This is a genomic window from Pseudarthrobacter sp. HLT1-3 (genome assembly GCF_059383535.1).
Map to the genome: position 1 here is coordinate 1 of NZ_JBWZCJ010000026.1, position 55,934 is coordinate 55,934.

General features: G+C 65.0%; 45 protein-coding genes and 2 pseudogenes. 26 read left to right on the plus strand and 21 right to left on the minus strand.

Going from position 1 to position 55,934, the window contains the following annotated elements; genetic code table 11:
• Positions 1–401: 401 nt before the first annotated feature.
• From AC50X9_RS18400 to AC50X9_RS18410, 3 genes are all read right to left on the minus strand, one after another.
• On the minus strand, positions 402–1,082 hold the full coding sequence (locus AC50X9_RS18400; RefSeq protein WP_494895930.1) for a haloacid dehalogenase type II: 681 nt from the start codon (positions 1,080–1,082) through the stop codon (positions 402–404).
• 238 nt (positions 1,083–1,320) lie between these two features.
• Positions 1,321–2,343, minus strand: coding sequence for a DUF808 domain-containing protein (locus AC50X9_RS18405; protein WP_494895932.1), 1,023 nt, complete (start codon positions 2,341–2,343; stop codon positions 1,321–1,323).
• Positions 2,344–3,410: 1,067 nt separating this feature from the next.
• The gene (locus tag AC50X9_RS18410; RefSeq protein ID WP_494895934.1) at positions 3,411–3,995 is read right to left on the minus strand and encodes an HhH-GPD-type base excision DNA repair protein; all 585 of its coding nucleotides are present in this window, start codon (positions 3,993–3,995) and stop codon (positions 3,411–3,413) included.
• A gap of 627 nt (positions 3,996–4,622) precedes the next feature.
• On the opposite strand from AC50X9_RS18410, the gene AC50X9_RS18415 reads away from it, so the two are divergent.
• The gene (locus tag AC50X9_RS18415; RefSeq protein ID WP_494895936.1) at positions 4,623–5,087 is read left to right on the plus strand and encodes a DUF8821 family protein; all 465 of its coding nucleotides are present in this window, start codon (positions 4,623–4,625) and stop codon (positions 5,085–5,087) included.
• A 1,092-nt stretch (positions 5,088–6,179) separates the two neighbouring features.
• On the opposite strand, the gene AC50X9_RS18420 is transcribed toward AC50X9_RS18415, so the two are convergent.
• Positions 6,180–8,471, minus strand: a complete 2,292-nt coding sequence (locus AC50X9_RS18420) for a phytase (protein WP_494895941.1) — start codon at positions 8,469–8,471, stop codon at positions 6,180–6,182.
• Between the two features lie 818 nt (positions 8,472–9,289).
• Here AC50X9_RS18420 and AC50X9_RS18425 point away from each other — a divergent pair.
• The gene (locus AC50X9_RS18425; RefSeq protein ID WP_494895944.1) at positions 9,290–9,829 is read left to right on the plus strand and encodes a hypothetical protein; all 540 of its coding nucleotides are present in this window, start codon (positions 9,290–9,292) and stop codon (positions 9,827–9,829) included.
• Positions 9,830–10,242: 413 nt separating this feature from the next.
• Here AC50X9_RS18425 and AC50X9_RS18430 read toward each other — a convergent pair whose 3' ends face one another.
• The gene (locus AC50X9_RS18430) at positions 10,243–11,610 is read right to left on the minus strand and encodes an IS256 family transposase (RefSeq protein WP_494895946.1); all 1,368 of its coding nucleotides are present in this window, start codon (positions 11,608–11,610) and stop codon (positions 10,243–10,245) included.
• 66 nt (positions 11,611–11,676) lie between these two features.
• On the opposite strand from AC50X9_RS18430, the gene AC50X9_RS18435 reads away from it, so the two are divergent.
• Together AC50X9_RS18435 and AC50X9_RS18440 are read left to right on the plus strand one after the other, a co-directional pair.
• Positions 11,677–12,921: an IS110 family RNA-guided transposase gene (locus AC50X9_RS18435; protein WP_494895948.1), complete on the plus strand. Its 1,245-nt coding sequence runs from the start codon at positions 11,677–11,679 to the stop codon at positions 12,919–12,921.
• 307 nt (positions 12,922–13,228) lie between these two features.
• A complete protein-coding gene (locus AC50X9_RS18440; protein WP_494895950.1) occupies positions 13,229–13,765 on the plus strand; it encodes an SRPBCC family protein in 537 nt (178 codons plus the stop codon).
• A gap of 169 nt (positions 13,766–13,934) precedes the next feature.
• Here the strand turns inward: AC50X9_RS18440 and AC50X9_RS18445 are convergent, their stop codons facing one another.
• Positions 13,935–14,762 carry an alpha/beta fold hydrolase gene (locus tag AC50X9_RS18445; RefSeq protein ID WP_494895952.1) on the minus strand — a complete coding sequence of 276 codons (828 nt, stop codon included), beginning with the start codon at positions 14,760–14,762 and terminating at the stop codon, positions 13,935–13,937.
• A 550-nt stretch (positions 14,763–15,312) separates the two neighbouring features.
• Here AC50X9_RS18445 and AC50X9_RS18450 point away from each other — a divergent pair.
• Positions 15,313–15,987 (plus strand): TetR/AcrR family transcriptional regulator, encoded by a 675-nt coding sequence (locus AC50X9_RS18450; RefSeq protein ID WP_494895953.1) that lies wholly within the window; start codon positions 15,313–15,315, stop codon positions 15,985–15,987.
• Positions 15,988–16,092: 105 nt separating this feature from the next.
• Here AC50X9_RS18450 and AC50X9_RS18455 read toward each other — a convergent pair whose 3' ends face one another.
• Entirely contained in the window at positions 16,093–17,580 is a 1,488-nt protein-coding gene (locus AC50X9_RS18455) for an MFS transporter (protein WP_494895955.1), read from the minus strand.
• Positions 17,581–17,878: 298 nt separating this feature from the next.
• Between AC50X9_RS18455 and AC50X9_RS18460 the strand changes: the two genes are divergently transcribed.
• The 4 genes from AC50X9_RS18460 to AC50X9_RS18475 all read left to right on the plus strand — a co-directional run bounded on the left by AC50X9_RS18460 (position 17,879) and on the right by AC50X9_RS18475 (position 22,753).
• Positions 17,879–18,688 (plus strand): SDR family NAD(P)-dependent oxidoreductase, encoded by an 810-nt coding sequence (locus tag AC50X9_RS18460; protein WP_494895957.1) that lies wholly within the window; start codon positions 17,879–17,881, stop codon positions 18,686–18,688.
• 108 nt (positions 18,689–18,796) lie between these two features.
• A complete protein-coding gene (locus tag AC50X9_RS18465) occupies positions 18,797–19,954 on the plus strand; it encodes a serine hydrolase domain-containing protein (RefSeq protein WP_494895959.1) in 1,158 nt (385 codons plus the stop codon).
• Between the two features lie 24 nt (positions 19,955–19,978).
• On the plus strand, positions 19,979–22,222 hold the full coding sequence (locus AC50X9_RS18470) for a cytochrome P450 (RefSeq protein ID WP_494895961.1): 2,244 nt from the start codon (positions 19,979–19,981) through the stop codon (positions 22,220–22,222).
• A 9-nt stretch (positions 22,223–22,231) separates the two neighbouring features.
• Positions 22,232–22,753 (plus strand): HtaA domain-containing protein, encoded by a 522-nt coding sequence (locus tag AC50X9_RS18475; protein ID WP_494896017.1) that lies wholly within the window; start codon positions 22,232–22,234, stop codon positions 22,751–22,753.
• Between the two features lie 2 nt (positions 22,754–22,755).
• On the opposite strand, the gene AC50X9_RS18480 is transcribed toward AC50X9_RS18475, so the two are convergent.
• The gene (locus AC50X9_RS18480; protein ID WP_494895963.1) at positions 22,756–23,697 is read right to left on the minus strand and encodes a LysR family transcriptional regulator; all 942 of its coding nucleotides are present in this window, start codon (positions 23,695–23,697) and stop codon (positions 22,756–22,758) included.
• A gap of 123 nt (positions 23,698–23,820) precedes the next feature.
• Between AC50X9_RS18480 and AC50X9_RS18485 the strand changes: the two genes are divergently transcribed.
• Genes AC50X9_RS18485 through AC50X9_RS18520 form a run of 8 tightly spaced genes read left to right on the plus strand, consistent with a single transcriptional unit; the run spans position 23,821 to position 31,662 of the window.
• On the plus strand, positions 23,821–25,002 hold the full coding sequence (locus AC50X9_RS18485) for a cytochrome P450 (protein WP_494895965.1): 1,182 nt from the start codon (positions 23,821–23,823) through the stop codon (positions 25,000–25,002).
• Between the two features lie 10 nt (positions 25,003–25,012).
• Positions 25,013–25,996, plus strand: a complete 984-nt coding sequence (locus AC50X9_RS18490; protein ID WP_494895967.1) for a PDR/VanB family oxidoreductase — start codon at positions 25,013–25,015, stop codon at positions 25,994–25,996.
• An 18-nt stretch (positions 25,997–26,014) separates the two neighbouring features.
• Positions 26,015–27,268, plus strand: coding sequence for an FAD-dependent oxidoreductase (locus AC50X9_RS18495; RefSeq protein WP_494895969.1), 1,254 nt, complete (start codon positions 26,015–26,017; stop codon positions 27,266–27,268).
• Positions 27,269–27,270: 2 nt separating this feature from the next.
• A complete protein-coding gene (locus tag AC50X9_RS18500; protein WP_494895971.1) occupies positions 27,271–28,122 on the plus strand; it encodes an SDR family NAD(P)-dependent oxidoreductase in 852 nt (283 codons plus the stop codon).
• 29 nt (positions 28,123–28,151) lie between these two features.
• The gene (locus tag AC50X9_RS18505; protein ID WP_494895973.1) at positions 28,152–29,369 is read left to right on the plus strand and encodes a cytochrome P450; all 1,218 of its coding nucleotides are present in this window, start codon (positions 28,152–28,154) and stop codon (positions 29,367–29,369) included.
• Between the two features lie 8 nt (positions 29,370–29,377).
• Positions 29,378–30,454 (plus strand): alpha/beta fold hydrolase, encoded by a 1,077-nt coding sequence (locus AC50X9_RS18510; protein WP_494895975.1) that lies wholly within the window; start codon positions 29,378–29,380, stop codon positions 30,452–30,454.
• Positions 30,455–30,463: 9 nt separating this feature from the next.
• Positions 30,464–31,288: an N-acyl homoserine lactonase family protein gene (locus AC50X9_RS18515; protein ID WP_494895977.1), complete on the plus strand. Its 825-nt coding sequence runs from the start codon at positions 30,464–30,466 to the stop codon at positions 31,286–31,288.
• Positions 31,288–31,662, plus strand: a complete 375-nt coding sequence (locus tag AC50X9_RS18520) for an FmdB family zinc ribbon protein (RefSeq protein WP_494895979.1) — start codon at positions 31,288–31,290, stop codon at positions 31,660–31,662. Before AC50X9_RS18515 ends, AC50X9_RS18520 begins: the two co-directional genes overlap by 1 nt.
• Positions 31,663–31,769: 107 nt before the next feature.
• Here AC50X9_RS18520 and AC50X9_RS18525 read toward each other — a convergent pair whose 3' ends face one another.
• The 6 genes from AC50X9_RS18525 to ligD all read right to left on the minus strand — a co-directional run bounded on the left by AC50X9_RS18525 (position 31,770) and on the right by ligD (position 37,900).
• Entirely contained in the window at positions 31,770–32,651 is an 882-nt protein-coding gene (locus AC50X9_RS18525) for an NAD(P)-dependent oxidoreductase (protein WP_494895981.1), read from the minus strand.
• A complete protein-coding gene (locus AC50X9_RS18530; protein ID WP_494895984.1) occupies positions 32,638–33,036 on the minus strand; it encodes a carboxymuconolactone decarboxylase family protein in 399 nt (132 codons plus the stop codon). Before AC50X9_RS18530 ends, AC50X9_RS18525 begins: the two co-directional genes overlap by 14 nt.
• On the minus strand, positions 33,014–33,973 hold the full coding sequence (locus tag AC50X9_RS18535; RefSeq protein WP_494895989.1) for a dioxygenase family protein: 960 nt from the start codon (positions 33,971–33,973) through the stop codon (positions 33,014–33,016). The genes AC50X9_RS18530 and AC50X9_RS18535 overlap by 23 nt, the downstream gene beginning before the upstream one ends.
• Complete coding sequence (locus AC50X9_RS18540) at positions 33,970–35,127, minus strand: maleylacetate reductase (RefSeq protein ID WP_494895991.1); 1,158 nt, start codon at positions 35,125–35,127, stop codon at positions 33,970–33,972. Before AC50X9_RS18540 ends, AC50X9_RS18535 begins: the two co-directional genes overlap by 4 nt.
• A gap of 39 nt (positions 35,128–35,166) precedes the next feature.
• Complete coding sequence (locus AC50X9_RS18545; RefSeq protein ID WP_494895993.1) at positions 35,167–36,513, minus strand: MFS transporter; 1,347 nt, start codon at positions 36,511–36,513, stop codon at positions 35,167–35,169.
• A gap of 145 nt (positions 36,514–36,658) precedes the next feature.
• Positions 36,659–37,900, minus strand: a complete 1,242-nt coding sequence (gene ligD, locus AC50X9_RS18550) for a non-homologous end-joining DNA ligase (protein ID WP_494895995.1) — start codon at positions 37,898–37,900, stop codon at positions 36,659–36,661.
• A gap of 615 nt (positions 37,901–38,515) precedes the next feature.
• Between ligD and AC50X9_RS18555 the strand changes: the two genes are divergently transcribed.
• Entirely contained in the window at positions 38,516–39,166 is a 651-nt protein-coding gene (locus AC50X9_RS18555) for an alpha/beta hydrolase (protein WP_494895997.1), read from the plus strand.
• Between the two features lie 91 nt (positions 39,167–39,257).
• Here AC50X9_RS18555 and AC50X9_RS18560 read toward each other — a convergent pair whose 3' ends face one another.
• From AC50X9_RS18560 to AC50X9_RS18585, 6 genes are all read right to left on the minus strand, one after another.
• Positions 39,258–40,184, minus strand: a complete 927-nt coding sequence (locus tag AC50X9_RS18560) for a dioxygenase family protein (protein WP_494895999.1) — start codon at positions 40,182–40,184, stop codon at positions 39,258–39,260.
• A gap of 38 nt (positions 40,185–40,222) precedes the next feature.
• On the minus strand, positions 40,223–41,299 hold the full coding sequence (locus AC50X9_RS18565; protein WP_494896001.1) for a maleylacetate reductase: 1,077 nt from the start codon (positions 41,297–41,299) through the stop codon (positions 40,223–40,225).
• Positions 41,296–43,098 carry an FAD-dependent oxidoreductase gene (locus AC50X9_RS18570; RefSeq protein WP_494896003.1) on the minus strand — a complete coding sequence of 601 codons (1,803 nt, stop codon included), beginning with the start codon at positions 43,096–43,098 and terminating at the stop codon, positions 41,296–41,298. The genes AC50X9_RS18565 and AC50X9_RS18570 overlap by 4 nt, the downstream gene beginning before the upstream one ends.
• A 256-nt stretch (positions 43,099–43,354) precedes the next feature.
• The gene (locus AC50X9_RS18575; RefSeq protein WP_494896005.1) at positions 43,355–44,314 is read right to left on the minus strand and encodes an alpha/beta hydrolase; all 960 of its coding nucleotides are present in this window, start codon (positions 44,312–44,314) and stop codon (positions 43,355–43,357) included.
• Between the two features lie 86 nt (positions 44,315–44,400).
• Positions 44,401–44,976, minus strand: a complete 576-nt coding sequence (locus tag AC50X9_RS18580) for a flavin reductase family protein (RefSeq protein ID WP_494896006.1) — start codon at positions 44,974–44,976, stop codon at positions 44,401–44,403.
• Positions 44,973–46,202, minus strand: a complete 1,230-nt coding sequence (locus AC50X9_RS18585) for an acyl-CoA dehydrogenase family protein (protein WP_494896007.1) — start codon at positions 46,200–46,202, stop codon at positions 44,973–44,975. Before AC50X9_RS18585 ends, AC50X9_RS18580 begins: the two co-directional genes overlap by 4 nt.
• A gap of 141 nt (positions 46,203–46,343) precedes the next feature.
• Between AC50X9_RS18585 and AC50X9_RS18590 the strand changes: the two genes are divergently transcribed.
• Complete coding sequence (locus AC50X9_RS18590; RefSeq protein WP_494896008.1) at positions 46,344–47,324, plus strand: AraC-like ligand-binding domain-containing protein; 981 nt, start codon at positions 46,344–46,346, stop codon at positions 47,322–47,324.
• Positions 47,325–47,361: 37 nt separating this feature from the next.
• Here AC50X9_RS18590 and AC50X9_RS18595 read toward each other — a convergent pair whose 3' ends face one another.
• Entirely contained in the window at positions 47,362–48,357 is a 996-nt protein-coding gene (locus AC50X9_RS18595) for a LacI family DNA-binding transcriptional regulator (RefSeq protein WP_494896019.1), read from the minus strand.
• 289 nt (positions 48,358–48,646) lie between these two features.
• Here AC50X9_RS18595 and AC50X9_RS18600 point away from each other — a divergent pair, with 289 nt between their 5' ends.
• The 7 genes and pseudogenes from AC50X9_RS18600 to AC50X9_RS18630 all read left to right on the plus strand — a co-directional run bounded on the left by AC50X9_RS18600 (position 48,647) and on the right by AC50X9_RS18630 (position 55,837).
• Positions 48,647–50,002, plus strand: a complete 1,356-nt coding sequence (locus AC50X9_RS18600; RefSeq protein ID WP_494896009.1) for an ABC transporter substrate-binding protein — start codon at positions 48,647–48,649, stop codon at positions 50,000–50,002.
• A 112-nt stretch (positions 50,003–50,114) separates the two neighbouring features.
• Positions 50,115–51,059: an ABC transporter permease gene (locus AC50X9_RS18605; RefSeq protein ID WP_494896010.1), complete on the plus strand. Its 945-nt coding sequence runs from the start codon at positions 50,115–50,117 to the stop codon at positions 51,057–51,059.
• Positions 51,056–52,860: pseudogene (locus AC50X9_RS18610) on the plus strand (dipeptide/oligopeptide/nickel ABC transporter permease/ATP-binding protein). Before AC50X9_RS18605 ends, AC50X9_RS18610 begins: the two are co-directional and overlap by 4 nt.
• The gene (locus AC50X9_RS18615; RefSeq protein WP_494896011.1) at positions 52,857–53,711 is read left to right on the plus strand and encodes an ATP-binding cassette domain-containing protein; all 855 of its coding nucleotides are present in this window, start codon (positions 52,857–52,859) and stop codon (positions 53,709–53,711) included. Before AC50X9_RS18610 ends, AC50X9_RS18615 begins: the two are co-directional and overlap by 4 nt.
• Before the next feature lie 82 nt (positions 53,712–53,793).
• Positions 53,794–54,654 (plus strand): sugar phosphate isomerase/epimerase family protein, encoded by an 861-nt coding sequence (locus AC50X9_RS18620; RefSeq protein ID WP_494896012.1) that lies wholly within the window; start codon positions 53,794–53,796, stop codon positions 54,652–54,654.
• Positions 54,655–54,671: 17 nt separating this feature from the next.
• Positions 54,672–54,848: pseudogene (locus AC50X9_RS18625) on the plus strand (Gfo/Idh/MocA family protein); the annotation flags it as partial.
• Positions 54,849–54,919: 71 nt separating this feature from the next.
• A complete protein-coding gene (locus tag AC50X9_RS18630) occupies positions 54,920–55,837 on the plus strand; it encodes a Gfo/Idh/MocA family protein (RefSeq protein ID WP_494896013.1) in 918 nt (305 codons plus the stop codon).
• Positions 55,838–55,934: the final 97 nt, after the last annotated feature.

Consider the following 55,934-nt stretch of genomic DNA (forward strand, 5'->3'; position numbering starts at 1 on the left):
ACCGCTGCTGACAGCCGGCCATCAAGATGACAACGCGCTACCAGTCAGCAAGCAGGGCTTCTCGTGGATCACGTAAAACCACTACCGCCCCACGCTCCTAGGGGAGTTCTTCCTCTGGCTCCGGAGGACTGAGTCTCTGAGCCAGTACTCACGGGGCCACGAACGTCAGGGAGCTCTGACAAAAACCGCGGCATCACTTTTGAGCGAGACGGCCCGGTCATGTCCGGTAGGCCGATGTCCGCCGGGGGAACAGCTCGGGTGCCGCCCGGATGGCCAAGACTGGGTTGGGGAAGGAAGGCCTGACCAGGCTGTGGGTCGACGGATCTGATCCGGGTGATTATGCATGTCCTGGGCGCAGCGATCATCCGTACCCGAACCGTCCGGTGGATCAACGGACCTCGTCAGTACGTTGCTGCCAGGGCCGCGGGAAGCTCGGTCAGCGCGGTGACTGTGAATTCAGGAGCCTGAAAGTAGCTGGGGTAGCTTTCCCCGGCCCTGTTCAGCCATGCCGTGCGCAGGCCCGCGCGGGCGGCGCCGTGGATGTCCCATGGATGGACGGCGACCAGCACCATGTCAGCGGGGTCGGCCTCGCAGGTGGCGGCGGCATATTCGTAGGATGCCCGTGCAGGCTTCCATGCGGCCGCGTCTTCGACCGAGAGTAGCGCCTGAAACTCGTCACGGATTCCGGCGTCGGTGAGCAGCTTCCCGGCGATCTGGGCAGAACCGTTGCTCAGTGTGATGAGCCGGAACCCGGCAGCGGTGAGTGCCCTAATTCCATTCGGGACGTCCTGATGTAAGCTCAGGCCCGTCATGCCGCCCATGACATGCTCGACCGCGGTCTCAAGTGGCTGGTTGAGTCCCACCCCAGTAAGAAGTCCCCGGAGTGCCTCGGCCCCGATGGCGGCGAAAAATCCCTTGTCGCCGCTGGCCGTGAGGGCGAAGCCGTCGCGCAGCAGGGTAGCGAACCAAAGTTTGGCCAGTTCAGCCGGCGCACCGATCTCGCTGAAGCGTTCGCCCATGGGGGACATGTCGGAGAGAGTTTCGTTGACATCGAAGACGATTACTGGCATGGCATCGGTCATGAATTCTCCTTGTGGTGTGCAGACTCTTCGTCCAAGTCTCCCCTAGAAACACCGGCAGGCCTCATAAGACCTTGCCCTCCCACAGTTCCCGGAAAGGAACCTCCATGAACACTCGCAACCGTTTTTCACCGGGAAAAGCCTTGCGGCCAGGCGTCGTGGCGCCTGCGCTCGTCGTGATCGCTATCGCTCTCGCTGGCTGCACCGGCAGCCCGGCCGGCGACGCTGCTACACGGCCGAGCTAAGAGGCGGGATCGACGCTGCGTTTCGTCGGCCGATAGCCGGCGAGTGCGGCGCGGACGTCGCCCTCTTCGTGCACGCTCTTCTCCCTGCCGAACGGCAACATTTTTAGTAGCGGGTGCAAGATCGTCATGACGATGAGGCCCCAAGCGAGTCCGAGGACGGCCGAGCACAGGGTGTTGACGAGCCAGGCCAGGAAGCCGCCCACCGCCGGGATCCCGGCGAAAGGGGCTTCGAGGACATGGACGAAGTCGTAGGGCACGTGCCAGCCGAGGTCGTATAGTCCCTGCAGCATGATGTGACCACCAACCCAAAGCATGGCGATGGTCCCGACGAGGGTTATTCCGGCCAGCACGGCGGGCATCCCCTTGACGAGCAGCTGGCCAAAGCGCTGGGAGCCCGCGGAGTCCTTCGAGGTCAGGTGCAGCCCGATGTCGTCCATCTTGACAATCAGTGCGACGGCACCGTAAACGAGCACCGTGATCAGGAGCGCTACGACGACCAGGATGAGCGCCCGGACCCACAAGGACTCATCTGCCACCTCGTTCATCGAGATGACCATGATCTCGCAGGACAGGATGAAGTCGGTGGTGATGGCGCCCTTGGTGACCTTAGCCTCCGCCTCCGGACCCCGTTCGACCGCCGGCACCTCTTCGTCCGCGTGGTCGCCGCGGAACTTGTGCCAGACCTTCTCGGCGCCCTCGTAGCAGAGGTAGGTGCCGCCCAGCATGAGGATGAACGGGATGGCTCCTGGTACGAAGGCACTGACGAGCAGCAGGGCCGGCAGGATAATCAGCAGCTTGTTCCGAAGCGAGCCCCAGAAGATCCGCTTGATCATCGGCAGTTCGCGGGACGGGTCCGCCCCCGAAACGTACTGCGGGGTAACGGCGGCGTCGTCGATCACCACGCCGGCGGCCTTGGCTCCCGCCTTCGCCGCCCCGGCAGCGACGTCGTCCACCGAGGCGGCCGCTATGCGGACCAAGGCTGCGACGTCATCCAGCAGGGCGACGAGACCGCCGCTCACAGACCGCTCCCGCACTGCTCGAGGGGGGACTGCAGGGCATGGAGGCCTCGGTTGAGGCGTGTGGTCGGCATGCTCAGATTATACGGTGGCGGGCACCCCGTTGACTGGGAGTGGCGTGCGTGCGCGGGGACGCACGCCAGCCGCGCTGGCTAGTTTGGGGCACCGTGACCGCGGAGTGGCGTCGAGCTGACCTATTCAAAGTGCAGTGTCCAATTTTCGCGGGCTGCCTCGGCCGACTCCGACCAGTTCTGGATCCATGGACTCGTTTTGGCCCCGCAACTGCATTTTCAGTGCCAGCCGGCGGCGACGCGGTCGCGTGGCGGGGAGCGATCAGGCCGGATTAGGCCAGGAACATCCAGGGCGGGATACACGTCAGGGTTGTACTACCTCTGAGGGGTTTCTTGCTTTAAAGTGTGTACCTGGTCGGGTCTCTGACGCTTGGTGCGGCCTGTAGCCTGGCTGCCGCGGTGGCCTGTGAAGTTTTGTAGGCGGCGGGGTCAGAGGCCATGGCTGTGAGCCCTCCGTCTGTTGGGATGTGGGGTCATTGGCCTCATTTGTGGCTTGTTCTGGTGCCCGTTGCGGGTCTAGTACCCATTCATGCCGCCGGGTTCTGTTGGCAATATGTCCTGCGGCGGTTCCATAAGATCCCTTCTCCGGATTCCCTATTCACTTAGAGCCTGGGGGAGAGGTGGGTGCCGCCTTGTCGGGCCCAGGGTGTGTGGAAATTGTCCACACCCGGGTGTGTGTCATGCCGTTGACTTGGTGGCTCCCGCCTTGCCTATTTCTGCTACGCGAGTTCATGCCGGGACGAGTTCTGCCGGACATGACGTTCCTGCCGGTTCATTCGCCTTTTCGTTGCGGGGCACTGTCGGGCACCTATCGGAATGCGCGCCCCGTACGCCCGCCATGGATTGTGTGGACCGTGTCAGAAGCGGCTGCTGCAGGGCGTCGTGCAGGACCGGAGCGTTCCACCGGGACCTGAACGTGTGGGCAATGTCTGATTCATTGCCGGGGCCGCCCAGCAGGACAACAAACGTATTGGAACCCCTTAATTCATTCCATCCTTTTCAGTGCTCGGATGCCTTCGCGGCTTTGATGGCGGCCTTGGCAGCCTGCTTGCTGGCGCGCACCCTTTTCAGTGACTCGGAGTCCACGATGTCGGCGACAGAAAGAAATGCGCTCTCCTGGCCATAGGGGTCAGCAGCCTCACGCCAGCCTTGTGCCTGGAGTCCGCACTGCTTGCCGAGTAGTGCGAGGAAGATCTTTGCCTTCTGCTCTCCGAAGCCGGGCAATCCCTTCAGCCTGCGCAGCACTTCCTGGCCGTCAGGGTCGTCCTGGTTCCAGATGGCCGTTGCGTCCCCATTCCAATCGCGCTGTACGGTTGCTGCGAGATTCTGGACGCGGCTGGCCATTGAGCCGGGGAAGCGGTGAACGGAGGGACGCTCCTTGAAGATCTCAACGAAGCCGGCCGGTTCATATTCGGCGATTGCGGCGGGGGACATGGACCCGAGCCGCGTCCGGATCTTTTCGGGTCCGGCGAACGCAGACTCCATGGTCACTTGCTGGTCAAGCAGCATGCCGATTAGAAGTGCAAACGCGTCATTGCTGAGCAGCCGGTCGGCGGCAGGGTCGCCAGTGATGTGCAGTTCCATGCGCCCATCCTCCCACCTGCTCCGAGCCGCGTCATGGCACCACCGACAGCCGGGCGTTGCTGTCCACGCTGCCACGCCCCACTGGCTCGGCCAGCGGGATGCTGAGTTCGGTCCCACCGAATGACTGGTGGATTCCGGTGTGGTCAGCGCAATAGCTGATGAAGGGGGATGTCGGACGGTGTGTATGGCCGGCCGCCTCTTGGAGTTTTCGGGCGGGATGCCCCCGGTACTGCCCGGCTGGGCCAGCACCGCCTCCGCAGGGGTGGAACCTGGGAGGGGTCAATGAGGGAGGCCATGCGGGAAATCGGCGTGTCGGAAAGGCCATGACGACTGTTGGAGCCTCAAAGACACAAGGAAAACCATTATGGACGTCAACAGGCCGCGCGTCGCGCTCGTCACCGGCGCAGGATGACGGCTCACCGGTCTCTGCGTGGGACGACTGCCGATCATTTTGCCAAGCCGTAGCCATGTCCAGCGGTTGGCGGTTGGCGGTGGAGGTTCGCGGCTGGTCACGTACGGCCGTGCTGGTCAGGTCGCTGGGGGCCGGGCAGCATGCAGGCGTTCGAACGTGGGCGGATGCATGTTGTCGCGATATCGTTGGTCCAACACGTCGAATCCGGAGGGCGCATGCCATACGTTGTTGACTTCACGAACGTTTCGACTGTCGGCTTGGAATCGTCTCCGGTCGCCGCGGCGCTTGCTGGCTTGCGCGCCAATGAGGGGCGCTACTACCGCAACAAGTACGACCACGTCTTCACCGTTAGCCCGGCAATCGAGGTTCCGGAGGTGGTCGACCGGGTCAGCCGGATCCTAAAGGACGAACGCGACATCGTCATCGACTCCCGCCCGCTCGAAGCAACTGCCTTCGAAGTCGACGGTTTGCGGATGGATTACGTGTTCTACGAGTCGGGGCTGTCGATCAACGTCATGTACAGCATTGAGGACGGCGGGAAACGAGCGGTCGGATTCAAACTGGCCGAAGGTATGGAGATTCCAGAGGAACTGGCATCACGTTTCAGATTCGCCCGCCAGAAATCAAAGCTGGCAGGCGTTATCCGCGGCTCCTACTTCGTGATCAAGGGCGAGTATTGATCAGCTGACGTTCCGCGGGCCGTGCCGCCCCCTGGTGTGGTTTTCACCGTCTTGCTGACGGAATAGAGAGTCCTCACACTTGCCCCGGCGACTGTGCGCCGGTGATCGATCCGGGCATAGCGCCGCTCCTGGGCCGACCATCGTGAGCCACAGGCCACAAAGGCCAGCCTGCCATTCACAGCAGGGGTCGCGGCCGGCCGCGGCAGCTTGCGCCTCAGAGGTGCGGCTGTCCATGACGTCACGCCTGGAAACCCGGCTGCCAGGCTCTGCAGGCTGGCCGCGACGCTTCCGGGCACTAACTGGGCATGCAGAGTGGCGCGGGTCGAACACCCGGATGGGTCAACCCAAGCATAGGCAACGGCGCAACGCAGAGCCTTGGGTGCCAAACTTCTGCAAGGCCGGCCAGTGAGTGTCAGTCATGCCGCTACGTACCCGTTTGCCTATGAGATGTTCGGAAAAGAGGAACGAACAGCTATGACCCATTTCGACTCCCAAACTGTGCAATGCCACCTCTGCGTGTGTCTGATAGAAGTTGTTACTTACGCTACGGAGAACATTAGGCCAGAGCGGAGGCACATCACGCACAGCGTGAAACTGTCGTGGCCCGCACTGCCACGGCAGAATTCTGGGCCGGCAACAAAATGGTAAAAATGGGGGTGTGCACAATATGCACACCTTGGGCTTCGGATCGGGTCGTTCTGGTGCCGGACTGGGCCGGATTGCGGAGGTTCTCGCGGGAGTGGCGGATTTTCAAGGGTTTGGTACCCGGTTCGAGTCCCACCTCGGGCACAGCATGGCCCTCGTCAGAGGGGTCTTTTGCATTTCATGTGTGCACATTGCCCCTCTGTAGGTCTCTCTGATGCTGGCCGCGGTCGGTGCTTGGTGCCGCGATCGCTTATGAACTCATGTGGGTGGCAGGTTCAGGGCCGTGGTTAACCTTCCGCCTGCTGGGATCTGGGGTGATTGAGGGACGCGCACGGCTTCACAGGCTTGAGAACGCTGCCAAGCCTGCCCTGCGAGCATGAGCCCCGCTCAATCATGCTCGCAGTGCCGCTCGTTCTTTCTTGGCCCTGAGAGCCGGTGCGAGGGGAGTTACGGCGTCTTTGGTCGAAGCGCAACCAGCCAACCGGCCCACTCGCGGGCGGCGCTGAACGTCCACGTCTTCGTCCCGCTTGGTCCCGCGATCGCCTGAATGCCGTCGGCAACCTCGAAGCGGCGTGCGCCGGTCTCGACTGCCTGGGCCATCCCGGTCGGCGTAGTGAGGGTGACCGAGCCGGAGTTGACGCTCATGCATCCGACGAGCATCGCGTTCGCGGTCGTGCTCGTCACTGCTGGGACGGTTCCCGAGGATGTTGCCGCGCCGGACGCGGTCGTGGCGGCGGTGTCAAGCCCTGAGGCGCCGGAATACCTCGCGATACCCCCTCCGCTTGTCGTCGAAGTTGTCGTCCAGGAATAGCTCGCCGACTCGGACGCAGTGGCCACCTTGTAGTAGCCGTAGACTTTCGGGTTTGCGATGGTGGTCACGGCGGCCAGCCGTGTCCACCCGGCCGGGACACCTGTCGCGGTGATGCTGCCGCCGTTCAGGGAGAGACAGCTGACCAGGAGATCCCCCTGGGCGACGTTGGCCGGCTTGGGGATCGAAAGCGTGGTGCTCGCTGCGGTGTTCGTGGCTTGGCTCACCGACTCGCGGACGATGCCGCTGCCGCCGCCCGGGTCGGTGGGGCTGACGCTCCAGGTCTGCGTCGCTGCTGTCGCATCGGTGTTGCCGGCTGCGTCGGTGGCCCAGACACCGAATGTGTGGGACCCGGTCGACAACCCGGTGTAGGTCTGGGGCGAGGTGCACGCGACGCGCGACACACCGTCCAGGCTGCACTGGAACGTCGAATTGGCTTCACTTGAGGTGAATGCGAAGGAGGCACCGGTCGACGTCGAAGTCGCAGGTGGTCCCGACGTGATCGTCGTCTCCGGGGGCGTAGTGTCCCCTGTCGGAGGCGTCGTGTCCACGGTCCACGTATAGCTGGCGGGAGTCGGGTCGGCGCCGTTCTGGTCAGAGGCACGAACCTGGAAGGTATGCGCGCCGTCGGACAGTCCTGTGTACGACACCGGACTGATGCAGTTGGCGAATGCCGCCGAGTCGAGCGAGCAGGCGAAGGTCGCGCTGGTCGATGTCGAGGTGACGCTGAACTGAGCCGATGTGGAGCTCGTCGGGTTGGCTGGCTTGCTTGTGATCGTCGTGTCCGGCGGTTGGGGGGTGGGGGTCCCAGCTCCGATTTTGCGCGGGTCATAGGCAGCATCGACGAGTAGAGCCGGCGTGTAGGCGGCAGCGATGGACTGCCATGGCACCGCCTTGAAGTTCTGGCGCTGCCCGTTGTCGTTGCCGGTGTCCTGTGTGACGAAGAAGCCCTGGGGGAAGGGCCCGCCGACCCCGAAGTTGGTGACGTCTATCCCGTCCATGCCGGTCACGGCGTCTATCCCGTTCCCGGCAGGGATGGCGAAGGCTCCCAGCGGCCGGTTGTCGTCGCGGGCGTAGGCGTGGAATCGGTTGGAGCCCTGGCTCGCGGCCAGCAGGTAACCGGCGCCACCGCTACCGTAGTAGATGCTGATGCCCTTGATGTCCTGGACGATGTCGCCGCCATTCTCGGTGGTGCTGACAACTTTCGTCCCGGCGGTCGAGTCCCCGGGCTCGGCGCCGTAGCGCCAGATCCCGCCGATGTCCTCCTGCGCGATGTAGAGCCGCTTCATCTCATCATCGGCGACCAGGCCCTCGGTGTGGGCGGGACCGCTCACCTTCCAGCTGCGCACGAGCCGTCCCGTAACTGATCCGGTGGAGCCATCAAGTTCCCACTGCTCGACCTTGCCGATATCGGTGACATAAGCGAAATACTTACCGGTGTCCGGGGAGTGGTAGAAGGAGAACCCGCGGGGCGTGCCGATGTTGGCGGTGGGAGCGAAGCTGCCGACCTTCGTCAGCGAGCGGTCCGACTCGTTGACCTTGTAGAAGTCAAGGCTCCTTACTCGGTTCGAGACACCAACCAAGCCGACGCGGCTGCTGCCGAGGGGAAAGTTGTAGCGGACATCAACATTGTTCATCCGTCCGTCGGGGTAGTAGAACAACTCCCGTCCAGACAGGTCGTAGACGACAAGACCGCGCCCATCCGTGCTCTTGTCCGTGCCGATGATGGTGCTCTTCGACGGGTCGGTGGGGTGGATCCAGATGGCCGGGTCGTCCGCGGCATCCCCTGATCCGTGTATCGGGGCCGTTTCGACCGTTGCGCTCACCTGCGCCACGGCCGCACTCGCGACCGGAGCGGCGAGCCCCACATGTAGTCCAGCGAGTAGTCCAGCCACCGTCAGCATGGCAGCAAACTTCGATTTGAGTGTCACCCCTGGCCTCCCAAAGTTTGATGCCGACAGTTCCGGGCAACCGACGAGAAACGACGCGGATCAACAGGCTGCACATCGGCCGCCTTCGCCTTCAGTCCGGCTGAGGCATGTGCGGCAATCCGGGGTGCGACCCAGTGAGGCTGCCGGCCCATGCCCGGACGGATGATGGCCGGGTCCATTGAGGCCCGGCGCCTTCCGGAGTCCGTTCCCGGACCGCGCGGACTATGTCGATTCGGGAGACTGCGCACAGACATCGCTCCCTTCGTTCTGCCAGGCGCGGGCGTCCCAGCGCCGAACCGTGAGGTGTTTCGAAGATATTAGGGCCCAACGAGACCTGGCCAGTGTATGCCCGGGATAAGAGGCCGACCAGCGTGGCAAGGGCTTCCCGGTACTTGTATATTGGCTGGCACTACCCGTCTTTCAGCCCCGCACTAGTCGCTCTTGGTTGAGGGCCCAAGGCCGGTTTATCTTAAGTCCGGCGCCCGGCATCGCCCACCTCCACGGCGAGGGAGGCGAGGGTGGAGACCAGAAGCCGTCGCTCCACCACCTTGATGAGGGCAGACCCGTGTAACCCCGGCCAGCCTCAGGTAGCCAGCAAACTGGGCGGGGAGGACGAATAGAGCAATTGCGCCCAGCCCCGGCCTGATGTGTCCGGCCGAGCTGGCAATGCGGGCAACGGAGACAGCGACGGGCTGGAGCAGGGAATCAGAGATGGTCACCGTGCCAATCCCATCGACCGCGCAGGGCCAGACGTGTCGCACCCGGGGACGGGGGTGAACGCGATAACCTGCCAAGGGAGTCCAGGAAGGGGCGGTGCTGTGGACATTCTGAGCGGCGTAAGCGGCGAGTGGTTGCGGGCCCTGACCTGGCTCTCGGCCATTGCCACAGGGCTGTTGCTCTGTTTCTGGCGGCCTCGCCGCGTTCACTGGGCTGCGCTCGGCTCCGTACTGGTCTTTGCGGTGGCCAACATCGCAGCAGGCATCTACGTCCTGTCCCATCTCGGAGATTCACGCTGGGGCGGCGGCGGGCAAGAGCGGCTCGAAGCCCCCTCGCTGGCAGATACCCCTGTTGTTGGGCAGTTCCTGGGACCCCTGGACGCGGTCCTGAATGGTGTGGTGGACGGTGTCAATGAATTTACCGATTTCCGGGCCTCGCTTCCGGTCGCGGTGGAATTCCTGGCAGCATCCGGCTGGGCCCTGGCTGTTGCCGTGCCCCTGGGCGTGGCGGCGCTCATGGTGAGCTACCGGGACGCCCAGCGCCGTAAGGCCGTCTTTGCGAGATTCAGCCTGCAGGTCGACGAGCTCAGCGCGGAACTCGATGAAATCAAGCGCCACCTCGGTTACCCAAACCGGGGTTAGTTCCTGAGGGGCGCTGCGCTCCGCCGTGGGCATGGAAAATCTGTGCAAAGCCTGAAACCCGTGGCTCTCTGGTGCTTGTCCGGGGTGCGGGGACACACTTAAGGAGTGTGTTCCGGTCGACCCCGGTCGCTCTATGGTGCCGGTGAGCCTGTGGGTTAGTTTGGTGGTGGAGGGCACAGCTTTGTTGTCCGCGGGACCGTGGATTGTTGCCTTTGAGCACGAATGTCAGATTTGTCGTTTTATCCGTCCTCCCCGGAACACAGACACCTTGATTCCTGCTGGCATGACTGGGAAGGGTGATCCCTTCCTGCTGGCATGACTGGGAAGGGTGATCCGCCATGGAAGTGATCCACCCGCGGTGCGCGGGCATGGGAGCTTGTCAAGTTTTTTGTGTAAGTGGCGCCGGTAGTTTTCTAATTCAGGTGTGGTTCTATTCGGTCGGGATAGGTCAGGGCGAGGACGCCGAGCGCTTCGTTCCAGCCCTGAGTGAAGGCGCCTTCGACGAGGATGTTGTTCGACTTATGCCTGTTCTCGCGGGCCCTTCCGTGGAGTTTGACCCGTTCAAGGGCGCGTTTGTCTTCGATGTTGCAGATCGCCAGCCAGAGCAGCTTCACTGCGGCGATGTCGTTGGGGAAATGGCCGCGGTTCTTGATGATCTTGCGGAGCTGGTAGTTCAGCGACTCGATGGCGTTGGTGGTGTAGATGATTTTGCGCAGCGGCGGCGGGAACGCCAGGAAGGGAACGAATTTCTCCCAGCTGTTGCGCCAGGTGTTCACGGTGGCCGGGTATTTGCCGCCCAGCGGTGAGGCCGCGAAGTCCTCCAGCGCCGCTTCTGCCGCCTCGATGCTCGGGGCCGTATAGATAGGCTTCAGCGCCGCGGCTACCTTCTTCCGGTCCTGGTAACCGATGAAGCGCATCGAGGCCCGGATCAGGTGCACCACGCAGGTCTGCACGGTTGCCAGCGGCCAGGTGGCCGCAACGGCTTCGGGGAACCCTGTCAGCCCGTCGCAACAGACGATGAGCACGTCCTTCACGCCGCGGTTGGCCAGCTCTGCGCAGACCCCGGCCCAGAACTTCGCGCCTTCGGTGGCCTCGACCCAGATGCCCAAAACGTGCTTGATGCCGGCCATGTCCACGCCCACGGCGATGTGCGCGGCCTTGTTGCGCACTTGGGCGCCCTCGCGGATCTTCACCACGATCGCATCCAGATACAGGATCGGATAGAGCGGATCCAGCGGCCGGCGCTGCCAGACCAGCACTTCCTCCAGGACCTCGTCGGTGATCTTCGAGATCGTCTCGCGCGAGAGTTCGGTGCCGATCGTGGACTCCAGGTGATATTGGATGTCGCGGACCGTCATCCCGCCGGCGTAAAGGCTGATGATCATCTCATCCAGCCCGCCGGTACGGCGGGAGCCCTTGGGCACCAGTTGCGGCGTGAACGAACCGTTACGGTCCCGCGGCACGGCCAGCTCAACGTCGCCGACCTGGCTGGCCAGAGTCTTCGGGTAAGAGCCGTTGCGTGAGTTCGGCAGCAGCCGCGCCGCCCGATCTCCCTTCTCATAGCCCAGATGACCTGCCAGCTCGGCCTGCAGCCCGCGTTCCAGCACGGCCTTGATCATCTGGTTCAGGAACCCGTGTTTGCCGTCGATCTGCAGCTCGCCGGAGTCGATCTGTTCCATCAGCTCGTCGAAGGCGCCCGAGTCCTTCAGCTGCTCCATGCCTCCGGCGGCAGCGACCTTGGCGGCGAGCTCGGCACTGAGCTCTTCGTTGGAATCAATCATGGTCACAGTGTTCTCCAATCAATCGCTGGACCGAAACCCCCTACACAAACCATCTGACACTCCGCCATGGAAGTGATCCACCCGCGGTGCGCGGGCATTGATATCTCGAAGAAGGACGCGAAGGTCTGCGTCCGCGTGCAGGGCCGCGGGTCCAGGCCCACCACGTCGATGGTCACCACCTGGGGTGCGATGACCGAACAGATCCTGGATCTGAAAGAGCACCTCCTGAACGAACATGTGAGCCTGGTTGTCATGGAAGCGACCAGTGACTACTGGCGTCCCTTCTACTACCTGCTCGAAGACGACGGGCTTGACGTGGTCCTGGTCAACGCCCGTGACGCCAGGAACGTGCCGGGCCGCAAAACCGACGTCTCAGACGCCGCCTGGCTGGCCGACCTCGGCGCCCACGGGCTGGTGCGGGCCTCCTTCGTGCCCCCGCCCCCAATCCGGGAACTGCGGGACCTGACCCGGGCCAGGACCATCATCACCCGTGAACGGACCCGGGAAATCCAGCGGCTGGAGAAACTGCTTGAGGACGCCTGCATCAAACTTTCCTCGGTGGCCTCGGACATCACCGGCGTCTCCGGACGGCTCATGCTGCAGGCACTGATCAAAGGCCAAGACGATCCGGCGACCCTGGCAGACCTGGCCCACGGACGGATGCGTTCAAAGATCCCCGAGCTCACCAATGCGCTGACCGGCCGGTTCAGCAGCCACCACCGCTACATGGCGCAACTGTATCTGCACCGGATCGACGCCCACACCGCCGACATCGAGGCCCTGAGCGCCAGGATTGAGGAGGCGATCGCGCCCTTTCGCCTCGCCCAGGAACTCCTGATCAGCATCCCGGGATTCAGCACCACCATCGCCGAGGTCTTCATCGCCGAAACCGGCGCCGACATGACCGTGTTCCCCACCGCGGGGCACCTGGCATCCTGGGCCGGCGCGGCCCCGGGCTCCAACGAATCCGCCGGACGGGTCAAGTCCGCCAAAACACGCCCCGGCAACCGCTACCTCAAAGGAGCCCTCGGCATCGCTGCCCTCGCGGCAGCACGATCGAAGAACACCTACTTCTCCGCTAAATACCGGCGCACCACCTCCCGGCGGGGACCCTCCAAGGCACTCGTCGCGGTTGAACACTCCATGCTCACCGCGGCCTGGCACATGCTCACCACCGGCGAACTCTACAAGGACCCCGGAGCCGACTACTTCACCCGCCAGGCACCGGCCAAGGCCAAGGCCCGCGCGATTGGTCAGCTCGAATCCCTGGGCTACCAGGTCATCCTCGAACCCCTGCAACAAACCGGATAACGACCGGCTACGACGCCAACCCACCGGATCCTCCGGTCACCGGGACGGGGTCACCGCAATTTTCATGTCAGCGCGACCGGTCAGCTCCGTTTCAACCGGAAGTCCGGAACGTGTTGAGTGCCAGGCCGCGCAGTGGTACGGCGTGAAATGCCCACATCAAGAATGCGGGTCCGCGCATCAGGGGCAAGGATGAAAGTCCCGCGGTGGCCTCGGACGTGCATCCCGGAATGGGCCGGCCCCGGGGCTTATGGCCCGTGACAGCGGAATCGGCAGTCTGGAGAATTGCCCGATGGCGAAGCCACAAACCATGAAACAGCCTTCCACCCCCGCCGCAGTGGTCGCTGGGCTGGTGGCATCGGGTTTCCTGTTCCGGCGCTTTCAATTGCGCTGGGGTGCCACCGCCGCCGAAGCCGACGGCGGGCTTCCGGGCGACGACTTCCTGTCCATTGCCGATCTGCAGTCAACGCGGGCGATCACCATCAAGGCTCCGGCGAACGCAGTGTGGCCATGGTTGGCGCAGATGGGTCAGGGGCGCGGCGGACTCTACAGCTACGACTTCCTTGAAAACCTCGCCGGCCTGGACATCCGCAGTGCTGACCGTATCCACCCGGAGTGGCAGGACATCAAGGTAGACGATCGCTTTCACCTTGCCCCGGCTGCTACCGCAGACCTGGCATTTGTCCTGAAGCCACATTCCGACGGCAACACCCGGCTTCTGGTACGGGAGCGTTATGCCTACCGGCAGGGGTGGGCCCGGTGCCTGGTCGAGGCGGTGGAGATTGCCAGTTTCATCATGTCCCGGCGGATGCTCCACGGGATCAGGAGCCGCGCAGAGGGCAACTAGGGCGTGGTGAGACGTACTGTTCAGACACTCATGTTGGCCGCGGCGTCGTCACCCGGATAGCGACGGCGGGCCGGCAGAACCATCGGGCGCCGGTCAACCGGCAGAGGAAGCGAACCGAGTACCCTCCAAACCCTGTTCTGTGATCGGACCGGGCCTCGGGGGATGGTCGTCACTTGCCGCCTGGGCGAGCCCGGTCAAGCCAATCTCCGAGCAACGCGGCGAGGAGCTCCGGCCGCTCGTGCATGAGTGCATGGCCCGCGCCGTCGACTACTGCCAGGGTGGCGCGCGGATAGCGCTCCAGTAAGTCCATTGCGTCGGTGTACCCAACGATCGAATCAAGTCGTCCGGCCACGATCAGGGTCTGCGCCGGGAAGGTACTCGACCCGACGTCGACCGTCCATTCGGCGAAGATTCGGCCTAGCCCAGTCGCGTCAACGAGCGTCGTGCCCGGCACGACATGGCTGCGGTAGCGGCGGGCGGTGGCCGACGTGCGCACGACGAAGTATTCATCGAAACCGTGCCGTTGCTCAGGTTCGAGTTCGTCGTACGCGTTTGCGTCCTGACAAATCACCTGATGGTCGGGCACATTTTGTGAGTGCTCGGCGACGGGGCATAGCAGGGCCAGGGCGCCCACGATGTCGGGCCGCTGTGCAGCCACGCCGCGCGCAAGATATGCGCCGTAGGAATGCCCAAGCAACATCACCGGTCCGGCCTCTAGCCGATCAATGAACTCAGCGATTACCGCGACCACATCGTCGTTGCAACCCAGATCGCCGGTCGTGGAGCGGCCCATTCCTGGCAGATCCGGATAGATCCGCCGGTATCCCGGGCCGGGGACGACGGCCTCGATCGCCGCCTCGATCTCGCGGTGATCAACACCGGCGCCGTGAAGGGCAATAAGAGGCACGCCGCAACCGTGCTCAACGTAATGAATTAGGACGTCGTTGATCCGTCGCTCCATGTCCACATCGTAATGATCGATCCGTGGCTGCAACACCACCCGAAACTATGTGGCCTCCCGGGGGCCTGCCCGGCCCAGAATTTTCTCGGCGTCCCGTCGCTGGGCCTTCGGTGGACAGGCTTCCGTCGACTCGTATTGATAACTGGCGGGAGGTGGACGCCGTGAAAGTCCTTCAAGCCAGTAGCGTGATCCGGCCTGTGAGCCAGGCCTCCACACCCGGTTCAGTCGCGTACGGGATTCGACCGTGCTGCAGCGAGTGGATCGGCCAGGCTTTTCAAACGCTGAATCCGTTCGGGTGCGGCGCTCTGGAGCGGTAAATATGGGGTGAGCACACTGTTAACACCCAGGGGCTTGGGATCGGATCGTACCGGTTCCGGACTGGGTCGGATTAGGGATGCTTTCGGCGGAGTGGCGGGTTTTGCTTTACCGTGTCGACCTGATCGGCCCTCTGACGTTTGTCCGTGGCCAGGCCTGCGCCGCAGCAGCCAATTGAGCTATTCGAAATCAGCGGTTTCACGTTAGACAGGTAGTCAAGGCGCACACGGGCTTCCGAGTGCGATTCGTTCTCGGTGATAAATTGGGAAGCGTGACCACTGCGGAGAATGAAGAATGGGCTGAGCCTCGCCATCAAGTGCCTATCCCCCCGCGCACGCGAGCCCAAGGGCAGTCCCTGCGTGAGGTGCAAAAACAGGTGACCCGCGAGCGGCTGATCGAGTCGGCTGCTGAGGAATTCCGGAGCCGCGGCTTCAATGAGACGACTGCGGAGAACATCGCGAGTTCAGCTGGAGCCAGCCGCGCAACGTTCTATGTCTACTTCAGGACCAAGGCGGAAATCGTTGCCGAGCTGATGAGGCGCAGCCAGTCCGACGTGATGGCGGCCTACCGCCGGTTGGACGACATGGAAGATCCGGACCAGGCGAGCATCCTCGACTGGCTGGACGAAACCATCATGCTGTGGCGGGAGCGCTCCAGCGATTTCAACACCATGGAGCAGGCGCTGGCAAACGATGACCTGGTGACCGAGACATGGTTGAACATCCTCGGCGACACCTACAAAGTCATGCCGAAGACCTTTGCCCGGTACACGGATCCCGTGCAGCACGAACGCGCGCGGCTGCATTTGCTGACACTCCAGATGGCGTTGGACCGGACCATGTTCTTTACGATTCTTCGCGGCAGGCCGTTGGATATGGCGCTGCTTAAGGACGTGCTGGCCATGCAGTGGCTGGCTTTCGTCCGCGGTGACGCCGCTGCAGGCTAAGCAACGGAACACGTGCAGAGGCGCCGGACCATAGTGTCCGGCGCCTCTGCATTGGCTCAACTGCGGGGTTAGCGGCGATGACTCATGACAGTGAGAGCGGCTGCCTCAGTGGCTGGCCACCTCGGTCAAGTGGACACGCTTGGAGAGCGCGAACGCTGCAATGATCGCCACTACCGAGACAATTGCCGCGGTCAGGAAGCCGGTGGCGTAGTTTTCGGCCGGCGGCAGGGGGGCCGCGGGCGTCGTGTTCAGGCCGATGATGGCGGCGTAGACCGCTGTTCCGATCGCTGATGCGGACAGCGCGATCCCCACGTAAATGGAGGCAGTGCCGGCGCCCTTCCCGGCCGGCGCCTCGGCGGCGATGATCGAGACGGCAATGGTCAGCACCGTCGTGTACGCGACGCCGTAGAAGAGGATGCCGACCACGACAGCCCAGAGCTGGGTGTGCATGAAGTACAGCCAGACGAACGACAGCATTAGGAGGAATGCACCGGCAGCAAGGGGGCCGCGCGGCGGAATGCGGTGGAGCACGCGCGGGATCACCGTGGAGACAACGATGCCGGCCACCGTCATCGGAATGAAGAGAAATCCGGCCGTCAGGGGATTGAGTCCGAAGCCATAACCCGCCAACTCTGCAGGGGTCAGGGCCCAGCCCATCACGAAGTTGAACATCATGATTCCGGCGATGCCAAGCGTGACAAAAACGGCGTACGCGGGCATCAGACGCGTGCTGAGCAGCAGCGAGATATCAACCAGCGGCTGCTTGCTGCGGGACTCGGCGACCAGCGCCAGGCCAAGGCCGACGACGCCGCCGATCACCCAGGTCAGAGTGACAGGGGATGTGAAACCCCAGGCCGGGCTCTGGCTCAGGCCGATGCAGATCGCGGTCAGGGAGAGGCCGAGCAGAGTGACGCCGACGACGTCGATGCGCTTGCTCTTGCCCCGGTTCCGCAGGGTGGCGTCAGAGTCCGAGCCCCACAGCAGCATTCCGACCATACTCAGGACCGTCAGGGCGGCGCCGATCCAGAATGCATGACGCCACGTTGCGCCGATGACCACCATGAGGCCGCCCACGCCAAAGCCCAGCGTGACACCGACGGCCTGGCCGCCGGCGATGATGCCGATGGCCTTTTTGCGGTCGAAGTTGCTGAGCCGGTCGTTCATGATGCCGACGACTAGGGCCTGTCCGGCCATGATGCCGGTAAGTGCGCGGCCAATCACCAGAACGGTGAAATCGGTGGCGAGTGCTGACATTACGTAGCCCACGAAGATGCCCACAATGCAGATGATCATCACCTTGCGGTGGCCGAAAACGTCGCCGGCCTTCGACAGGAGAGCGATGGAGGCGGCCCCCATCAGGAGCGTGGCGAGGAGGGCCCAGGAGACCTGGGAGGGCGTGAGGCCGAGGTCCATACTCATGGACTGGTAGAGCGGGATAGCCATCATGGCGCCCACTTCGTTGAGCATTTGCAGGCCGGAGAACGTTACGGCCATCAGCATGCCGGCGCGCTTCCAGGGGAGCTTTCGCTGCGCATCCGGCAGCTCTGCCGGGGCCAGCTGGGCGGTTGGGGAGCCCGTCATTGGAACTGTCATGCTTCTCCTTTGAAGAGAGGCCCGGAGGCCTCGAAGTTCTGTCTCTGGTGGGATTCCCCGCAGCCGGCGGACTCCAGCGCTACGCGCCGGGAAGTGGATCGGATATGTGACCGTGCTCACGGGAATGAATGAAGCAGACCACATTCACTGGACGCTTGTCTACTCAATCAACGTACGTATATTTTTTAGGTATGCGCCCAGAAATTCGCTGGACATGTGTCCAGTGAACTGCCACACTGGTGTCCGACATCACAATTTATGGCCGCCTCGCTGGCGGACAGCAGAAAGGCACAACGTCGTGACCCTAGAAGGAAAAGTTGCATTCATCACCGGAGCCGCCTCCGGAATCGGGCTGTCCACCGCAAAGGCTTTTGCCGACGCAGGCGCCGCGGTGGTTGGTGCGGACGTGTCCGAGGCGGCCCTGGCCCGCGAGTTCTCTGCCATTCCCGGCTCGCTGTCGATTCCCCTGGACGTCACGAGCAGCGCGGCCGTCAACGATGCCTTTGGCAAACTCGACGCAGAATTCGGCCGCCTCGACGTGGTCATCAACGCGGCCGGCATTAATGCGCCGTCCAAGGCCGCGAACGACAAGCTCGTTGACACCAACGTCCGCGCCTTCCGGGCAGCACGGGCAGGCGAGGACTTCTTTCCCGACTTCCTCGGTGACATCACTGATGACGATTTCCGCCGGGTCCTGGAAGTCAACCTGTTCGGGCCGTTCTACGTCATGCGGGCAGCCGCCCCGCTGCTCAAGCGCACCGGCGGAGGCTCCATCGTCAACGTTTCCAGCTCGGCTGCCCTGCTCGGCGTGCCGATGCCGCTGTACTACCCCGCGTCCAAGGCCGGCGTCCTTGGCATGACCCGGGCAGCGGCCGCCGAACTGGCCCCCTTCAACATCCGGGTCAACGCGATCGCGCCCGGCGCGGTGGACACCCCGCTGTTCCGCCAGCAGCCCGAGGAAATCACCGGGATGCTGATCGGCATGCAGCCCATCAAACGCCCCGCCACTCCGGAAGAGATCGCCGCCACGATGCTGTTCCTAGCCGGCGAAGCAGGCGCCTACTACACCGGGCAGACCCTCTCGCCGTCCGGCGGCCTCCACATGTAGGGCCGCCACTCCCACGGCAGCAGCCTCCCGCCGTCGTCGGACGCACGACGACGGGCTGCCGCCACCCCCCTTTATCCCCCTTTACGCCAGGCACACAGGAGCAGGACCATGACCCACGGACTCAACGCCGAGACCATCGACCTTCTAGAGCAGACCATCCGGAACGACATCAGCGCCGGCGACTATGACGGCGCCCGCATCATTGTGGCGCGTCACGGCGAAGTCGCACTCGATGCCACGCTTGGCTGGGCGGACCGCGCTGCCGGCCGCGCCATGGAACCGGACAGCATTTTCCGTGTGTTGTCGCTGACCAAGGCCTTCACCAACGCCCTGGTGTACCAGGCCATCGGCGAAGGGCGGCTCGCCCTGAGCACCCGCGTGGTGGACATTATTCCCGAGTTCTATGGCAGTGACCGGTTCCGTGCCGGACGCAAGGACCGCGTCAACCTGGCACACCTGCTGACCCACCGTTCCGGGATGCCTGCCACCCCGGAACCGCTCCCGAACGCGCAGCTGGGCAACCTCGCCGCCGTCATCGCCGCCATCTGCGAACTCGACGTAGTCCACGAGCCCGGCACCAACCTCACGTACTCACCCGCCGTCAACCATGCCCTGATGGGCGAGATGCTCCGCAGGGTCTACGGCGCCGACTCCTTCCGGGACCTGGCCGAGAAGAACCTCTTTGGGCCGCTCGGCCTCAAGGACACACGGTTCGGCCCCCTGGCCGACTGGAAGGAACGGATGGTCCCGCTCAAGGCCTACATCCCCGACTCCGGCTGGCTCTCGGCCAAGGACATTGAGGTCCTCGACGAGGTCATCAACGAGGATGCGGAGATGCCGTGGGTGGGCTCCGCCAGCAGCGCTGCCGACGTGTTCACCTTCGCTGAAATGATCCGCCGCAACGGCGCCCATGAAGGCCGCCAGCTGGTCGCGCCCGCAGTGCTGGACGCGGCCACCACGCTGCAGACCGGGGACATGACCAATGACCTGTACGCCATGATTGCCCGGATGCGCGGCTGGGAAGAGCCCCCGGGAAACTTCGGCCTGGGCTTCTCGCTGAGCGGAACCGGCATGCACCCGTCCTTCTTCGGCCCCTTCACCAGCCCGCGGACCCACGGAAACTACGGTGCCGGATCCACGCTGTTCTGGATCGACCCGGAACGGGACATGACGTTTGTCTGCCTGACCGCCGGCGTCATGGACGAGGGCGACAACGTCCTGCGCTTCCAGAAGCTCTCCACCATCGCCGCCTCCGCGGTCCTCTGACACTTCTTCCTCCTGGAGCACACCATGTCCATCAACACCATCACTCCTGCCCACCGCGGCCCCCTTGCCCCCGGCTTCGACGCCATGGGCGACGACTACTACCGCGACCCCGCCCGGCATTTCGCCGACGTCCGCGAGGGCCGGCCAGCCTTCTTCTATCCCTACCTCAACGCCTGGATCATCACCCGGCGCGCCGATGCTGAAACCATCCTGCCCGACTGGCAGAAGTTCTCCAGTGCCAGCAACGGCGGACTGATCCCGGTACCCGAGGCTTACCAGGAGATCATGCCGGCCGAGCTGATCTCCCGGATCCTCGTAGGGTCTGATCCTGCCGGGCACACGATTGCCCGGCGCGTGGCGCAGAAAGCCTTCCTGCAGGACCGGATGGAAGCGCTGCGGCCGGAGATCGAAGACCGTGCGCACCGCATCATCGGCAGGTTCGAGGCGGATGGGCATGGCAATCTGATGGACGCCTACTGCCTGGAGCTCACTACGCAGACGCTCCTTGCGCTGATGGGGCTCGGTCCGGAATTCGATTCCATGATGCGCGGCCTCCGTGACGACTTCTTCCAGGTGCTCGCCAGCGCCCAGGAAAAGCTCGAAGAGCCGCGCCGGTCGGCAGTGTGGGGCAGCTACGTCTCGGCTCAGCTGACCCTGCGGCAAATCGTCCGCGAACGGCGTGACAGCCAGGCCGACGACCTCATCTCCGTGATGGCCCGGGACAAGGACCGGGACGGCAACTGGTCCCTTTCGGAGGAACAGATCGCCCTGCATCTGAGTGAATTTGCCGCTGCCGGCACCGACACCACCGCGCAGGCGATGGCCAACGCCGTGATCTTCCTCAACGAGACGCCCGCCGCTCTTTCCGATGCCCTGGACGAGCCTGCACTTTGGCAGCGGGTCTTTGACGAGACGGTCCGGCGCCGCCCGTCGTCGACCTTTGCTTCCCGGCGGGCCAACGTCGATGTCACCATCGGCGATGCCGAGATCAAGTCCGGGGACATGATCTGGATCGCTCTGGCCAGCGTGAACACGGACCCCGAATACTACGACCGGCCCTTTGAATTCGACATCCACCGCGAGGACTCCCGGGATCACCTGGCCTTCACCAAGGGACGGCACACGTGCCTGGGGCAGCCGCTCGCCCGTGTCCAGGGAGCCACTGGCCTGAAGGTGCTCTTCGAACGGCTCCCAAGCCTGCGTCCGGCCAATGATTGGGGCCTGGACTTCATCCGCATGGCTCTGCTGCCGGTCCGCCGGAGCCTGGACGTGCAGTGGGACGTGGCACCCAAGGCGGCGCACCACGCTATCGAGCTTCCCGAAGACCCCACCGCGACGCGTGAACTGCTGGTGCAGGAGCGGCGGGAGGAATCCGACGGCGTCGTATCCCTGACGCTCGTGGACCCGGCTGGGGATTCGCTCCCGGCCTGGCACCCGGGTGCCCACATCGATGTCCATGTCGGCGAATGGGTCCGGCAGTACTCACTTTGTTCTCCTGGCGGCAACCAGTCCACGTGGCGAATCGGCGTGCTCAAGGAAGCTGCCGGCCGCGGTGGATCGCTGGCCATCCACGACACGGTGGCGGAAGGGAGCTTGCTGAAAGTCAGCCAGCCCCGCAACAACTTTGTCCTCCAGCCCTCAGCCAACTACCTCTTCATCGCCGGCGGAATCGGCATCACCCCGATCCTGGCCATGGTGGAAAAGGCCGAACGCGAAGGCGCCAACTGGAGCCTCGCCTATGGTGGCCGCTCACTTGCAACCATGGCCTTCCGTGAGGAGCTGGAGGATTTCGGCGACCGTGTCCGGTTTGTCCCGGAAGATACCGACGGCCGGGTGGACTTCGCTGCCCACCTGAAGGACGTCAAGCCTGAAACACTGATCTACTGCTGCGGGCCCGAGCCCCTGCTGAACGCCGTCGAAGGCGCCTCGGCGCACTGGCCCGCCGGCAGCCTGCACGTGGAACGCTTCGTGCCAAAGCAGATCGACGCCAGAGGTGACGTCGCCTTCGACGTCGAGTTCGTGGACAGCGGCGTTACGCTGACCATCCCCGCGGACAAGTCCATCCTCGAAGTTGCCCAGGCGGCCGGGCTGCCCGCCTTGTCCTCCTGCAGCGAGGGGACCTGCGGCACCTGCGAAACGCCGGTCATCTCGGGCACCCCCGACCACCGTGACTCCATCCTGACGGACGACGAAAAGGCCAGCTGCGACAGCATGTTCATCTGCGTCTCCCGCTCCAAGGGTGGATGCGCGCTGAAGCTCGGGCTCTGAGCCGTGGGAATGGAGCAGATCCGGCACGATGCACCGGCACTTCGCTGGGGCATCAAACGGAGCTTCATCACGTATCTGTCCCGCCTGCCGGACGGCAGCGTGTCTGCCGAGGCGGGGGCGTCCATCGTCAGCGGGAGTTACTTCCAGTTTGAGCCCGACGGCGGCGGCCCGGCATCGGGTGCCGGGGCGCCGGCTGAGATCCGCAAGTTCCGTGGCCAGATCCGGCTCAGCGGCCATCACGGCATGATGAGCCTGTTTGTGGCGGACCCGTGGCTCGAATTCGGTGCCGCCGGCGCCGTGCTGAGTGTCGCTGACCCGCAGCAGGCGGCCAGCAGTGGCCGCCGGCTGGAACTCCTCCGGCTGGCCGAGCCGGTCTGGCCCGAAGCGGCCGGGCCCGACGCGGCCAGGGCGGACTGGACGGAGCTGCCGGCACGGCTGGCACCGGCCGCCGTCGAGCTCTTCAACGGCCAATACGAGGCCGGGGAGGCAATGGATCCCGTGTTCCTGGGCCCCGCGGTGCCGGGGGAGTGACGTCAGAGGGTGTCCGGGCCCGTCCTCATGCGTGCGCCCCTGGCGCGGGGACCCAGGAGCACGTCCGCGAAGGTCGCGGCAACCTCGGTTAGCTCGCGCTGCGCACTCCACACCGCAACGGCGTGCAGCGGCGGGAGTGGCGGGTCCAGCTCGCGGGTCACCACGGTGGTCTTGGCGATCTGCTGGATTTCCGGGGGCATGATGCTGATGCCCATGTCGGCCGCTATGAGGGGCAGCGTGGTCTGCAGGCTGGTGACGGTCTTCAGCCTCGGCATGGAGAGGCCGTTCGCCAGCCAGTAGTCCACCAGCAGTTCGGTGATGCCCGGGACGCGGATGTTCGGCGACGGTAAAAGCCACGTCTCATCCATCAGTTCAGCCAGCGGCACGGGCTTGGGCGCATCTTTGAAACGGGTGGGCAGCACCGAGGACAACGACATCTTCGAGATCGGTTCAATGACCACGTCGTCCTGGTACATGGTGCGCAGCCTGTCGGGCGCACCGGTCGCAACGATTGCCACATCCAGGGCGCCGGATCGGATGCCCTCAATTACCGTGCCGGGCTCGACGTCGGTCAGGGTGACGTCCGCGTGGGGCGAAAGCTCGCGGAAGCGCGCCAGGACGCGGGGCAAATACGCCCACGCGAAGGGCAGGATGACTGCAAGATGCAGGGTGCCGCTGAGTCCTTTTCCCTGCCGGCTGAGTTCTCGTGCGAGCTGATCGGTCTCGTCGACCAGCCTGGCACCCTTCTGCACCAGCAGTTCCCCGGCGTTGGTGGGCACAATGCCGCGGGCCGTGCGTTCGAGGAGCCTGACGCCGAGTTCTTCCTCAAGGTTCTTCAGTGCCGCGCTGAGCGGCGGCTGGGTCATCTGGAGGACCTTGGCTGCTTTGGAGATGGAGCCCTGCCGGGTGATCTCGCGAAAATATCGGATGTGCCTAATGTCCATATTCAAAGTGTATATCTCGGAGGCGTGAGTTCACTGAAACATATGGCTACGGTGCTTCGGTCGCCCTACGGTGGTGAACAAGCAGTGATACCAATCACACGACGAAAGCAAGGAGGCTGCATCGTGAGCGTTGATGCCGATACCCGGATCCCCAGCGATGACTGGAACCCCATTAAGGTGACCGACTACCCGGCCGAGTACGACAGGCTGCGCGCCGAACGGCCACTGGCCTTCACCAGCGACTACGAGGGATTCTACGGATTTATGCGTTATGCAGAGGTCCAAAAAGGGTCCCGGGACTGGCGCACGTACACCAGCGGCCAGCCGTTCCTTGAATTTCCCGAATTCATGCGGTCCATCCCCATCCAGGAGAACCCTCCCACCCACACGTACTTCCGGAAGTTCCTCTCGCAGTACTTCACCCCGGAACGCGTGGCCATGCTGGTCCCGGACATTGAAGATCTCGTGGCCAGGAACCTGGACCCGCTGATCGAAGCCGGCGAAGCGGACATGATCGAACAGTTTGGCATCATTGTTCCGCAGCAGGTCCTCGCCAGGTTCCTGCTGCTCCCGGACGATGCGTGGGAAACAATGGCCGACAGCCTCGCCAAGGCCGACGCTGTCCGCCATGACCTCGAAGCCATGCGGGAAGTCAACAAGAACCTCTGGAACCCCACGGTCGAGGCGCTCATCCAGGACCGGAGGGCCAACCCGCAGGATCCGGCCATCGACATCATGTCCGGAGTGCTGGAACTGACGCCTGAGGGCCGGCCGGTCACGCAGGAGGAAGCCGTTGCCATCGGTGTGCAGATCTTCTCCGCAGGTGCGGACACCACGACAGCGGCCATAGGTTCCATCCTCTCCTACCTCGGCAGCCACCCCGAGGACCAGGCCGAACTTCGCCGGAGGCCGGACCTGGTGGACACCGCGATCGAGGAAATCCTGCGCCTGGCGCCGCCCCTGCATCACACGGGGCGGAAAGCCACAAGGGAGGTTGAGGCCTTCGGCGCTGTCATTCCCCAGGGCGCCAAGGTTGGACTCAACGTGTTCTCCGCCAACCGGGACGAAGAAAAGTTCGTCCGCGGCAACGATTACATTGCAGACCGCTCACCCAACCCTCATCTGACGTTCGGGCATGGCCCGCACCAGTGCATGGGTTCACCGATTGCGCGCGCCGAACTCCAGGCGATGCTCCGGCAGATCCTGGCCAAGACCAGCAATTTTGAACTGTCCGGTCCGCCGGTGTCCAACGGCCGCCCGCTGCGCACCGGCTGGACCCACGTGCGTATCCGCTTCGAGAAGTAAGGAATCGACGATGACATCCGAAACCATGCTCAGGACGACTGCCACGTTCACCCGGCAGCCGCTCCAGGTCCGGCGCAAGCGGTCCGCGTCGGACGGAGTGGTGGAACTGCAGCTGGTGCACCCGGAGGGGGCAACCCTCCCGAGCTGGCAGCCGGGCGCCCACGTGGAATTGCATCTGCCGTCAGGACTGTCCCGCCAGTATTCCCTGTGCGGGAGCCCGGCCGACAACTCCAGCTACCGGCTCGGGATCTTGAACGCCCCGGGGAGCCGCGGTGGATCCAGCTACGTGCACGCCGGCCTGACCGAGGAGGACATCCTGGAGGTCTCCGGACCGCGCAACAACTTCGAGCTGGTGGACTCCCAGGAGTACCACTTCCTCGCCGCCGGCATCGGAGTCACCCCAATGATGCCCATGCTCGAAGAGGCCGAGCGGCGCGGAGCCCGCTGGAAGCTGACCTACATGGGACGCTCGCGCTCCTCCATGGCCTTTTGGCAGGAACTCGCGAGCAAGTACCCCGGCAGGATCGACATCCGCCCAGACGACGAGTTCGGCTTTCCCGACCTCGGCGCCCTGCTGGGGAACCCGCGCGACGGCGTCAAGATCTACGCCTGCGGCCCGGAAGGCCTGCTGCGCGCCCTCGAAGGAATCTGCGCCGAATGGCCCGCAGGAAGCCTGCACCTTGAGCGTTTCGCCCCCAAGGACCCGGGGGCGTCCAACGCCCCGGCCATCTCGTTCAGGGTCAAACTCGCCCTCAGCGGCCTGGAACTCGAAGTCCCCGCCGGCCGCAGCATCGTGGAAGTGGCCGAGGAAGCCGGCGCGCCCGTCATCTTCTCCTGCATGGAAGGCACCTGCGGCACGTGCGAGACCCGCATCCTGTGCGGCGAGGCCGACCACCGCGACTCCATCCTCAGCGACGAGGAGAAGGCGGCCAACGAGATGATGATGATCTGCGTCTCGCGGTCCAAGTCCGACGTCCTTGAACTCGAACTCTAGAAACCCCGGAGACGCACTGTGAGCACCGCACAGCAGAAGCTAGAACTGCAGAAACCCGAACAGCAGAAACCCGAACAGCCTCAACCGGTCGTAATTGTGGGGGCCGGACCCGTGGGCATCCTCAATGCCCTGGGCCTGGCCCGGGCCGGGGTCCCCGTCCGCGTCTTTGAACGCGCTGGCACCGTAGCCAACTCGCCCCGCGCCATGGTGTACCACTGGTCCGTCCTGGACGGGTTGGAGCGCCTCGGGCTTTTCGAGGACGCCGTTGCCCGCGGTTTCCTCAAGCAGGACTACACCTACAAAGTGCACAAGACCGGCGAAGAGATCAATTACGGGCTCAAGTCGCTTGAAGGGCGGGTCAAACACCCGTACAACCTGCACCTCGGCCAGAACGCCCTGGTGGAAATAGCCCTTGAGCACCTGGCACGCCACCCCCACGCCGAAGTGCTCTGGGACCACAAGTTCATCGGTGTGGAGCAGGGCCCGGACTCCGTCACGGCAAGCTTCGCCACCCCGCAGGGAACCATCACCGCCGAAGGTTCATGGCTGATCGGCGCCGACGGGGCGCGCAGCGGGGTCCGCGAAAGCCAGGAGATTGCCTTCGAGGGCATCACCTGGCCTGAACGCTTTGTTGCCACGAACATCCGCTACCCTTTCGAAGCGGCCGGCTACAGCCAGACCACCATGCTGATCGATGACCGTTTCGGCGCAATCATCACCAAGATCGACAACAGCGGCGACACCGGGTTGTGGCGCTACACCTACTGCGAGGATGCGGCTCTGCCGGTCGAAGGCATCGAAGCGCGCATGCCGGAGTTCTTCGCCTCGATTGTGCGCGATCCCGAAAAAGTGGTGGTGGACGCCTATTCGCCGTACAGCATGCACCAGCGGGCGGCAGCAACGTTCCGTTCCGGCCGGGTGCTGCTGGCCGGTGACGCCGCGCACGCTACCAATCCGACCGGCGGGCTCGGCCTGACCAGCGGGCTGTTCGACACTTACGTCCTTTCCGAGGCGCTCGCCGCCGTCGTCAAGGGTGGAGCGCCCGAAACGGTGCTGGACGAGTACGCCACGGAGCGCCGCCGCGTCTTCGTCGACATCGTCAGCCCGGCCGCGAGCAACAACAAGCGGCTCGTGTACCACTCCTCGGATGAGGCCCGGCTTGAGGAAGACCTGGCCGTTCTGCGGCGGCTGCCCGTGGACGAGGATGCCGTGGTCCAACGCCTGATGTTCCCCAAGAGCCTTGAGACCCGTTCGCTGATCGGGGCGTGGTGACGATGGCGGGCATCACCGACTTCAGCGGAAAGACGGCGGTGGTCACCGGCGGCGCAAGCGGCATCGGCTTCGCCATGGCGCGGCGCTTCCTGGAAGAAGGCATGCGGGTGGCCATTGCCGACATCGAACAGGCCGCGCTGGACACCGCAGTGCGGGAACTCTCGACCATCGGCGACGTGATGGGCAAACGCACAGACGTGCGCAGCGTCAAGGACCTCGAGGCGCTCGCCGAAGCGGTGCTGGAAACCTACGGCCGCATCGACGTCGTTTGCAACAACGCCGGCGTCGAAACCGGCGGCAGCTTCCTGAACATCACAGAGGAGGCCTGGCGCTGGGTGATGGATGTGAACTTCTTCGGCGTCCTCAACGGCTGCCGGGTGTTCCTGCCCCTCCTTGAGGCCGGAGGCGGCGGACACATCGTCAACACCGCCTCGGTGGCCGCCTTCAGTTCAGGCACCGCCACCATGACGCCGTACTGTGCCTCCAAGTTCGCCGTCCTGGGCATGAGCGAATCCCTCGAGGTGGAACTGCGGACCGCCGGCAGCCCCGTGGGTATTTCGCTGCTGGCGCCGGGCCCGGTCAAGACGCGGATGGTCGACGCCGAGCGGAACCGCCCGGCAGACGTGCCCCTGGCCGCCGAGCCCGGGCGGGTGGCGGTCATGGAACGGCTTGCGGCAACCACCGCCGAGGCGGGGATGGAACCCGCCGAGGTGGCCGGGCAGGTGCTCGACGCTATCCGCACCAACAGCTTCTTCGTCCTGCCACACCCCGACATGGCCCGGGCAGGCGTGCAGCGGCGGCTGGACTGGATGTCCACAGGCACCCCGCCTCCGGCACGCCAGGCCGGTTCCTAAACCCCACTACCGTTCAACGAGGAACAGACATGACTGACACAAACACCCTCACCGACGCCATCGAGGCCCCGGTCTCGGGCTACGACGCGTTCTCGCTCGAAACGCTGCACGATGTGCACACCTTCGACGGCGAACAGCGTGAAATCGCTCCCGTGGTCTACATGGAGAAGTACGGCTACTACGCCATCACCCGATACGCCGAAATCCAGAAAGCACTGCGCGACTGGAGGACCTTTTCGTCCACAGACCGGCCGTTCTACGCGCCGTCGCCGTTCCGGCCGCGCACCCTGATCCTGGAAGACCCGCCGGAGCACACGGCGTCGAAATCGGCGGTGTTCAAGGTCTTCGACGCCGAAAACCTCGCCAAGATGTCCGCCTACTTCAAGGCTGAAGCCGAACGGCTCATCGACAATCTCCTGGCGGATGGCCCGGCCGAGATCAACGCGTACAACGACCTCTCCGTGAAGTACGTCCTCAAAGTCTTCCCCGACGTCCTGGGCCTGCCGGAAGAGGGACGCGAGCTGCTGCTGAAGTTCGGCGACGCCGTCTTCAACGTCTTCGGCCCGCCCAGCGAACTGCAGGCCGCCAAACTCGCCAGCGGCACCGAAGCGATGGAATGGGTGGAAGCCAACACCGCCCGAGACGTGCAGTCCGAAGGGGGTATCGGCTGGCAGCTGTACGGCATGGCCGACGAGGGCAAGATCTCCGAGCACACCGCCCAGCAGATCCTCAAGTCCATCTTTGCCGCCGGTTTTGACACCACGACGGCGTCCATCGCCTCGATGATCCGTGCCTTCGCCGACAACCCCGGGGAGTGGCAGAAGCTGCGGGAGAACCCGGACCTGGTGGACAACGCCTGGGAGGAAGCCATCCGCCTCTACCCGGCCTCCCGCTACGGCGGACGCTGGGCCACCAAGGAGACCGTGCTGGGAGGCGTCCGTATTCCGGAAGGCGCCAAGATCCTGACCATGTGGCTTGGGGCCGGACGGGATCCCCGCCAGTACGACGCCCCAAATGAGTTCCGCGTTGACCGAGACCTCAAGAACGCGCACCTGTCCTTCGGGTTCGGGATCCACACCTGCGCCGGAAACCAGGTGGCCCGGCTCGAAGCCCGGACGCTGCTGCGTGCCATGGTGGAACGGATCGAGAAGATCGAACTGACCGGTGAACCGCGGAAGACCGTGAACTACCAGGCCTTCGGACACGATTATGTGCCCGTCCGCCTGACGCCCGCCGCATCCGCCTAGGCCACCGGATGCCCACAACGACGACGGCGGATCCGAGTCCCGGCGCCGCTCACCCCGGCGAACGGCCCCAAAGCGATTTGCCGCTGAGCGCGCCGCACCTCAACAACACAGCGCGGACGGTGCGGACCGGCGGGTTCTTCCTCCCGGGAGACCTGCAACAGTCCGGCGCCGGTCCCTGGCAGCTGGGACCCGCCTGGGTCCAGTGGGAGGCGCCGGCTGACGGCACCACGCAGACACCGTGGGTATTGGTGCACGGCGGCGGCGGCCAGTCCACGGACTGGCTGGGGATCGACGACGGCGTGCCCGGCTGGGCGCCGAGCGTCGGGGACGCCGGCTTCCCCGTGTACCTGCTGGACCGGCCAGGTCACGGAAGGTCACCGTACGATCCTGCACGGCTGGGCGGTCGCACCGGGTTTCCCGACTACACCGGTGCGGCCGCGGTCTTTGCGCCGGAGCACACCGCAGAATCTGGGCGAGGAGGAGCCGGTTCCGGACCCACCGCCGAACACTCAGCGTGGCCGTGGGGCCGGCGGCCGGGTACGCCGGAGTTCGACCGACTGGTGGCATCCTCATCGGGCATGCTGACGGACACCGCGCTCAGCCAGGAACTCGATGCCCGGCGCATCGTGGACTTGCTCGAACGGACGGGCCCGGCTGTGCTGGCCACGCATTCCGCCGGTGCTGCCGGCGGCTGGCTGGCGGCGGCCCGTTCCCCGCACCGGGTCCGGGGCGTTGTCACCTTCGAACCCATTGGCCCGCCCTTCAGGGGCCTGGGGCCGAGGGGACGGCTTGCTCATGGGCTGACAGCAGTGCCGCTCGCGGCCGGCAACCACCCCGAATCCCCAGCCAGCCAGGCACCACTCGAGGGACTGCCTGTCCTCGTGATCTCCGGGGAGGCTTCAGGCCGCGCCGCGGGCGACAGCGAAACGGTCGAGTTCCTGAACCGGGCCGGTGCCAGCGCCACGCACCTTCGGCTCGAAGAACTGGGGATCACCGGCAACGGCCATGGACTGATTTTCGAAAACAATATCAACGAGATCCTCGAGCCGGTCCTGAACTGGCTGGCGGAGCACAACATCACCTAGGAGCACGCAATGACGCAGGCTACTCAGCTGGCAGCACGATCCGGTAAAAGCCCGGCCGCCAACATCCGGATGTGGGGGCTGGACGCCCCCAAGATGGATATCGACGCCGCACACCTCGTGGTCGGTGCCGAAGGGACCGTCCGCATTCCCCTCCCCGCCTACCTGATTGAGCATGAGCAGGGCCTTGTCCTGTTCGACACGAGCATGAACCCGCTCGTATGCGATGACCCGGCTCTGGTCTTCGGGGAACGCCCGGAGACTTCGATGATCGTTTCCAACCCGGAGCAGCGGATCGACCGCCAGCTCGCCAAACTTGGCTACCGCCCGGAGGACATCACCCACGTTGTCCTCTCCCACACCCACTCGGACCATGCCGGCGGCCTGTACCTATTCCCGCAGGCCAAGTTCTTCGCCGGTCCCGGCGAATTCCAGTGGGCCGCCAATCCGGCACCGGAATCGGCACACCTCTTCAACCCGTCGGATCTCGGCGGCGAAGTCAAGGAATTCGATTGGACCACCGTTCAGTCGCCCAGCCAGGACCTGTTCGGCGATGGCGCCATCATCATCCACCACACCCCGGGCCACACCCCCGGCGAGCTCAGCGCGCTGGTTCGGCTGCCCAGCCAGAACATCCTGCTCACCGGAGACACGGTGCACCTGCGCGAAGCCATGGAATGGGATGCCGTGGACGGCTCGGACTGGGATCACAACGAGGCCCGGCGCTCCATTGAGTCCCTTAAGCGGATCCGCGACGAGGAATCGGCTACGGTCTGGATCGCCCACGATCCCCGGGACTGGGAAGACTTCGGCGGCCCCATGAAAGAGCTCTCCTGATGGCGCGCCTCCTCTTCGATTACCGCTGCACCGGCTGCCGCGCCGACGTCGAACTTTTCATGGAGACGCCGGCCCCGGCAATCACCGTGTGTCCCGCCTGCGAGGGGGAGGCCCGGCGCCGCTACACGAGCCGTGGACTGGCCCTGAGCGGCCGCAGCCTGCAGGCGGTGGCCCCGGCGGCCGGCGGAATCGATTGCCGCGACAACCCGGACGTCCCCGGCCTGTGCCATGTTGCGCCGTCCGCCCGGCGGCGGCTCATTGCCCGGCACCGGGGGGACACTGACACCTATGAGGCCGAGACGAAACGCCAGACACGCGAATTCGAAGCCAAAGGCCCGGCCGCGCTGGACCAGGTGGTCAGCCACAGCCACTGACGTACATCTCAGGGCCGTAGAAACAAAGGTGCCGCCCGGCGAGCCTTACGCTCGCCGGGCGGCACGTTGCTTTGCCGGACGCTTCTTACGACGGCGATTGCCTCAGGTCAGGACTCGTGCCCCGCCCAGCGCGCAATTTCCGTGTGGTCGGCTCCGGGCGTGAGCTGGCCGTACGCCTCAGTCCAGAGGTCCACGGCGCGGCTCCCCAGGCGGCCGGGCCGGCCGATCTCGGCGGCGAGCTGCGTGGCAATTTTCATGTCCTTGAGCATCAGGCCCAGACCGAAGCCGGAGTCGTAGCCGCCGGTGAGGACGAAGTTCGGCCATTTGTTCTCGGTGGAACCGCTGCGTCCGCTGGAGGCGTTGAAGACCTCCAGCATGGTGGATGGATCGAGCCCGAACTCCTGCCCGGCTACCATCGCCTCCGACGTAGCCAGCAGGTGCGTGGCGGACAGCAGGTTGTTCAGCGCCTTGAGGGCATGCCCTGACCCCACCGCGCCGGTGTGTCGGACCCTGCCGAGCACGGCCAGCACTTCGCTGAGTTCGGCGAGGGTGTCTGCATCGCCGCCGGCCATAATGGTCAGCGTTCCCTTTTCCGCCCCGCCCACGCCGCCGGACACGGGGGCATCCACCAGGCGGGCCATCCCGTCAGCCGCGAGCTTTCCTGCAAGGGCCCGGGTGCGCAGCGGTTCTGACGAACTCATGTCCACGATCACTGCCGCAGCGGGCAGCGCCGCGGCCACACCGCCGTCGAGCAGGACCGCTTCCACAACGTCCGAGTTGGGGAGCATCAGGATAAGGACATCGCACCCGGCTGCCACCTCGGTGGCCGTCCCGACTGCGGTGCCGCCCGCCTCTGCGAGGCGCTGCCTGTTGGCTGCGGCGAGGTCGGTGCCGGCCACAGAGTAACCAGCCTCCACCAGGCGGCGGGACATGGGCGTGCCCATGTTGCCCAGTCCAATGAAACCAATGCGCGGCCTAAGCGGGGACATCTATTTCCTTCAGGGTTGCTTCAGCGATGCGGAACGATTCGAGTGCTGCCGGGACGCCGACGTAAATGGCCGTCTGCATCAGTACTTCCTGGATCTCTTCCGGCGTGCAGCCGTTAGTGATGGCCCCCTTCACATGGACAGACAATTCGTGGCCGCGGTTCAAGGCGGTCAACATGGCCAGGTTGAGCATGGAGCGGGTCTTGCGGTCGAGGCCTTCCCGGCTCCAGACGGCTCCCCAGCAGTACTCAGTGACGAGCTCCTGCATCGGCCGGCTGAACTCGCTGACATTAGCGAGGGAGCGTTCTACGTGGGCGGCTCCGAGCACCTCCTTGCGGATTGCCAGGCCGTCCTCGAAGGTCTCCTTATGCGTGTGCTTCATTTCCATGGTGGCTTCCTTTCTTGAAAGTTTCGGTGGTGCGGCGGTTTTCGGGCGGCAGGACGACGTCGAAGCGCGCCCTTGTCCACGATTGAGCGCCGACGTCACGGCCGTCAGGAGTCGGCGTTCCGGGCTGCTGGGCGGCGAAGTCCTTTATGAGGGACTCCTTCACGCCGAAGACCGAATCGTTTTCCAGATGGGCGCATCCCTGCACGAAGATGTGGGTCACCAGTGTGTGCTTCTCCGCGGCGGACACCATAAAGTGCAGGTGCGAGGCACGGACGGGGGAGCGCCCGAAGTGCTCCAGCATCTCGCCAACCGGGCCGTCGTGCGGGATGGGGTAGGGCGTCGGCGTCAGTCCCCAGAAGGCGTACCGCCCGTTCCTATCGGAGAAGAGATGGGCCCGGGCAGCGGTGCGATCGTCGTCGTACTGGACGTCGTAGAAGCCGTCCTCGTCTGCCTCCCACACCTCAATCCGGGCGCCGGCCAGGGGATTTCCCTCGGTGTCTGTCACCGTCCCTTCGACCCAGCAGGGCTGGCCGGCTGCGGCGCCGGCGATGTCGCCGCCGATCTGGATCTCCGGCGCATCGGCGACGAAGAACGGCCCGAACACCGTGGCCTCGGTTGCCTGGCCGTAGGCCTCGTTGTTCACCGCAATAGTCTGCATCGACACGCCAAGCACATCCGAGAGCAGCACAAACTCCTGACGGGACTCGGTCGTAATCCGCCCCACGCGGGTGAGGAAGTCAATTCCCTTGGCCCATTCCGCCTCGGTGAGCCGGACGTCCCGGACGAAGGAATGCAGGTGGCGGACCAGCGAAGCCATGACTTCACGGTCGCGGGCCCCGCCGCCGGTGAAGGAGCGGACCACCTCGTTCACGAGGTCTTCCTCCCGGGCGGATTGGGAGCCAATCCTGGAGTCGGTTGTGGCCACGGTGACAGTCACTCTGTTCCTCCTTCGAATGCGGTCGCGGCGCCGCCTGCCAGGACGGCCGGCCGGGTGGTGGGTTCGGTTCCGGCCAGGGCTGCGCGAAGAAGGTCGCCGATGTTTGCTCCAGTCGCTTTGGCAGGGTTCGACGGCGGTACCACCTTGAGGATCCGTTCCACGGCTTCGGGGATATCGGCCTCGGTGAAGCCGTAATCGCGCAGCGCGGTCGGGGCGCCCAGGATCCGGCGGAGGCTGTTCAACAGGGCCAGGGCATCCTGGGCTGGTTCAGCGCCGGACTCCTCGGCGGGGGCGTTGGCCAGTCCCGCGCGGAGGGCTCCGGCGAGCCGTGCGGCCGCGCCGGGAGCCGCGGGTCCGTTGAAGGCCACCACATAGGGGAGGACGGTCGCGTGCGTCTCCGCGTGGGGCAGGTTGAACGTTCCGCCCAGGACGTGGCAGATTTTGTGGTGCAGTCCAGAACCCGCGGAGGCAAAGGACACGGCGGCGAGGTACGCCCCGTACAGGGCAGTCTCGCGGCCGGCTAAGTCCGACGGGTCCGCGGCGATGCGGGGCAGCCCGTCGGCGAGGGCGCGGATCCCTTCCGCGGCCAGGGCCTGGTTGATGGGATCGGTGCGGGGCGCCCATAGTGAATCCACGCAGTGTGCCAGGGCGTTCAGGCCGGAGGCAACGGAGAGCGAAACCGGCAGGCTGAGCGTCAGGTCGGCGTCGTACACAACGGCGGCGGGCAGCACGCGGTCATCAACGCCAGTTGTTTTGGTCGCGTTTTCCGTCAGCCCCCACACATTCGTCGCTTCGGAACCGGCGTAGGTGGTAGGCACCGCGACGATGGGGATGCCGGAGGACAGCGCCACCGCCTTCGCGAGTCCGGTGGTCGATCCGCCGCCGACACAGACGATGAGGTCAATGCCGGCGTCGGACGCCGCTTTCCTTGCCTTGTCCGCGGTTTCCGCCGGCACGTGCTGGACAACATCCGTGTGCCAGAGGGCCACATCGGCAAGGGACAGTGCAGTCACTGCGAAGGGCCGCTCGTACTCGGACGTGATGCACATGATATTGCGCGCACCGAGGCGTGTGGCCTCCTGGGCGACGTACTCGGCAGCGCGGCCGGCTCCGAAGAGTACCCGTTGGCCGAGGGTGATGTGTTCGAACTTCATGATTTCCTTTTCTTCGAAAGCGGTGGGGGAACGACCGGCTTAGCGGGCGGCAACCAGGGGAAGGCTCTCCTGCGATACCGTTTCCTCGGCGGCTTTCCTTGCCTGGGCGAGCGCTGCGAGACGGAGCAGGCAGACCAGGGACACCGCTAGGGTTACCGCCACGAACACGGGAACGGCGTGGAAGTTGCCGGTGGAGTGCACCAGCCAGACGGCGATCATTGGGGTGAACCCGGAGCCGACGACGTTGGCCAGCTGGTAACCCAGCGACATGCCGGTGAAGCGGACCTCGGCCGGGAAGGCGTCCGCGAAGAGTGCGGGCTGGAGTCCGTAGCAGATGGTGTAGAGCCAGCCGAAGCCAAGTGCGTACGCCAGTCCGATCAGCCAAGGCTGCGCGGTGGCGACGGCCCCGAACATCAGGAAGATGGATGCCACGGCGGCAAGGGAGCCAACTATGATGAGTGTGCTCCGGCCGTGCCGGTCGGACAGGTGACCGGAGAGCAGGATCATGGGGATCTGGATGACAAAGGCGAGCATCGTGAACGAGAGCATGGTCGAGGCTGGGATGCCCATCACGCTTTGGCTGTATCCCACGAGGTAGGTCATGACGATGACGGAGAAGGCGCCGAATCCGAGGAAGCCGCCGGCCACCAGGAGCACGGCTTTCAGGTTGTTCTTCAGGACTGCCGCGATCGGAACCTTGACCTGCCGGCCCTCGGCCTTGGTGGCCTGGAATTCCGGGGATTCAGCGATCTTGAGCCGAATGAACATTCCCACGATGACCAGGACGAAGCTGAACAGGAAGGGAATGCGCCAGCCCCAGGTGAGCAGGTCCTCCTTGGGAAGCAGCGTGACAAGCAGGAACGCGGCATTGCCCAGCAGCGCCCCCGTGGCCGGGCCTACCTGGGGGATCGCAGCGAAGAGTCCGCGGCGGTTCTTCGGAGCATATTCGAACGCCATCAGGATGGCGCCACCCCACTCACCGCCGAAGGCGATGCCCTGGAGGAAGCGCAGGCAGGTGAGCATCACTGCCGCCCACACGCCCACTTGGTCGAATGTGGGAAGGACGCCGATGGCAAGCGTCGCGAATCCCATCAGGAGCAAGGTGATGACGAGCATCGGCTTACGGCCCACCTTGTCACCGAAGTGCCCGAAGACGATGGCGCCCAGCGGGCGCGAGATGTATCCGACGGCCAGGGTGCCGAACGTGGCCAAGGTAGCCACGAACGGATCGCTCTGGGGAAAGAAGACTTGCGGGAACACCAGTGCCGCGGCAAGGCCATAGATCGAAAAGTCGTAGTATTCGATCGCGTTGCCGGCGAGGCTGGCAGCGGCAACCCGGCGCAGGGCATTACGCGGCGCCGGGGTTTTCTGAGTCGGGAGCGACATTGCTTCCTCCATGATGACAGTGGTCTGAGGGATGAACCCCGGCTGCAATGTGCAGCAGGTCACTGTGATCGTAAGAGGCGAGATGCATACAAAACAACTAAGTCGCCTTGACCTCATATACAACAAATGTATGGGCAGGCCAGTGCTACCCAGGGCGCCCCGGCCACTCCTTGCCCGCCCAGGGGTCATAGTCAGCGATGAGCTCCTCCTGCTGCGGTCGCTCATTTTCGTGGACGTGCTGCAGGTTCACCCGCACCCGGTACCAGAGCGAACTCGATCCTCGCATTCCGTCGACGAGGATGTCGGCAGGATGCAGGGCGGGGACGAGGTCTGCATGCCGGGTCTTCCATGCCTCGAGCGCCACGAGGGCCTCATCCTTGGTCCTGGTACGTGCCACTTCGATAAGCGGCATCACCGACCGCCGGCGGCCCAAGCCGTCGCCGCTGCGCGGCGGCTTTTCGGCGGGGCCGAGCTCGGCAGCCAGGGCGAGGAGTCCGTCGAGTGTCCCGACCGCGTCGTCGATGCCGGCGTGGGGGTCGCCCACGGCTGCGAAGCGCTCGAGCACCGTGGGCACCGTGAATTGTTCGGGCCGGGTGGAGGTGACTTCGTCCCAGGTGAGCGGAGTCGAGACCCGTGCGTCGGGCAGGGGCCGGATCGAGTAGGCCGATGCCACGGTGCGGTCCTTTGCGTTCTGGTTGAAGTCGACGAACACACTCTCACCGCGCTCTTCCTTCCACCACCGCGCCGTGGCGAGACCCGGAGCGCGGTTCTCGACCTCGCGGGCGAGAGTCTCGGCGGCGAGCCGCACGTCGCGGTACGACCACTGGGGCGCGATGCGTACCAGGATGTGGAGTCCCCGCGACCCGCTCGTCTTCGGCCACCCCACCAGTCCCACGTCGTCGAGCACCTCCCGCGCGACATAGGCGACGTCGACGATCTGCTTCCAGTCGACCCCCGGCATCGGGTCGAGGTCGACCCGGAGCTCGTCGGGGTGCTCGAGGTCCTCGGCGCGCACGGGGTGCGGGTTGAGGTCCAGGCAACCAAGATTAACAACCCACGCCAGGCCCGCAGCATCCCGGATGACGGCCTCTTCGGCTGATGTCCCCGACGCGTAGTGCAGCGTGGCCGTGTCGATGAAGCCGGGGTGGTTTTCCGGCACCCGCTTCTGAAAGAACGGCTCAGCGCCGATCCCCTTCGGAAAGCGCTTGAGCACCATGGGCCGTCCGCCGGCGCCCCGGAGCGCTCCGTCCGCGACGGCGAGGTAGTAGCGGACCAGATCGAGCTTCGTCAGCCCGGGCTCGGGGAACACCACCTTGTCCGGACTCGAGATGCGAACCTCGGTTCCCGCAATGTTGAGGATCTCGGCCGGGGCCTTCGACGGGCTCATGCCGCCACGCTAGCAATGAACGGACGTCCCAGCCAGAGCGGATGCGCGGAGGGTGAATTTGTCCCGGAAAGTGCCCGTGGGGATGCCCCCAGACAGCCGCCTGTTTGAAGCGGGCCAGTGTGCGACGGCGGTGCCTGCGCGGTCAGCTCTGCTGCCGGTGCTCGGTCAGGACATCCCGGGCGCTCGTTCCTTCCGGCAGGAAGGACGGTGCCTGGCGGGGGTGGCGTCGCCATCATGGTGCACACCTCAAGTCAAGTCTGGCTGAAAAGCGATAGTCGGCCAAAGCGCTACCAACGGCGGGGCGGATGCGATCTCCGGGGTGATGGGGCGTCACCGATGGGTGGGGCGACTTCGGAGCCGCGCTTCAGGCCTGTCTACTGGTCCTCGCCCAGGGGTGTCGCCAAGCCGATGGGCAAGGACGTGACGATGAGGAGTGGACGAGAGGAACATAGTTGAAGCTGCAAGTAAGTGAGGTATCGTTGAAGCCGATTCTCTGTCCGCTACCGCATTTCTCGTCGGTAATGGCTGTTCGTTCCCGAACTCGCACCGATCCGCGGGGTGCGCGGGCCACACCACGGCTCCCGGATCCCCCAAACCAAGGAGCTGATCCTTCGAATGACCACTGCACTGCGCGATGTGCGCTCTCATGGCTGGGCCGCCAATGCCGCTCACGATGCCGTCGCACTTTTCCTGCATGGCTTCGGCTCAAATGAGCACGACCTTGGGTCACTGGCGCCGGCCCTCGGACTGAACCTGCCCTGGGCATCCTTGCGGGCACCGATTGAGCTCGGCAACGGCGGGGCGGCGTGGTTTTCCATCACCACGCCCGGAAACCCTGAGGCCGGGCCGGTGGAGGAGGCAACTGATGCCATCTGGGCCTGGGTCGAGGCAAACGTGGACCCCGGCGCCCGAATCGTTCCCATCGGTTTCTCACAGGGAGGGCTCATGGCCAGCCAGCTGCTGCGCTCGCGGCCCGGCCGGGTGCTGGCCCCGGTCGTGCTGGGCGGCTTCGTGCTGGGCGCACCTCAGCCGGGCGACGAGACACTGCGCGGCAACCGCCCGACCCTGTTCTGGGGCCGAGGCTCCGAAGACAGTGTCATCGCCCCCGTGGCGATTACCCGCAGCAGCGAGTACCTTCCGCAGCACACCTCGCTGATCGAGCGGGTGTATCCGGGGCTGGGACACAGCATCAACGCGCACGAGCTCGACGACGTACGCGACTTCCTCGCCGCCGAGGTCGGCGCCCAGGCGGTTTCCCGCGGATGAACCAATAGTCCGGATGATCGCGGTGGCTGCATACTCTGGCAGCCACCAAGAGCCCTCGGGCGCAATCCTGCGGCACCGCAGCCCCGCCGCGTCAGGCCTTGTTTTCGGCGGGAGCGAGGACGACGTCGAAGCGTGTGCGGGCCCAGGAGTGGTTGCCGAGGTCCCGGCCGTCGGGGGTTGGTGTGTCGGCGGGCTGGGGTTCGAACGTCTTAATCAGGGATTCTTTGACGCCGAACACGGAGTCGCCGATCCCGATCTGCGGGTCGCCCTCGACAAAGATGTGCGTGACAAGGGTCCGCAGGCCGGGGGCGGTGACAATGAAGTGCAGGTGGGAGGCACGGACGGGGGAGCGGCCGACCGACTCGAGCATCTTCCCGACGGGTCCGTCGTGCGGGATGGGGTAGGGGGTGGGGGTTAGTCCCCAGAACGCGTAGTGGCCGTGTTCGTCGGCAAACAGGTGGGCGCGTCCGGCGACGCGGTCGTCGGTGTACTGGACGTCGTAGAAGCCGTCCTCGTCGGCTTCCCAGACTTCGATCCGGGCACCGGGGACGGGGCCACCGTCGGTGTCGGTGATGGTGCCTTCGACCCAGCAGGGCTGGCCGGCGGCGCCGCCGGCGATGTCCCCGCCGATCGGGATTTCCGGGGCGTCCGCAACGAAGAACGGTCCGAAGACGGTGGCTTCGGTGGCGGTGGCGGCGCCGGTGTAGGACGTGTTGTTGATGGCGATGGTCTGCATCGAGGCGCCCAGGACGTCGGAGAGGAGCACGAATTCCTGGCGTTTGTCGTCCGTGATGTGCCCGGCTGCGGTGAGGAACTCGATCCCGGTGTTCCATTCGGCCTCGGTAAGGCGGACCTCGCGGAGGAAGTTGTGCAGGTGCCTCGTCAGGGACTGCATCACCTGCTTGAGCCGCGGGTCTTCGGTGTTCTCGAAGGACGCGACGACGGTGTCGACAAGCTGTTGTTCGACGGCGGCCTGTTCGGGGCTGATGCTGTTCCCGGCCTGGGTGGTTTCGGACATGCTGTACTCCTCAAATCTGTGTGTGGTTGGGGCCCGGGTCAGAGACTCAGCAGGACCGTGGGGTCCTCGCCTGTGAGGGCTGCCTGGAGGAGCCGGGTGAGGTTTTCGGTGGTGGCCGGGCGAGGGTTGGAGCCAGGGACGGCGGGGAGGACGATGTTGACTGCGTCAGTGATCCCGTCGGAGGTGAACCCGTAGTCGGACAAGGCTTTGGGGGCGTCCAGGCGTTTGCGGAGATCCTGGAGACCGGTGAGGGCATCGGCGGTCCCAAAAGCGGCGGCGATGCGGGCCTCAGCCTCGGGGGCGCAGGGTGCATTGAAGGCCAGGACGTAGGGCAGCACCGTGGCGTGCGTCTGCGCGTGCGGGAGGTTGAAGGTCCCGCCCAGGACGTGGCAGATCTTGTGGTGCAGCCCGGACCCGGCGGAGGCGAACGCGACCGCGGACAGGTACGCGCCGTAGAGGGCCTGCTCGCGTCCTTCGGCACCGGCCGGGTCATCCGTGATGAGCGGCAGTCCCCGGCTGAGGGCACGGATGCCTTCGGCACCGAGGGCGGCGTTTATCGGGTCCGCCCGCGGGGCCCACATCGAATCGATGCAGTGGGCCATGCCGTTCAGGCCGGAGGCAACGGACATGTCCACCGGCAGGGACAGGGTCAGGGCCGCGTCGTAGATGACCGTGACCGGCAGGACGGCGTCGTCCACACCGGTGGTTTTCCGGGACGCTTCGGTCAGGCCCCACACGTTGGTGGCTTCCGACCCGGCGTAGGTCGTCGGCACGGCAATGATCGGGATCCGGGAGGTCATCGCGATGGCCTTCGCCAGGCCCGTTGTGGACCCGCCGCCGACGCAGACCAGCAGGTCGATGCCGGACCCGGCGGCCGCAGTGCGGGCCCTTTCGGCGACCTCGATCGGCACATGCATCACCACGTCGTGGTGCCACAGCGCCACCTCGATCTCCGCGGCCACGCTCCGGGCCATTTCGGTCTCGAAATCCGAGGCGATCACCATCACGCGCTGCGCACCCAGCCTCGCCACCTCGGCGGCGAGGTGGGCAGCGGCCTTCCCGGTGCCGAAAAGGACACGCTGGCCCAGGGTCACGTGGTCAAAAGACAGGCTCATGGCCGGTTCTCCCGGCTAAGGATCGCGGAGACGGCCGAGTGCAGGGCGCCTTCCGGATCTGCTGGCAAACGGTCGGCGCGCCAGCCGACGTGCTTGTCCGGACGGACCAGCACGGCGCCGTCTTCGGCCACTCCGCGCAGTTTCGCCCAGTCGAAGTACAAATCTGTGACGTCCTGTCCCGGACCGATCACGACGGAGCCGACGGTGACGCCGAGCTGGTCGCTGACCTTTTGTGCGGCCGTGCCCCAGTCCACGCCGGTGCTTCCGGTAATAAGGGTGAACTGGCCGAAGGGGGCGAGGTCGTGGGTCGAGACCTTGCGGGTGCTGTCACCCACCCAGGCGTGCGGGAGCCGGCCGCCCGGATGCGTCGATGCTTCGTAGTACAGCTCCGGATCCCGGGCCGGCGCCGGCCTGGTGGTCCCGTCGCCGACGATCGCGGAGGAGTCGTAGTGCTGGCCGAGTTCCACGCCGTGGGCATTGAATTCGTAGTTCTTGACCTCCATTGCCGCCTGGATGGCCTGGCGTTTGGTGGCGCCCTCGGCGGTGTTGTCTTTGCGGGACTCGATCAGGGCGTGCATTTGCTCGGCGGTCTCTGCCTTGTCGATCCCGAGGGCCTCGAAGAGCTGGCCGAATTCCCGTCCGGACTGGTTGGCCCTGGTGACGATCTGCTTCGCTACCGGGGCGCGCTCGGCGGTGTAGGTTTCCAGCAGTGCCTCGCCTGCCTGGCCCGTGAGGACCGCCGCGATCTTCCAGGCCAGGTTGTAGGAGTCCTGGATGGATGTGTTGGAGCCGAGACCGTTGCTCGGCGGGTGCTTGTGGACGGCGTCCCCGGCGCAGAACACGCGCCCGGCCTGCAGCCGTGTGGCGTACTGTTCGTTGTTCCCCCACAGCGAGGTTCCCGTGATCTCGACGTCGAGGTCCGGAACGCCGATCAGGTTGCGGACGATCTGGGCCGCGGATTCGTCCGTCACGGAGGGTGGCTCGTCGTTGATGTCGAAGCCCCACACAATCAGCCATTCGTTCCAGGGCCGGACCATGCGCACCAGGCCGGCGCCGATCCCGCCGATGTTGGATCCTGGCTGGACCACCCAGTACAGCACCGAGGGCCGGTGGCCCACGAGCGCGGCGATGTCTGCCTTGAAGGTGATGTTCATCGATCCGGCGATGTCCATCTGCCCCTCGTAGGGCAGCCCGATGTCCGCGGCAACCTTGGAGCGGGCACCGTCGGCGCCGATCAGGTACTTGGCCCGGATGGTGTATTCGGCGCCCGTAAGCCGGTTCAGCACCCGTACGCTCACGCCGTCGGCGTCCTGGATGTGCGAGAGGTATTCGGTGGAGAATTGTGTCTGCGTGCCCTGCACCGTGGCGTTCTTCACGAGAATCGGCTCAAGGTAGGTCTGCGGAATATCGCAGTTCAGTGAGGGGGACGCCAGTTCGTAGTCGGCATGGCGGGCCGGGTGGGTTCCCCAGCTGAGGATCCGTCCGATCTCCTCGCCGGCAATCGAGGTGCAGAAGACGGTGTCGCCGATCATCTCGTGCGGGGTGGCATCGGCCAGGACCTGGTCCTCGATCCCCATGTCACGGAAAATTTCCATGGTGCGCTGGTTGGTGATGTGCGCCCGCGGCGTGTTCGCCGTCCAGCGGTATTTGGTGATCATGATGTTCGGTACGCCCAGATTGGACAGAAACAGTGCGGCCGAGGAACCGGCAGGACCGGATCCGACGATCAGGACGTCGGTGTGGACGACATTTGTGTCCGGGAGAGCCGTTTCGGCGACCCCGTCATTGAAAATAACCATGTGTTTTCCTTTGGTGCGGCCTGCTGGCCGGGAACGTGGGGCTGATTGAGTCGGACGCCCTATTTGTGGGCGGGGATTTCCGAACCGCTGTTGTCGTAGAGGCCTTCCCACGGCGACGCGGAGATGGCTTCCGGCCGCGGCGGCCAGGTGCTGCGCTGCCCGGCATTGCCCGACTCCGTGTTCTTAGAGGCGATATTGCCGCAGACAGCATTTCCGGCCGCTGCGCACGTCCTGATCCTGAGGCTGCCAAGCATGGTCAGCTCTGAACGCTGTCAGTGGCGGCGGCCCGGGTCCGGATCGAGTCGGCGACGAGGTCCATCACGTCGGCACTGGCCGGCAGGACGTTGACCATGGAGAAGAAGGCGTGCATCTGCCCTGGCCAGCGGTGATGTTCGACGTCGACGCCGGACTCGCCGAGGCGGGCGGCGTAGGCCTCTCCTTCGTCACGGAGGATGTCGTGCTCCGCGGTGATTACCAGGGCCGGGGCAAGGTCCGCGAGGGAATGGGTCAACAGCGGTGATGCCTCGGGGTGGTTCCGGAGGGACGGCTCCGGGATGTAGTGGTTCCAGAACCACTGCATGAATTCTGTGGTGAGGAAGGACTGGTTTTCCGGTTCAAGGTAGGAAGCGCGGGAGAAATCCGAGTCCGTTGCCGGGTAGAGCAGAACCTGGCCGGCGAGGGCGGGGCCGCCGTTGTCCCGGGCACGGATGGCGGTCACGGCAGCGAGGTTTCCGCCGGCGCTGTCGCCGCCGACGAACAGCGGGACGCGCTGTCCGGCGATCCGCTCCATGTTCTCGTCAGCCCACTGCAGGGCCGTCCAGGCGTCCTCGACGGGCGTCGGGAACGGGTGCTCGGGGGCCTTGCGGTAGTTGACGAGCACGACGGCGGCGCCGGACTTCGTGGCGAGCTGGCGGCCCAGGGTTTCGTAGCCCTCGATGCCCTCCAGGACCCAGCCGCCGCCGTGCAGGTAAACGACTACGGCGTTCGGCTTCTCCCGGGGGACGAGGACTTTGACCTGGATGTGCCCGCCGTCGTAAGCGGCCAGGGTGTGGTCTTCCGTGCGGTGGACATCGGGGCCGGGTCCGTAGAGGTCCTTCAGTCCGCTGCCGGCGATCCGGGCTTCGGCCGCGGTCAGCTCCCACAGGGGTTTCGCGTCGGGGCCGGCGGCCTGCGCCATGCCTTCCAGAAAGGCGGTAGTTGCTTCGTCAAGTGCCATCGGGTTCTCCTCGTTGAGATGTTGGCGGGGCGTTGAAGGGTTTGTTGCGTGGTGGGCGTGAAGTGGGCCAGCCGTGTTGCGGAGTGTCAGCAGATCGCCGAAAGTTCGCTTAGCCGGTGCCACGAGCGGTTGTGGTAAACCAACGGACTGCTGTCGGCGTCGGGTGCCGGTTCTGCGACCGAGGCCTGCAGTACCTGGACCGCCACCACCGTGGAGTCGCCGGCCTGCATCCGGTCCACAATCCGGCCGCGCAGCCAGGTCGGGGCGCCGTTCAGGACAGGCTCTCCGGTCACCAGCCGGGACCAACTGGAGGTGTCGGCGAAGCGGTCAATACCGCTGGTCGCGAATGTCTTGGCCAGGGCCATTTGGTCGGCGCCCAGTAAATGGACCACCAGGGTTTCGGCACGGGCAAGGGCGGGGGCCGTGGATGAGAAGGCCGAGAGGGAAAAGACGAGCAGCGCCGGGTTCGCTGACACGGAGATGACGGACGTCGCCGTCAGGCCGACCGGGCCGTCGCCGGCGTCCGCGGTAACAACAGCGACGCCGGCGGGGTGGTTGCGGAACGCGGCCTTGAATTCGTCGGCAGAGAGCATGTCCTCCGTGCCGACGCTGGCGACCCTGGTGGGGGATGACGCGCCGACAGCTGCCAGTCCGGCGCTCATTTCCCGGCCTCCGTGGCGGCTGCCTTTTCTGCCGGCGCTTTTTCAGCAAGGGAGAAAAAGACCCATTCGGCGTTTTTGGCCAGGCCGGAGAGCATGCGGCCGCAGGCCTGCAGCACCACCGGGCCGGAGGTCATGTGCTGCGTGCCGGCGTGCATGTCGCGGAAAAAACGCTGCAGGTCGCCGTGCCGCAGGGCCGCCGTCGCTGCCCACTTGTAGACCGTCATGCAGACCTCGTGGGCGGACCAGGTGGCGTTATTCAGGGCCAGGCGGGTCAGCGTTTCCTGTTCGGCCGTGAGCAGTTCGTTGCTGTCCAGGGTGGCTTCGTTGTCTGTCCAGACGCCGAAAACGAAGGCCCGGGCCGAGCGGAGCGTGGCTTCTGCCTTGGCGTATTCGGCGGCGAACTGGTCGGTATCGACGCTGGCGCCCGGGGCGCCGGATTTCTTCTGGGCGAGCGCCTTCATCTCATCGAGCATCCGGCGTCCGACGCCGAGGGCCCAGCCGGCGTGGTTGATGCCGGACATGTTGGCCAGCCCCATCCGGTAGAGGGCGCCGCCATAGACGCTTTCCTTTGTGGTGACGTTGTAGGTGTACGACTCCGGCACAAAGAGGTCTTCGCAGCTGTAGTCGATGCTGCCGGAGGCCTTCAGCCCCATTACGTCCCAGTTGTCGACAACCCTGGCCTTTTCCTTGGGGAGGGTGAACACCAGCGGCTGGCCCGTCTCAAGGACCACGGCGGCGGTGTGGATGTGGCTGGCGTGCGGCAGCCCGGAAGCGAAGCTCCAGGATCCGCTGAGGAGGTATCCGCCGTCGACCTTCTTGGCCGTACCCATCCGGGTACCCTGGCCTGCCATCAGGTGGTAGCCGCCGTTGGCGAACAGCTCATCGGTGGCGTCCTTGCCCTGGTAGGCGGCAGTGGTGCCGGTGATCATCTGCAGGGCCATGACCGCCCAGCCGGTGGAAGCATCGGCGTAGGAGAGCTTTTCGATGACTTCGATGACCTGGCGGGGGGATGCCTCATAGCCGCCGAGCTCGCGGGGAATTCCCAATCGGAACACCCCCGTGTCGTGGAGGGCCTGGACAACTTTGTCCGTGAGGCGCCCGAGTTCTTCATTCTTATCCGCCTGCGACTTCAGCAGCGGGGTGATTTCGTCGATTCGGGCAAGCAGGGCGGTGACGTCGTCGCTGACGTGAAGGCGGCCTGTTGATTCCAAAAGTGTCTGGGACATTTCGTGCTCCTAGCTTGTTACGTTGCCGTAACTGCAATTTATGCGTGATCCGGCTCACGCTGGATACGATGGAGTGCACATGAATGTTGTGACAGTGAACACATTCTCTGTTGCGGTGTTGGCCGCCGAGGGGGGTGTTGAATGAGCAAGCCCCAGGGTGAGCAGTCGACGGCAGCGAAGGTTGTGTCCCAGCAGGCCAAGGATCCGGGGTCGTGGGGCGCCATGGTTTCCTCCACTCTGCTTGCGCTGGACATGGAGACCGATCATCCCGAGTCGTTCACGGCCCGGATGCGGAACCGTATCCAGGGCGGAATCCATCTGGCGGAAATCGAGGCCTCCGGCCATGCGGCCCGGCGCGGGGCAGAACGAGTGGCGGCGGATGGGGGATCGTTGGTCCTCTGCCATGTGCTTAGCGGTGAGGGCTACATTGTCCAGGACGGCCGGCAGGCGCAGCTGGGACCGGGCGACTTCGGTTTTTACCAGACCGGGCGGCCCGTTGAGATCGTTGTTCCCGAGGGGTTCAATATTCTGTTCCTGAAGTTTCCCCAGTCATTGGTCACGCCGTCAGGCGCTCAGATTGCGGACCTGGTGGCGCAACGGCTGGACAGCCACTCGGGGCTGGCCCCTGCGATGGCGGGGCTTCTGGGCGGGCTGAATTCAGTGGTGGACAACCTGTCGCCCGAACTGCAGCTGCTCAGCCTGCACAACGCGGTGGACCTGACCTCGACGATGATGCGCCATGAGCTGGCCCTCTCCGTCAGCCCCGAGCCTGCGGGGCAGAAGCGGGTTCGTTTCGAAAGCATTGCTGCCTTTATCGATGCGCACCTCCACGACCCTGACCTCTCGCCCCGCCGCATTGCCGAGGCGAACTTCCTCTCGGTCAGATACCTGCACGCCATCTTTGCTGAATCGGGTGAGACTGTCGGGTCCTGGATGCGCACTCGAAGGCTGGAGCGCTGCGCCCGGGATCTGCGCGATCCCCGCCTGGCCGACGTGCCCGTCGGTGTCCTGAGCCACCGCAACGGTTTCAAGAACCAGTCGTATTTCAGTGCGCTCTTCAAGGAAGCGACAAGCCAGGCGCCGGCCGAATACCGGGCGGCTGCCTTGAACCGGCCGGCCTGAATGGCCGGCCGTTTGGAGCCGGCGACGCCCCGCCCCGCTAACGCGGTGCCGGCCCGGTTGAGCCGCGGACGGTGAGATGGGTGGGCATCACGGATCGGCTGCGGGTGCCGCCGCCCGCCAGCGGGTTCAGCTGTGCCAGCAGCATGGACACGGCCACGCGGCCTGCCTGCTCGATCGGCGAGGCCATGGTGGTCAGCGGCGGGTTGCAGAAGTCGGCGCCGAAGATGTCGTCGCAGCCCACGATGCTCATGTGCTCGGGAACGCGGATGCCGCGCTCGCGGAGCCGCTGCAGCATGCCGATGGCGATGAGATCGTTGAACGCAATGCAGGCGGTCACTCCGCTGTGCACAGCGGCGTCCGCGGCTGCCGCGCCGGACTGTTTCTTGGGCGGGAACGGTCCCAAACTGCGGACTTCCACGCCGCGCTCCTTTGCCGCCTCCGACAGGGCGGACCAGCGCCGTGTGCTGGATTGGGAAGTAACGGGACCGGCCACGTAGGCAATCCGGGTGTGGCCCAGCGAGATGAGGTGGTCGAGCGCCTGGCTGGTGGCGGACGGGGTGTCAATGAGGACGGCCGGGACGCCGGGAACGTCGCGGTTGATCGTGACCATAGGCATCTTCGCCGCAGCGGCCAGCAGCGCGTCGTCGGTGAGCCGCGACGCGGCGACGACGAGTCCATCCGCGCTCTTCCGCAGCTGTTCCACGCTGCTCGCTTCCACCTCGTCCGATTCCTCCGTGTCCACCAGCAGCTGCGTGTAGCCGGCCGCTTTAAGCTGGAGCTGGGTGCCCCGGATCAGGTCAAAGTAGAACGGGTTGGTAATGTCCGGCACCAGGACTCCCACCGCGCCGGTGCGGCCGGAACTCAGCGCCTTGGCCTGGCTGTTGGGGATGTAGTGCAGTTGGGCAGCCGCCGCCTCGATCCGCTGGCGGGTCCGGATGTTGACCCGCTCCGGCGTGGAGAGGGCCCGGGAAACGGTGGAGGCTGCCACGCCGCAGAGCGCGGCGATGTCATGGATGGTGGCAGGGCGGTCCACTGCTGCTGGTTGCGTCGTAGCCACGGCGCTCCTCTCTGAACGTGGTGGCCGGGCCGTGTCGGCCGGGTCGGGTAGGCAGCCTGTGACTGCCGCCACGGAGCCGTTGAGCCAAGAATGCCACATTTTGTCAAATGATGGCAATCGGTTGTCATCGTCCCCGGCGGTGACTAAGCTGGCGTGGACACCGATTGTGAACTGCGTCACCGCGCTGGAGCGACATTGCGAGCTGCCTGCGCGGCGCGCCCGCTAAACCCAGGAGATCCGTTCCTGGGACCCGGCCCAGGCGCACGTGGGCCACTACCTTCAGCCCTACCAGGCGGCCTACGATTCCCTGGTCCTGCGGGAACCGGACGGCAAGCTCAGCCCCATGCTGGCCACCGCGTGGAAGTACAACGAGGCAAACACGCAGCTCACGGTTGACCTGCGCACCGACGTGACCTTCAGCGATGGCGCCAAGTTCGACGCCGAAGCGGCCAAGGCGAACATGGATCACTTCAAGAAGGCCAACGGCCCGCAGATGGCCCAGCTTGCCGCGGTTTCGGACGTCAAGGTGGTCGATGCGGACACCATTGAGCTCAACCTGGCGGCGCCCGATCCCTCGCTGGAGTTCTACCTCAGCCAGGCCGCCGGGCTGATGGGCAGCCCCAAGGCGCTCGGGACCGACGGCATCAAGACCGAGCCCGTGGGCAGCGGCCCGTATGTCATGGACAAGGCCGCCACGATCAAGGACTCTCAGTCGGTGTTCACCGCACGCAAGGACTACTGGAACAAGGACCTTCAGAAGTTCGAGAAAGTCACTTTCAAGATCCTCGTCGACCCGACGGCAAGGACCAACGCCTTGGTCTCGGGACAGGTTGATGCCACGCTGCTCGACCCGAAGACCGGGAAGCAGGCCGAGGGCGCCAAGATGAAGCTCGTCGCCAATGAGGTGGACTGGCAGGGGCTGCTGCTGCTGGACCGTGACGGCGCCAAGAACACACCACTGGGAAACGTCAAGGTCCGCCAGGCCATCAACTACGCCTTCGACCGCAAGACCATCCTGGACCAGGTCCTGCTGGGACAGGGCACGCCGACCTCCCAGCCCTTCGGCAAGGCCAGCGGGGCCTGGACCGAAGAGCTGGAGAACTACTACACGTACGATCCGGCCAAGGCCAAGCAGCTCCTGAAGGAGGCCGGGTATGAAAGCGGCGTTACCTTGTCGGTCCCGAACGTCCCCGGCTTTGAAACCCAGATTGCCGTGGTCAAGCAACAGCTGGCCGACATTGGGGTCACGCTCGAAGTGGGCGCCGCGATCACCAACACCTTTACCAGCGAAGTAGCGGCCCAGAAGTTCACCACCATGTATTTCTCGCTCTTCCAGGGCGAGCCATGGGTGGCCACGAAACCAGATCATCTCCACGAAGGCGCTGTACAACCCGTTCAAGAACACCACGCGGAGCTGCAGGCCAAGATCGACGCCGTCCAGAACGGCGGCAAAGATGCCGGCAAGCTGGCCCAGGGGGTCAACAAGTACGTTGTGGAACAGGCGTGGTTCGCCCCGCTGTTCCGGGTGAACCAGATGTATTACCACAACTCGAAGATCACCGTCGTGCCGCAGGTCCAGCAAGCCGTTCCGTCGCTCTACAACTACGCACCCGCCGCGTAATACCGGGGCCCGTAGACACAACAAGAACCGGCGCAGGTCCGGCAGCTACCCATCACCAGGGCGGGCTGCCGGACCCGGCGTTCAACACCATGCCAGTTCAATGGAGCCAGCAATGATCACCTTCATCCTCAGACGCCTCGGCAGTGGACTCGTCGTCCAGTTCGCCGTCTCGATCCTCACGTTCTTTATGCTCTACCTCGCCAGCGGAAGCATCGCCCGGAACATCCTGGGCGACCAGGCCACGCCGGAGCAGGTGGCGCTGAAGGAAGCCGAGCTCGGGCTGGACCAGCCCATCCTTGCCCGCTATTGGGACTGGGTCGTCAATGCCCTGCAGGGTGACCTCGGAGCGTCCTGGTTCAGTTCGGAACCGGTGGCCCCGTCCCTGGCCACCCGCATCCCCGTGACCATGGTCATGGTTGTCAGCGCGATGGTTCTCATCGCCATTATTGCCACGCTGATTGGCGTGGCCGCCGCCGCGGTCAAGCGTGGCTGGGTGGACCGGGTGGTCCAGATTGGCGCAATCGTCGGCGATTCCATCCCCGGGTTCGTCATCGGCATCATCCTGGTGACCATTCTGGCCGTCCAGATGGGATTGTTCCCCGCCACGAGCACCATTTCCCCGGGCGCGCCCGCGTCCGCCTGGGTGTTGTCCCTGACACTTCCGGTGATTGCCTTGCTGATCAACGGAGTCACCGGCGGTGCGCAGCAAATCCGCAGTGCGGTTATTAAGCAGCTCGAACGCGACTATGTCCGCACGCTGGGCAGCCGCGGCATCAGTGAGCGCGAGGTCCTGTTCCGGCACGTCCTGCGCAGCGCTGCCCCGGCAGGACTGACCGTGCTTAGCCTGCAGCTCATCGGCATGCTGGGCGGAGTGATCATCATCGAGCAGATTTTTGCCCTTCCCGGGCTGGGGCCGCTTGCCGTGGCCGCCACCGCGCAGAGCGATCAGCCAGTGGTGATGGGCGTTGTTATGTACACCGTCGCTGTTGTTATTTCGGTCAACCTCGTTGTTGACCTGCTCAACGGCTGGCTCAACCCGAAGGTGCGTGCCTCGTGACCGAGACCGTTGAAACCTCAGCCCTGACGCCGCTTCCCGGTACTACCGGCCAGACCGGAAGCGTGGTCCGGTCCACGGTCCTCGGGCGGCTGCTCAAGAATCCGCTTGGCATCGTCGCCGTCGTCGTCCTCCTGGGATTGTCCCTGCTCGCCGTCTTCGCGGACGTGCTGGCCCCGTTCGACCAGAACTACGCGAACATTTCCAAGACTCTCGCGCCCCCGGACGCGGTTAACCTCCTGGGCACCGACAGCTCCGGACGTGACGGGAAATTCGAAGCGGCCTCCAACTGGATTGTCAGCATCCTGATGAGCCTCCCCGGCCTGATCGTGCTGCTGACCATCCGCGCCGCGTTCGGTCCCTCCGTGTGGATCGCCATGATCGCGTTCGGCGTACTGATCAGTCCCTCCTACTTCCGCCTGACGCGGTCCGCGGTGCAGTCGGTCCGCAACGAGCTCTACGTGGACGCCGCACGGGTATCCGGTCTTTCGGACCTGCGCATCATTACCCGGCACATCTTCTCGGTAGTCCGGGCGCCGATCATTATCCAGACGTTGGCGATCGCCGGTGTAGCCATAGCCATCCAGTCCGCACTCGAGTTCCTGGGACTGGGCGATCCGGCAAAACAACCTGGGGCGTGATGCTCAGCGAAGGATTCAAGAACGTCTACCTCACGCCGACGTTGCTCTTCTGGCCGGCGTTTGCCATGGCGCTCACCATCGGCGCGCTGGTGCTGCTGGGCAATGCCATCCGCGATGCCCTCGAGGACGGCGAAAAGATCAAAAACCGCAGGAAGCCGCGCGCCACCCCTGGCACCAACAAACGCACCAACAAAAGCACAAATAGCAGCCACAAGCGCAACGAACAGCCAGACAGCAGCGCGGTGGCTCCGGTCCCCGCCGTCAAACGGGCCGCACGCAACCCCGTGGCCGCCGTCGACGCCGGAACCGAGCACCACCTGGTGAAGGTGACCAACCTCGGCGTCGGCTACCCGCAGGCAGACGGATCGGTCAAGAAGGTCGTCGATGACGTCTCCTTCCACGTCGACCGCGGCGAAATCCTTGGCATTGTGGGGGAGTCCGGCTCCGGCAAGTCCCAGACGGCGTTCTCGATGCTGGGCCTGCTGCCTGACAACGCCCGCATCGTGGGCGGCGCCATCCAGTTCGATGGCAGCTACACCGTGGCTCCGGGCGATGAAAAGGTCAACCAGGACAGGCTCTCCAAGCTGCGCGGCAAGAGGATCTCCTACATCCCGCAGGAACCCATGAGCAACCTGGACCCGGCCTTCACCATCGGCTACCAGCTGGTCACCCCCATGGTGCGGGTGCTGGGCATCTCCAAGGGCGAAGCCACCATCCGCGCCATGAAGCTGCTCGCCGACGTCGGAATCGTCAACCCGGAACGGACCTTCAAGGCTTACCCCCATGAAGTCTCCGGCGGCATGGCCCAGCGCGTCCTGATCGCCGGAGCCATCAGCTGCGAACCGGATCTGATTATTGCCGATGAGCCCACAACCGCCTTGGATGTCACCGTCCAGGCCGAGGTCCTGGACCTCATCCGGGACCTCCAGCGCCGCCTCGGCGTCGGCGTCATTCTCGTGACGGACAACTTCGGCGTGGTGGCGGACCTCTGCGACCGCGTCGTGGTGATGCAGAACGGCCGGCTCGTGGAGGAAGGGCCGGTGCGCAGCATCCTCAGGAACCCGCAGGAGCCCTACACCCGGACTCTGCTGGGGTCGATGCTGGAAGGCAAGGAACCCATGACCATGCTCGTTTCATCAACCTCCCAAGGGGCGGCATCGTGACTGCAACCGTAGACTCCGGCGCCGCTCCCGCGGCCCCGGAACGCACAGAACTGCTGTGCGTGGACCAGCTCATCGTGGACTATCCCGGCAAAGGCTTCCGGGCCAAGCCGTTCCGGGCGCTCACGGACATCAATATCTCCATCGGCCGGGGGGAGACCCTCGGCCTGGTGGGGGAGTCCGGCTCGGGCAAAACCACCCTGGGCCGGGCGGTCCTGGGCCTGGCCCCGGTCACGGCGGGCAGGATCACCTTCGAAGGAAGGGACATCAGCCATGCCAGCCGCAAGGACAGGCGCACCCTGAGCCGGGACATGCAGGTGGTCTTCCAGGATCCGTACACGTCCTTGAACCCGGCCCTGGAAGTCGGGGACATCCTCGCCGAACCCCTCGCAGTCCAGGGCAAGTCGCCCGCCGACGCCATCCACCGGCTCCGACGGGAATTCAGCGGCGGCCAGCGGCAGCGCGTGGCCATTGCCCGCGCCCTGGCACTGTCACCGAAACTGATCGTCTGCGACGAGCCGGTGAGTGCCCTGGACCTGTCGACACAGGCCCGCGTCCTGGACCTGTTCCTGCAGATCCAGCGGGACACCGGCGTGTCCTACCTCTTCGTCTCCCACGACCTCGACGTTGTCCGGCACATCAGCCACCGCGTCGCCGTGATGTACCACGGCGGGATTGTTGAGCAGGGGCCGGCCGACGTCGTCACCCGGGACCCGGAACACCCCTACACCCAGCGGCTGCTGCTGGCCTCGCCGGTCCCGGACCCGGACCGCCAGGAACAACGCAGGGCCGACCGGCACCGGCTGCTCGAACTCCAGCGGCAGCAGAACGAACAGGTCGGCGTCCCCGCCTGATGACCGCGGACAGCCCGGTACCGACCAACTGAAACGAGCTTCCGGCTTCCCTGGCGGGACCGGTCAAACGAAGGAAACAAAAGTGGCCAAAATAGGCGTGCAAGCCATGATGCTGAAGGACAGCTTCAAGGACCTCGGGGCGTTCGAGACGCTCCGAAAGGTGAACGCGATCGGCTACAACGCCGTCGAGGTTTCCCAGATCCCCATGACCCCCGAAAACGTGGCAGAACTGGACCGCGCACGGACGGAACTAGGCATGGACATCGCGGCCTTGTCCGTCGCGATGGAAACCCCCAAAGGCATGCCGGCCGATTCGCTCAAGGACCATTTCGACAAAATCGTGGACGATGCGAAGCGACTTGACACGAAGCTCCTGCGGATCGGCATGCTGCCGTTCCCGGCCATGAAATCGATCGACGCCGTTGTTGACTTCGCCAAGCAGGCCAACGACTACGCCGAGCGCCTGGCCGGCCACGGATTGGGTTTGTACTACCACAACCACCACATCGAATTTGCGAAGTTCGGCGGCAAATACATGCTGGACATCATCGCCGAAAACTCCCCGTCCATGGGCCTGGAAATCGACGTCCACTGGGTGCAGCGCGGCGGCCTGGACCCGGTCCGGACCTTGGACAAGTACGCCGGCCGCACCGCCATGGTCCACCTGAAGGACTACCGGATCGGCGAGTTGCCCGAATCCTCCTTCGGCCTGCTGGAAAGCGGGGACTTCACCGGCTTTATGGCCGAGTTCAAGGACGTGGTCCAGTTCGCCGAAGTGGGCGAAGGCAACCTGGACTTCCCCTCCATCATTCCGGCCGCCCAGGCCGCAGGGGCCCGGTACCTGCTGGTGGAGCAGGACGAGCTTTACGGCCGCACCGTCTGGGATGCCCTGCAAACCTGGTACGAGAACCTCGCGGCCATGGGCCACTCCAACCTTTTCTGAACAGGGAGCATCACCGCATGAGCACAAAAGTACGCCTTGGCATCATCGGCCTGGGCCAGCAGGGCGGCGCCTACGCCAAATTCATCCAGGACGGGCTGGTCCCGAACATGGAAATCGGGGCCATCTGTGACGTGGACCCCGCGAAGAGGCAACTCGCGGCGTCCCAGTACCCCGACGCACCCTTCTACGTCGACTACATCACCATGCTCGAAAGCGGGGACGTGGATGCCGTCGTTACCTGCGTCCCGCACTCCTGCACCCCGGGATGGGCATCGAGGCGCTCAAACGCGACGTCCACGCCCTGCTGGAGAAGCCCGCCGGCGTTTACACGAAGCAGGTCCGGGAAGTCAACGGCTTTGCCGCCAGCAAGCCCGGGCTGTCTTTCGCGATCATGTTCAACCAGCGCAACAACCCGCTATACCAGCGCCTGAAGGAGATCGTCGACGCAGGCGAGATCGGCAGGATCCGCCGCAGCAACTGGATCATCACGACCTGGTGGCGTCCGCAGGGTTACTACAACTCCAGCGAATGGCGCGCCACCTGGGGCGGCGAAGGCGGCGGTGTCCTGGTCAACCAGGCACCGCACCAGTTGGACCTCTGGCAGTGGATCTGCGGCGTGCCCAAGTCGGTGTACGCGAAGGTGGCCTACGGCTTCCGCCGGGACATCGCCGTCGAGGATGAGGTCACCGCCGTCGTGGACTACGGCGACGGCGCCACCGGCGTGTTCGTCACCGCCACCCACGACCTGACCGGCACGGACCGCTTCGAAATCCTGGGCGACCAGGGCAAAATTGTTGTCACCGACAGCAGGACCGCCACGGTCACCCGCTTGGCCAAACCGGAACGCGAACTCAGCGACGCCATGGGCATGGAGGATGTCCGGAAGCTCTTCACGGGCCAACTGAACGCCGAGGACTACTACAGCACCGAAGTCATCGAGTACGAGTCCGTCTGGGGGGCGCAGCACGCCGGGGTCCTGGCGAACTTCGCCGCGAACATCCTGGACTGCACCCCGCTGCTGGCTCCGGGATCGGACGGCATCAACGGTGTCCGGCTGGCCAACGCCATCCACCTCTCCAGCTGGACCGGAACCGAAGTGGGGCTGGACTTCGATGAGGAGGAGTTCCTCGCCGAGCTGAACAAGCGCATCGCGGACGAGGGCAAGTTCCCAACACGCGCCTAGACGATATGAAGTGAGGGGTGCGGGGCCCCCAGCCCCGTCCGGGACCGGGCCATTATCGCCGGGTCGGCCCGGCAGCGCCGGCTTTGGTGTAGTCCGT

Bases quoted from the DNA above. Each gene is read 5' to 3' on its own strand.
- AC50X9_RS18400 (WP_494895930.1), bottom strand. From the start codon at position 1,082: ATGACCGATGCCATGCCAGTAATCGTCTTCGATGTCAACGAAACTCTC.
- AC50X9_RS18410 (WP_494895934.1), bottom strand. From the start codon at position 3,995: ATGGAACTGCACATCACTGGCGACCCTGCCGCCGACCGGCTGCTCAGC.
- AC50X9_RS18415 (WP_494895936.1), top strand. From the start codon at position 4,623: ATGCCATACGTTGTTGACTTCACGAACGTTTCGACTGTCGGCTTGGAA.
- AC50X9_RS18430 (WP_494895946.1), bottom strand. From the start codon at position 11,610: ATGATTGATTCCAACGAAGAGCTCAGTGCCGAGCTCGCCGCCAAGGTC.
- AC50X9_RS18435 (WP_494895948.1), top strand. From the start codon at position 11,677: ATGGAAGTGATCCACCCGCGGTGCGCGGGCATTGATATCTCGAAGAAG.
- AC50X9_RS18440 (WP_494895950.1), top strand. From the start codon at position 13,229: ATGAAACAGCCTTCCACCCCCGCCGCAGTGGTCGCTGGGCTGGTGGCA.
- AC50X9_RS18455 (WP_494895955.1), bottom strand. From the start codon at position 17,580: ATGACAGTTCCAATGACGGGCTCCCCAACCGCCCAGCTGGCCCCGGCA.
- AC50X9_RS18465 (WP_494895959.1), top strand. From the start codon at position 18,797: ATGACCCACGGACTCAACGCCGAGACCATCGACCTTCTAGAGCAGACC.
- AC50X9_RS18470 (WP_494895961.1), top strand. From the start codon at position 19,979: ATGTCCATCAACACCATCACTCCTGCCCACCGCGGCCCCCTTGCCCCC.
- AC50X9_RS18475 (WP_494896017.1), top strand. From the start codon at position 22,232: ATGGAGCAGATCCGGCACGATGCACCGGCACTTCGCTGGGGCATCAAA.
- AC50X9_RS18480 (WP_494895963.1), bottom strand. From the start codon at position 23,697: ATGGACATTAGGCACATCCGATATTTTCGCGAGATCACCCGGCAGGGC.
- AC50X9_RS18490 (WP_494895967.1), top strand. From the start codon at position 25,013: ATGACATCCGAAACCATGCTCAGGACGACTGCCACGTTCACCCGGCAG.
- AC50X9_RS18500 (WP_494895971.1), top strand. From the start codon at position 27,271: ATGGCGGGCATCACCGACTTCAGCGGAAAGACGGCGGTGGTCACCGGC.
- AC50X9_RS18505 (WP_494895973.1), top strand. From the start codon at position 28,152: ATGACTGACACAAACACCCTCACCGACGCCATCGAGGCCCCGGTCTCG.
- AC50X9_RS18510 (WP_494895975.1), top strand. From the start codon at position 29,378: ATGCCCACAACGACGACGGCGGATCCGAGTCCCGGCGCCGCTCACCCC.
- AC50X9_RS18515 (WP_494895977.1), top strand. From the start codon at position 30,464: ATGACGCAGGCTACTCAGCTGGCAGCACGATCCGGTAAAAGCCCGGCC.
- AC50X9_RS18520 (WP_494895979.1), top strand. From the start codon at position 31,288: ATGGCGCGCCTCCTCTTCGATTACCGCTGCACCGGCTGCCGCGCCGAC.
- AC50X9_RS18525 (WP_494895981.1), bottom strand. From the start codon at position 32,651: ATGTCCCCGCTTAGGCCGCGCATTGGTTTCATTGGACTGGGCAACATG.
- AC50X9_RS18530 (WP_494895984.1), bottom strand. From the start codon at position 33,036: ATGGAAATGAAGCACACGCATAAGGAGACCTTCGAGGACGGCCTGGCA.
- AC50X9_RS18540 (WP_494895991.1), bottom strand. From the start codon at position 35,127: ATGAAGTTCGAACACATCACCCTCGGCCAACGGGTACTCTTCGGAGCC.
- AC50X9_RS18545 (WP_494895993.1), bottom strand. From the start codon at position 36,513: ATGTCGCTCCCGACTCAGAAAACCCCGGCGCCGCGTAATGCCCTGCGC.
- ligD (WP_494895995.1), bottom strand. From the start codon at position 37,900: ATGAGCCCGTCGAAGGCCCCGGCCGAGATCCTCAACATTGCGGGAACC.
- AC50X9_RS18555 (WP_494895997.1), top strand. From the start codon at position 38,516: ATGACCACTGCACTGCGCGATGTGCGCTCTCATGGCTGGGCCGCCAAT.
- AC50X9_RS18560 (WP_494895999.1), bottom strand. From the start codon at position 40,184: ATGTCCGAAACCACCCAGGCCGGGAACAGCATCAGCCCCGAACAGGCC.
- AC50X9_RS18565 (WP_494896001.1), bottom strand. From the start codon at position 41,299: ATGAGCCTGTCTTTTGACCACGTGACCCTGGGCCAGCGTGTCCTTTTC.
- AC50X9_RS18570 (WP_494896003.1), bottom strand. From the start codon at position 43,098: ATGGTTATTTTCAATGACGGGGTCGCCGAAACGGCTCTCCCGGACACA.
- AC50X9_RS18575 (WP_494896005.1), bottom strand. From the start codon at position 44,314: ATGGCACTTGACGAAGCAACTACCGCCTTTCTGGAAGGCATGGCGCAG.
- AC50X9_RS18580 (WP_494896006.1), bottom strand. From the start codon at position 44,976: ATGAGCGCCGGACTGGCAGCTGTCGGCGCGTCATCCCCCACCAGGGTC.
- AC50X9_RS18585 (WP_494896007.1), bottom strand. From the start codon at position 46,202: ATGTCCCAGACACTTTTGGAATCAACAGGCCGCCTTCACGTCAGCGAC.
- AC50X9_RS18590 (WP_494896008.1), top strand. From the start codon at position 46,344: ATGAGCAAGCCCCAGGGTGAGCAGTCGACGGCAGCGAAGGTTGTGTCC.
- AC50X9_RS18605 (WP_494896010.1), top strand. From the start codon at position 50,115: ATGATCACCTTCATCCTCAGACGCCTCGGCAGTGGACTCGTCGTCCAG.
- AC50X9_RS18630 (WP_494896013.1), top strand. From the start codon at position 54,920: ATGGGCATCGAGGCGCTCAAACGCGACGTCCACGCCCTGCTGGAGAAG.